Annotated in this window: 48 protein-coding genes, 2 tRNA genes and 1 pseudogene (2 of these 51 only partly in view); 22 read left to right on the plus strand and 29 right to left on the minus strand. The window is 71.3% G+C overall.

Annotation, left to right across the window (positions count from 1 at the left end):
* Both FB557_RS11565 and FB557_RS11570 read left to right on the plus strand, forming a co-directional pair.
* On the plus strand, positions 1–250 hold the 3' portion of the coding sequence (locus tag FB557_RS11565) for an ArsR/SmtB family transcription factor (RefSeq protein ID WP_144857786.1). Its footprint begins 83 nt before the window's first position; 250 of the gene's 333 nt are visible here — the last part of the coding sequence; its start codon lies beyond the left edge, outside the window; its stop codon occupies positions 248–250.
* On the plus strand, positions 247–726 hold the full coding sequence (locus FB557_RS11570; protein ID WP_144857787.1) for an SRPBCC domain-containing protein: 480 nt from the start codon (positions 247–249) through the stop codon (positions 724–726). Before FB557_RS11565 ends, FB557_RS11570 begins: the two co-directional genes overlap by 4 nt.
* Positions 727–775: 49 nt before the next feature.
* Here the strand turns inward: FB557_RS11570 and FB557_RS11575 are convergent, their stop codons facing one another.
* Genes FB557_RS11575 through ileS form a run of 3 tightly spaced genes read right to left on the minus strand, consistent with a single transcriptional unit; the run spans position 776 to position 6,083 of the window.
* Positions 776–2,062, minus strand: coding sequence for a hypothetical protein (locus FB557_RS11575; protein WP_144857788.1), 1,287 nt, complete (start codon positions 2,060–2,062; stop codon positions 776–778).
* Between the two features lie 17 nt (positions 2,063–2,079).
* Positions 2,080–2,727, minus strand: coding sequence for an ABC transporter ATP-binding protein (locus tag FB557_RS11580; RefSeq protein ID WP_246074749.1), 648 nt, complete (start codon positions 2,725–2,727; stop codon positions 2,080–2,082).
* Positions 2,728–2,732: 5 nt separating this feature from the next.
* A complete protein-coding gene (ileS, locus tag FB557_RS11585; RefSeq protein WP_144857789.1) occupies positions 2,733–6,083 on the minus strand; it encodes an isoleucine--tRNA ligase in 3,351 nt (1,116 codons plus the stop codon).
* A 438-nt stretch (positions 6,084–6,521) separates the two neighbouring features.
* On the opposite strand from ileS, the gene FB557_RS11590 reads away from it, so the two are divergent.
* Positions 6,522–7,022 (plus strand): hypothetical protein, encoded by a 501-nt coding sequence (locus FB557_RS11590; RefSeq protein WP_211356566.1) that lies wholly within the window; start codon positions 6,522–6,524, stop codon positions 7,020–7,022.
* Between the two features lie 63 nt (positions 7,023–7,085).
* Positions 7,086–7,622: an NUDIX hydrolase family protein gene (locus tag FB557_RS11595; protein WP_144857790.1), complete on the plus strand. Its 537-nt coding sequence runs from the start codon at positions 7,086–7,088 to the stop codon at positions 7,620–7,622.
* A 93-nt stretch (positions 7,623–7,715) separates the two neighbouring features.
* Here FB557_RS11595 and FB557_RS11600 read toward each other — a convergent pair whose 3' ends face one another.
* The gene (locus FB557_RS11600) at positions 7,716–8,483 is read right to left on the minus strand and encodes a lysophospholipid acyltransferase family protein (protein ID WP_211356567.1); all 768 of its coding nucleotides are present in this window, start codon (positions 8,481–8,483) and stop codon (positions 7,716–7,718) included.
* An 82-nt stretch (positions 8,484–8,565) separates the two neighbouring features.
* Between FB557_RS11600 and valS the strand changes: the two genes are divergently transcribed.
* Positions 8,566–11,211 (plus strand): valine--tRNA ligase, encoded by a 2,646-nt coding sequence (gene valS, locus FB557_RS11605; RefSeq protein WP_144857791.1) that lies wholly within the window; start codon positions 8,566–8,568, stop codon positions 11,209–11,211.
* A gap of 44 nt (positions 11,212–11,255) precedes the next feature.
* Positions 11,256–11,993 carry a CPBP family intramembrane glutamic endopeptidase gene (locus FB557_RS11610; RefSeq protein ID WP_144857792.1) on the plus strand — a complete coding sequence of 246 codons (738 nt, stop codon included), beginning with the start codon at positions 11,256–11,258 and terminating at the stop codon, positions 11,991–11,993.
* A 23-nt stretch (positions 11,994–12,016) separates the two neighbouring features.
* Here FB557_RS11610 and FB557_RS11615 read toward each other — a convergent pair whose 3' ends face one another.
* From FB557_RS11615 to FB557_RS11675, 14 genes are all read right to left on the minus strand, one after another.
* Positions 12,017–12,640, minus strand: coding sequence for a hypothetical protein (locus FB557_RS11615; protein ID WP_211356568.1), 624 nt, complete (start codon positions 12,638–12,640; stop codon positions 12,017–12,019).
* A gap of 106 nt (positions 12,641–12,746) precedes the next feature.
* Positions 12,747–14,036 carry an ATP-dependent Clp protease ATP-binding subunit ClpX gene (clpX, locus tag FB557_RS11620; protein ID WP_144857793.1) on the minus strand — a complete coding sequence of 430 codons (1,290 nt, stop codon included), beginning with the start codon at positions 14,034–14,036 and terminating at the stop codon, positions 12,747–12,749.
* Between the two features lie 272 nt (positions 14,037–14,308).
* On the minus strand, positions 14,309–14,980 hold the full coding sequence (locus tag FB557_RS11625) for an ATP-dependent Clp protease proteolytic subunit (protein WP_144857996.1): 672 nt from the start codon (positions 14,978–14,980) through the stop codon (positions 14,309–14,311).
* Positions 14,981–15,021: 41 nt separating this feature from the next.
* Positions 15,022–15,615 carry an ATP-dependent Clp protease proteolytic subunit gene (locus FB557_RS11630; protein WP_144857997.1) on the minus strand — a complete coding sequence of 198 codons (594 nt, stop codon included), beginning with the start codon at positions 15,613–15,615 and terminating at the stop codon, positions 15,022–15,024.
* A 173-nt stretch (positions 15,616–15,788) separates the two neighbouring features.
* Entirely contained in the window at positions 15,789–15,923 is a 135-nt protein-coding gene (locus FB557_RS14755) for a hypothetical protein (protein ID WP_281290067.1), read from the minus strand.
* 56 nt (positions 15,924–15,979) lie between these two features.
* The gene (gene treS / locus FB557_RS11635; protein WP_144857794.1) at positions 15,980–18,265 is read right to left on the minus strand and encodes a maltose alpha-D-glucosyltransferase; all 2,286 of its coding nucleotides are present in this window, start codon (positions 18,263–18,265) and stop codon (positions 15,980–15,982) included.
* Between the two features lie 25 nt (positions 18,266–18,290).
* Entirely contained in the window at positions 18,291–18,899 is a 609-nt protein-coding gene (locus FB557_RS11640; RefSeq protein ID WP_144857795.1) for a response regulator transcription factor, read from the minus strand.
* Positions 18,896–20,038, minus strand: a complete 1,143-nt coding sequence (locus tag FB557_RS11645) for a sensor histidine kinase (protein ID WP_144857796.1) — start codon at positions 20,036–20,038, stop codon at positions 18,896–18,898. The genes FB557_RS11640 and FB557_RS11645 overlap by 4 nt, the downstream gene beginning before the upstream one ends.
* Before the next feature lie 29 nt (positions 20,039–20,067).
* On the minus strand, positions 20,068–20,838 hold the full coding sequence (locus FB557_RS11650) for an ABC transporter permease (RefSeq protein ID WP_342778936.1): 771 nt from the start codon (positions 20,836–20,838) through the stop codon (positions 20,068–20,070).
* Entirely contained in the window at positions 20,835–21,785 is a 951-nt protein-coding gene (locus tag FB557_RS11655) for an ABC transporter ATP-binding protein (RefSeq protein WP_144857797.1), read from the minus strand. The genes FB557_RS11650 and FB557_RS11655 overlap by 4 nt, the downstream gene beginning before the upstream one ends.
* 219 nt (positions 21,786–22,004) lie before the next feature.
* Complete coding sequence (locus FB557_RS11660; RefSeq protein WP_144857798.1) at positions 22,005–22,691, minus strand: PaaI family thioesterase; 687 nt, start codon at positions 22,689–22,691, stop codon at positions 22,005–22,007.
* A complete protein-coding gene (locus FB557_RS11665; protein ID WP_144857799.1) occupies positions 22,688–23,920 on the minus strand; it encodes an MFS transporter in 1,233 nt (410 codons plus the stop codon). Before FB557_RS11665 ends, FB557_RS11660 begins: the two co-directional genes overlap by 4 nt.
* Positions 23,917–25,332 carry a trigger factor gene (gene tig, locus FB557_RS11670; protein WP_144857800.1) on the minus strand — a complete coding sequence of 472 codons (1,416 nt, stop codon included), beginning with the start codon at positions 25,330–25,332 and terminating at the stop codon, positions 23,917–23,919. Before tig ends, FB557_RS11665 begins: the two co-directional genes overlap by 4 nt.
* Positions 25,333–25,406: 74 nt before the next feature.
* Positions 25,407–25,477: transfer RNA gene (locus tag FB557_RS11675), tRNA-Gly, on the minus strand.
* A 131-nt stretch (positions 25,478–25,608) separates the two neighbouring features.
* On the opposite strand from FB557_RS11675, the gene FB557_RS11680 reads away from it, so the two are divergent.
* Positions 25,609–25,685, plus strand: a tRNA-Pro gene (locus FB557_RS11680).
* A gap of 1 nt (position 25,686) precedes the next feature.
* Here the strand turns inward: FB557_RS11680 and trmB are convergent.
* The 4 genes from trmB to FB557_RS11700 form a co-directional block, all read right to left on the minus strand.
* On the minus strand, positions 25,687–26,463 hold the full coding sequence (gene trmB / locus FB557_RS11685; RefSeq protein ID WP_144857801.1) for a tRNA (guanosine(46)-N7)-methyltransferase TrmB: 777 nt from the start codon (positions 26,461–26,463) through the stop codon (positions 25,687–25,689).
* Positions 26,464–26,547: 84 nt separating this feature from the next.
* The gene (locus FB557_RS11690) at positions 26,548–27,642 is read right to left on the minus strand and encodes a PP2C family protein-serine/threonine phosphatase (protein WP_144857802.1); all 1,095 of its coding nucleotides are present in this window, start codon (positions 27,640–27,642) and stop codon (positions 26,548–26,550) included.
* Between the two features lie 166 nt (positions 27,643–27,808).
* The gene (locus tag FB557_RS11695) at positions 27,809–28,276 is read right to left on the minus strand and encodes a ribose-5-phosphate isomerase (RefSeq protein WP_144857803.1); all 468 of its coding nucleotides are present in this window, start codon (positions 28,274–28,276) and stop codon (positions 27,809–27,811) included.
* Positions 28,277–28,310: 34 nt separating this feature from the next.
* Positions 28,311–28,928, minus strand: a complete 618-nt coding sequence (locus FB557_RS11700) for a DsbA family protein (protein ID WP_144857804.1) — start codon at positions 28,926–28,928, stop codon at positions 28,311–28,313.
* 50 nt (positions 28,929–28,978) lie between these two features.
* On the opposite strand from FB557_RS11700, the gene pepN reads away from it, so the two are divergent.
* The 5 genes from pepN to FB557_RS11725 all read left to right on the plus strand — a co-directional run bounded on the left by pepN (position 28,979) and on the right by FB557_RS11725 (position 35,571).
* The gene (gene pepN / locus FB557_RS11705) at positions 28,979–31,531 is read left to right on the plus strand and encodes an aminopeptidase N (protein ID WP_144857805.1); all 2,553 of its coding nucleotides are present in this window, start codon (positions 28,979–28,981) and stop codon (positions 31,529–31,531) included.
* Positions 31,532–31,534: 3 nt separating this feature from the next.
* Positions 31,535–32,446, plus strand: a complete 912-nt coding sequence (locus FB557_RS11710) for a mechanosensitive ion channel family protein (protein WP_246074751.1) — start codon at positions 31,535–31,537, stop codon at positions 32,444–32,446.
* A 126-nt stretch (positions 32,447–32,572) separates the two neighbouring features.
* A complete protein-coding gene (locus tag FB557_RS11715) occupies positions 32,573–32,977 on the plus strand; it encodes a globin (RefSeq protein WP_144857806.1) in 405 nt (134 codons plus the stop codon).
* An 81-nt stretch (positions 32,978–33,058) separates the two neighbouring features.
* Positions 33,059–34,756 carry a glycoside hydrolase family 13 protein gene (locus tag FB557_RS11720; protein WP_144857807.1) on the plus strand — a complete coding sequence of 566 codons (1,698 nt, stop codon included), beginning with the start codon at positions 33,059–33,061 and terminating at the stop codon, positions 34,754–34,756.
* Positions 34,756–35,571, plus strand: coding sequence for a glycerophosphodiester phosphodiesterase family protein (locus FB557_RS11725; RefSeq protein ID WP_144857808.1), 816 nt, complete (start codon positions 34,756–34,758; stop codon positions 35,569–35,571). The genes FB557_RS11720 and FB557_RS11725 overlap by 1 nt, the downstream gene beginning before the upstream one ends.
* On the opposite strand, the gene FB557_RS11730 is transcribed toward FB557_RS11725, so the two are convergent.
* The 3 genes from FB557_RS11730 to FB557_RS11740 form a co-directional block, all read right to left on the minus strand.
* Positions 35,572–36,363 carry an inositol monophosphatase family protein gene (locus tag FB557_RS11730; protein WP_246074783.1) on the minus strand — a complete coding sequence of 264 codons (792 nt, stop codon included), beginning with the start codon at positions 36,361–36,363 and terminating at the stop codon, positions 35,572–35,574.
* 98 nt (positions 36,364–36,461) lie between these two features.
* Positions 36,462–37,130 (minus strand): DUF8185 domain-containing protein, encoded by a 669-nt coding sequence (locus FB557_RS11735; RefSeq protein WP_144857809.1) that lies wholly within the window; start codon positions 37,128–37,130, stop codon positions 36,462–36,464.
* Positions 37,127–37,576: an acyl-CoA thioesterase gene (locus tag FB557_RS11740; RefSeq protein WP_144857810.1), complete on the minus strand. Its 450-nt coding sequence runs from the start codon at positions 37,574–37,576 to the stop codon at positions 37,127–37,129. Before FB557_RS11740 ends, FB557_RS11735 begins: the two co-directional genes overlap by 4 nt.
* Before the next feature lie 81 nt (positions 37,577–37,657).
* Between FB557_RS11740 and FB557_RS11745 the strand changes: the two genes are divergently transcribed.
* Positions 37,658–39,820: a RecQ family ATP-dependent DNA helicase gene (locus tag FB557_RS11745; RefSeq protein WP_144857811.1), complete on the plus strand. Its 2,163-nt coding sequence runs from the start codon at positions 37,658–37,660 to the stop codon at positions 39,818–39,820.
* Between the two features lie 117 nt (positions 39,821–39,937).
* Here FB557_RS11745 and yczE read toward each other — a convergent pair.
* Positions 39,938–40,591, minus strand: a pseudogene (yczE, locus tag FB557_RS14915) (membrane protein YczE); the annotation flags it as partial.
* Here yczE and FB557_RS11755 point away from each other — a divergent pair.
* Both FB557_RS11755 and FB557_RS11760 read left to right on the plus strand, forming a co-directional pair.
* The gene (locus FB557_RS11755; protein WP_144857812.1) at positions 40,590–41,543 is read left to right on the plus strand and encodes an acyl-CoA thioesterase; all 954 of its coding nucleotides are present in this window, start codon (positions 40,590–40,592) and stop codon (positions 41,541–41,543) included. The pseudogene yczE and the gene FB557_RS11755 overlap by 2 nt on opposite strands.
* Positions 41,540–42,256: a GNAT family N-acetyltransferase gene (locus tag FB557_RS11760; RefSeq protein WP_144857813.1), complete on the plus strand. Its 717-nt coding sequence runs from the start codon at positions 41,540–41,542 to the stop codon at positions 42,254–42,256. The genes FB557_RS11755 and FB557_RS11760 overlap by 4 nt, the downstream gene beginning before the upstream one ends.
* Here FB557_RS11760 and glgX read toward each other — a convergent pair.
* The 3 genes from glgX to FB557_RS11775 form a co-directional block, all read right to left on the minus strand.
* Positions 42,243–44,387, minus strand: coding sequence for a glycogen debranching protein GlgX (glgX, locus tag FB557_RS11765; RefSeq protein ID WP_211356569.1), 2,145 nt, complete (start codon positions 44,385–44,387; stop codon positions 42,243–42,245). The genes FB557_RS11760 and glgX overlap by 14 nt on opposite strands.
* Positions 44,388–44,637: 250 nt before the next feature.
* Positions 44,638–46,038, minus strand: a complete 1,401-nt coding sequence (locus FB557_RS11770) for an MFS transporter (protein ID WP_144857815.1) — start codon at positions 46,036–46,038, stop codon at positions 44,638–44,640.
* A gap of 36 nt (positions 46,039–46,074) precedes the next feature.
* Complete coding sequence (locus FB557_RS11775) at positions 46,075–47,415, minus strand: MFS transporter (protein WP_246074753.1); 1,341 nt, start codon at positions 47,413–47,415, stop codon at positions 46,075–46,077.
* Positions 47,416–47,634: 219 nt separating this feature from the next.
* On the opposite strand from FB557_RS11775, the gene FB557_RS11780 reads away from it, so the two are divergent.
* The 7 genes in view from FB557_RS11780 to FB557_RS11810 are tightly spaced (at most 52 nt apart) and all read left to right on the plus strand, a layout consistent with a single transcriptional unit that may run on beyond the window.
* Positions 47,635–48,384 carry a helix-turn-helix transcriptional regulator gene (locus FB557_RS11780; protein ID WP_246074755.1) on the plus strand — a complete coding sequence of 250 codons (750 nt, stop codon included), beginning with the start codon at positions 47,635–47,637 and terminating at the stop codon, positions 48,382–48,384.
* A complete protein-coding gene (locus tag FB557_RS11785; RefSeq protein ID WP_211356570.1) occupies positions 48,381–52,133 on the plus strand; it encodes a nitrate reductase subunit alpha in 3,753 nt (1,250 codons plus the stop codon). Before FB557_RS11780 ends, FB557_RS11785 begins: the two co-directional genes overlap by 4 nt.
* The gene (narH, locus tag FB557_RS11790) at positions 52,133–53,809 is read left to right on the plus strand and encodes a nitrate reductase subunit beta (protein ID WP_144857817.1); all 1,677 of its coding nucleotides are present in this window, start codon (positions 52,133–52,135) and stop codon (positions 53,807–53,809) included. The genes FB557_RS11785 and narH overlap by 1 nt, the downstream gene beginning before the upstream one ends.
* Positions 53,809–54,585 carry a nitrate reductase molybdenum cofactor assembly chaperone gene (gene narJ / locus FB557_RS11795; protein ID WP_144857818.1) on the plus strand — a complete coding sequence of 259 codons (777 nt, stop codon included), beginning with the start codon at positions 53,809–53,811 and terminating at the stop codon, positions 54,583–54,585. The genes narH and narJ overlap by 1 nt, the downstream gene beginning before the upstream one ends.
* A complete protein-coding gene (narI, locus tag FB557_RS11800) occupies positions 54,582–55,334 on the plus strand; it encodes a respiratory nitrate reductase subunit gamma (RefSeq protein ID WP_144857819.1) in 753 nt (250 codons plus the stop codon). The genes narJ and narI overlap by 4 nt, the downstream gene beginning before the upstream one ends.
* A gap of 52 nt (positions 55,335–55,386) precedes the next feature.
* Positions 55,387–56,526 (plus strand): ThiF family adenylyltransferase, encoded by a 1,140-nt coding sequence (locus FB557_RS11805; protein ID WP_144857820.1) that lies wholly within the window; start codon positions 55,387–55,389, stop codon positions 56,524–56,526.
* 10 nt (positions 56,527–56,536) lie between these two features.
* Positions 56,537–57,671, plus strand: the 5' portion of a protein-coding gene (locus FB557_RS11810; protein WP_144857821.1) for a molybdopterin molybdotransferase MoeA. The gene runs 101 nt beyond the window's last position; 1,135 of the gene's 1,236 nt are visible here — the first part of the coding sequence; the start codon lies at positions 56,537–56,539; its stop codon lies beyond the right edge, outside the window.

The following is a 57,671-nucleotide window of genomic DNA, read 5'->3' on the forward strand; positions in this document are numbered from 1 at the left end:
GCAGACCCAGTCCGAGCTCGAAGGGGTCGTCACCGCGCGGGTGGAGATGACGAGGTTCGGGGTGGCCAAGCACCTGCGGCTGCTCGAGGAAGCGGGCCTCGTCGTCATCCGCAAGGAGGGGCGGAGCAAGCACCACTTCCTCAACGCCGTCCCGATCAGGGCCATCCACGACCGCTGGATCGGCAAGTACACGGCAGCCCGCGCCGCGGCGCTGCTCGACCTCAAGCGAGCACTGGAGGAAGAACCATGAGCGACACCCAGATCCATCGCATCTTCATCGACGCCCCGCCGGAGAAGGTCTGGCAGGCGATCACCACCCCGGAGTTCAGCCGGCTCTACGGCTACTCCGGCGACGTCTCCTACGACCTCTCCCCCGGCGGCCGGTACGAGCACCGGGCCAGCGAGGAGATGAAGAGCCTGGGCATGCCCGACGTCGTCGTCACCGGCGAGGTCATCGAGGCCGACCCGCCCCGCCGCCTGGTCCAGACCTGGTCTCCGGTGTGGATCCAGGACGAGGAGCCCGGCACCGTGACCTGGGACATCGAACCCACCGCCGATGGCGCCACCCGCCTCACCCTCACCCACACCGGGCTCGGCGCGCAGACGGCCGCGCAGGTCGGCGGCAACCCGGACCCGACGGCCGAAGGGGGCGGCGGCTGGCCCTGGGTGCTCTCCGGGCTGAAGACCGTCCTGGAGACCGGCCGGGCGATGGAGCAGCCGGCCTGAGTACCGGCAGGCGAAGGGGGCGCCGGCCGGCGCCCCCTTCGCGTCGGCCTCAGGGTGCGGGTCCCAGAAGCGCGAGGATCGCAGCGCTCGCGCCGAGGAGCACGATGGCCGGGGTGAACCACCACAGGACCACGCGCGGGAGCATCTGCTGTGGCATGACCGTCACCAGCGCAGGTCCCTCCCGGGTCGCCGTCCAGACCAGCACGAGCAGCTGCACCGGGACGAGCAGCAGCGGGGCGGCGAAGGGGGCGAGCCCCGCGACGCCGCCCCCGGCGGCGACGTCACGCCCGGCGAGGACGAGCGCTAGGGCCGCGCTCACGGCTCCTCCGATCGTGGCCCCAGCAGCCGGCAGCAGGAGATGGGTGGCGCGCTGGCGCCCCTCGCTCCACCCCAGGACCGGGACGACCGGCGACACCTGCTGGCGCAGCCCGGCTCCCCAGAGGGTGACCGCCCGGTAGAGCACGAGCGAGGCGAGCACCGCCAGCGGCAGCGAACGGGTCAGGGTGTAGCCCAGCAGACCCGACCCGAGCAGCAGCACGGAGATGGTCTGGGCGAGGCCGGGGCCGCGGCGCACGGCCAGCAGGTCACGGCGCAGCATCACCGCCCGGCCCGGTCGCAGGCGTCCCCGGTGGCGTGCCGAGCGCCGCCCGAGCTCGCGCGCCAGCCCCTCCCGGTCGCCAGCAAGGACGGCCCCGGCGACCCGCTCGCCGCGCTCGTCCTGCCCCGTCAGGTCGCCGGCCGTCAGCGCTCGCAGCGCCCTGCTCGCACGAAGCGGGTGGCCCCCTCCCACGGCGGCCACCTGACCCGCGAGCCAGCAGCGAGCGGCGGCGGCACCGACGAGGATCGAGCCGGCGACGCCGAGCAGCATCCGGCGCCACCCGATGATCCCGGCTGACCACAGCGACAGGCCGACGAAGGTGAGCAGGACGGCGATCACCCCCGTCGCACCTGCCGCCGCCAGCAGCCACCACCGTCGCAGCGAGACCGCGGTGTCCGCCGGCCCGGCGACCACATGCCGGACCCAGACCGGGGGCGGCGCCACCGGCCCGCGGACCGCCCCGGCGCGGTAGGCGACGAGAGGCGAAGTGAGGACGAGAGCCAGCGCGAGGAGCAGCGCGACCGGGCTGATGAGGAGCTGGACCGTCGCGGAGTCGCCGAAGCGGGTGAAGATCATGTGGCCGTACGGCAGGAGGTAGACCGCGCTGAGCAGTGCGACGACATAGACGACATAGACGACCGAGCCGACGCTCGCTACGCGGACGCCTCGGCGCACCACCGCCAGCGACCGGCCGACCACCACCGTCGAGTCGACCGGGCCCTCCCGGCGCGCGTCCACCGGGCCCCGATGCGATGTCACTCCTGCGCCACCACCAGCTCGAGCTCGGCATCGCCGAGCGCCTCGGCGACCACGGGGTCGTGGGTCGCGACGAGCGCCGTCGCGCCGGCCTCGACCCGTCGCCGCAGCAGATCAGCGACGATCCCACGGCGCTCGCTGTCCAGGCGCTGCTCGGGCTCGTCGAGGACGAGCAGATCGCCGGGGCGGAAGAGCACGAGCGCGAGATCGGCGAGCTGGCGCTGTCCCGAGGAGAGCTCGCTGACGAAGCGGTCGGCGAGGGCCGCGATGGTCAGCGCGTGGAGCACCTCGTCGATGCGCTCCTCGACCGTTCCTGGGTCACCTCCCCACGATGCGTCGACGAGGAGCAGGTGCTCGTAGACCGTGAGGTCCCGGTAGACCGCGCTGGGCCCGAGCAGGCCGGCGAGCCGGGCCCGGAAGGACGGGTCGCGCGGGTCCACCCCTTCGCCGTCGACGAGCACCTGGCCGGCGCTGGCTTCCTGCACCCCTGCGACGACCCGCAGGAGGGTGGTCTTGCCGGAGCCGTTGTCGCCGCGTACCACAAGGCAGCTGCCCGGCTCGACCATCCCGTGGACCGGGCGCAGCAGCGTCACCGGGCCGTGGCTGACGGCGACACCGTCGAGCTCGACACGCGGCGGGCTGGGCACGACCGTCAGGCCACCCTGGTGACCAGGATGCGCACGTCCTCACCGTCGGCGAGCCGGGCCTCGCTCACCCCGTCGCCCAGCGCCAGGGCGTCGAGCTGCGGCGCGGACCCGAACTGGCTGGCCAGGGTTTCCTCGACGATGAGCGCCTGGTGAGCGACCGTGGCCTCCCACAGCCGCTGGCTGCCGGTGACGGTCAGGCTGATCCGGTCCGAGACCTCCAGCCCGGCGGCCTTGCGCGCGTCCTGGACGGCGCGGACCACGTCGCGGGCCAGCCCCTCGGCGGCCAGCTCGTCGGTGACCTCGGTGTCGAGCACGACGAAGCCGCCGCCGGGCAGCATCGCGGTCGCCCGCTGGGAGGAGGAGTCGTCACCGGCGACCGTCTCGAGGGTGTACTCCCCCTCGCGCAGCTCCAGCCCGCCGGCGGTGACGGTGCCGTCCTCGGCCACCGACCAGTCCCCGCTCTTGCTGCCCTTGATCGCGTGCTGGACCTCCTTGCCCAGCCGCGGCCCGGCAGCCCGCGCGTTGACCGTGAGCCGCTGCTCCACCCCGAACTCGTCGGCCCGCGGGTCGGAGAGGTCGAGCAGGGAGACCTGGCGCACGTTGACCTCCTCTGCGACGATCGTCGCGAAGGGGGCGAGCCGCGCCGCGTCCGCGGCGACCACCGTGAGGTCGCGCAGCGGCAGCCGGGTGCGCAGCTTGCCCGCCTTGCGCAGGGACGAAGCGGTCGAGCAGACCTGGCGCGCGGTGTCCATCGCGACGACGAGGTCGTGGTCGGCCGGCAGGTCCGCGGCGGCCGGCCAGTCGGCCAGGTGCACCGAGCGTCCACCGGTCAGGCCACGCCAGATCTCCTCGGTGGTCAGCGGCAGCAGCGGCGCCGCGACCCGGCCGAGCACCTCGAGCGTGGTGTAGAGGGTGTCGAAGGCCGCCTGCGCGTCGCTCGTGTCCTCACCGGTCGCCCAGAACCGCTCCCGCGAGCGCCGGATGTACCAGTTCGTCAGGACGTCGGTGAAGCCGCGCACGGCGTCGCACGACCCGGCGATGTCGTAGGCGTCCATGCGCGCCTCGACGTCCTCGACCAGCTCACGCAGCTTGGCCAGGAGGTAGCGGTCCAGCGGGTCGGGTGACCCGGTCGACCACCGCGCCTCGTATCCCCCTTCGCCCCTCGCGTTGGCGTAGAGGGTGAAGAAGTACCAGCTCGACCACAGCGGCAGCAGCACCTGGCGCACGCCCTCGCGGATGCCCTCCTCGGTGACGACGAGGTTGCCGCCGCGCAGGATCGGGCTGGACATGAGGAACCACCGCATCGCGTCCGCGCCGTCGCGGTCGAAGACCTCCCGCACGTCCGGGTAGTTCTGCAGGCTCTTGCTCATCTTCTGCCCGTCGTTGCCGAGCACGATGCCGTGGCTGATGCACGAGCTGAAGGCGGGCCGGTCGAAGAGCGCGGTCGCGAGGATGTGCAGGGTGTAGAACCACCCGCGGGTCTGTCCGATGTACTCGACGATGAAGTCGCCGGGGAAGTGGTGCTCGAACCAGTCGGCGTTCTCGAAGGGGTAGTGCACCTGGGCATAGCTCATCGACCCGGAGTCGAACCACACGTCGAGGACGTCCTCGACCCGGCGCATCGTCGAGCGCTCCCCCTCCGGCCGCGGGTCGTCCGGGTTGGGCCGGGTCAGCTCGTCGACGAAGGGGCGGTGCAGGTCGGGGGCGTCGGGGTTGGCCGGGTCGCGCGGCAGCCGCCCGAAGTCGGCTTCGATCTGTTCGAACGAGCCGTAGACGTCGATCCGCGGGTAGGCCGGGTCGTCGGACTTCCACACCGGCACCGGGGAGCCCCAGAAGCGGTTGCGGGTGATCGACCAGTCGCGCGCGTTCTCCAGCCACTTGCCGAACTGGCCGTGCTTGACGTGCTCGGGGACCCAGGTGATCTCCTCGTTCGTCGCGAGCATCCGCTCCTTGATCGCGGTGACCTCGACGAACCAGGACTCCACGCCCTTGTAGATCAGCGGCTGCCGGCAGCGCCAGCAGTGCGGGTAGGAGTGCTCGTAGGTCTCCCGGCGCAGCAGGATCGTGCCCTCGGTGACGCCCCCACCGGCCTGGCCGCGGGTGGCCGCCTTGAGCGCGTCGATGATCGGGCCGTTGGCGTCGAAGACGTGCAGGCCCTCGTAGTCGGTGACCGGGGCGGTGAAGGTGCCGTCCTTGGCGACCGGCATGACCGCGGCGATGCCCTCGCGGTCGGTGACCTCCTTGTCGACCTCACCGAAGGCGCCGGCGGTGTGCACCAGGCCGGAGCCGTCGGTGGTGGTCACCGCGTCGTCGGCGGCGACGACGCGGAAGGCGTTCTCGTGCCCGAGGTAGTAGGCGAAGGGAGGGGTGTAGGTGCGTCCCACGAGGTCGGCACCGGTGTAACGGCCGAGGACCTGCGGGTCCTCCCCCAGCTCGCGGGCGTAGGCGGCGAGCCGCGCCTGCGCGATGACGTAGCGGGCGCTGCCCCCTTCGGCCCCGTCCGTCTCGGTGCCGGGCACCGCCGCCTCGACGACGACGTAGTCGATGTCCGAGCCGACCATGACCGCGAGGTGGCTGGGCAGGGTCCACGGGGTCGTCGTCCACACGAGCAGGTGGGCGCCGTCGAGCACGGGGTCCTCACCGGTGGAGTCCATCCGCAGGCCGACGGTGACCGAGGGGTCCTGGCGCTGCTGGTAGACCTCGTCGTCCATCCGCAGCTCGTGGTTGGAGAGCGGGGTCTCGTCCTGCCAGCAGTACGGCAGCACCCGGAAGCCCTCGTAGATCAGCCCCTTGTCGTATAGGGACTTGAAGGCCCAGATCACCGACTCCATGAAGCCGGGGTTCATCGTGCGGTAGTCGTTCTCGAAGTCGACCCACCGCGCCTGCCGGGTGACGTACTCGCGCCACTCGCTGGTGTACTTCATCACCGACTCGCGGCAGGCGGCGTTGAAGGTCTCGATCCCGGTCTCGCGGATCTCGTCGGTGGTCTTCAGCCCCAGCTGACGCATCGCCTCCAGCTCGGCGGGCAGGCCATGAGTGTCCCAGCCGAAGCGGCGCTCGACCCGCTTGCCGCGCATCGTCTGGTAGCGCGGGACGACGTCCTTGACGTACCCGGTGAGCAGGTGGCCGTAGTGCGGCAGCCCGTTAGCGAAGGGGGGCCCGTCGTAGAAGACGAACTCGCCCTCTCCCTTCGCGCCTGGGTCGCGCTGCTCCACCGACGCCCGAAAGGTGTCGTCGGCCTCCCAGTAGTCCAGGATGCCGCGCTCGATCTCCGGGAACCGCGGGCTGGCGGGCACGCCGAGGGCGCTGCCGGCATGGTCCGGCGAAGGGGTGGAGCTGGCCTTGGGGTAGGTCATCGGGCTTCCTGTGGTGCGTCGGCGGTCTCTTCGTCCTGCGTCGAGGACGACGCGACCGGGCCTGCCCGGTACCGCCGCGGTACCACCTCGCTTGCCGCCGGCTACCCCCTTCGCGAAGGGGGACCCGCGACCGCTCCACATCGGCTGTGACGGGCCGGACCCGTCCGGTTCTACTGAGGGCACCCGCGGTCGGGTGCCCGGTTCTTCCGGAGGCTCGCCGCTGATGACGGCTCGAGCGCCTGTGTTGGGCAGTGTAGTCGCCCGCGGTGGTCAGGGAGTACGCTGACCACCGTCGCCCGCCAGGGCGGCACGTGCCCGTTCGGGGGAAGCCGGTGAGAGTCCGGCGCTGGTCCCGCAGCCGTGAGGTCTAGGCTTCGGCTTCGTCCTCGGGACGACGACCCTCTTCGCCTCGGCGCTGCTCACCGCGGGCGTCGGGCCGTGGCTGCCCTTCCAGATGCTCGGCGCAGCCTAGGTCGGCCTCGGGGCCGGGCTGTCCCGCCGGCGAAGGGGCGCGCCGAGCTCGCCCTGCTCGCGGGCTACGGCGCGGTCTCGGCGCTGCTCTACGGCGTGGCGTTGAACTTCTCCTTCTGGCCCCTCACGATCCAGGGTGAGAGCGCCCTGTCATTCGTCCCCGGCGCGCCCGTGGTCGAGAACCTGCAGCGCTTCTTCGTCTTCTCGGTCTCCACCTCCCTCGGCTGGGACCTCGGCCGGGCCCTGACCAACGTGGCCCTCATCCTGCTCACCGGCCGCGCGGTGCTCGGTGCCCTGCGGCGAGCGGCCCGCAAGGCCGCCTTCGACGCGCCCGTCCGCTTCGACTCCCCAACTGACTCACTCCCCTTCGCAGATCCCCGGGGAACCTCAGACGAACGGTCGCCGCTCCGTTTCTCTCCCTTCGCAGATCCCCGGGGAACCTCAGACGAACGGTCCCCCTTCCCTTGACAGAGTCGCCAGCGCACCGGCAGGGCGAAGGGGGTGAGCCCGCACTCTGGCAGGATCGGTTCCATGCCGACCGATGTGCAGCGCCAGGAGTCGTGGCTGAGCCAGCCCGAGCTTGAGGACGTCCGCGGGCGGGTCCCGATGCTCTACGTCGTAGCCGTCCCGGTGCGGGTCGACGGTCACGGCTCGATCGAGTCCGTCGGGTTGCTGCTGCGCGCCAGCGACACCGGGAGCATGGAGCGCGAGCTCGTCGGCGGTCGGGTGCTGTATCACGAGCGGATCCGCGACGCCCTCGTGCGCCATCTCGAGAAGGACCTCGGGTCGATGGCGCTGCCCGCGGTGCCACCGAGCCCGCAGCCCTTCACCGTCGCCGAGTTCTTCCCGACCCCCGGGGTGACGCCCTTCCACGACTCCCGCCAGCACGCCGTCGCTCTGGCCTACGTCGTGCCCGTGACCGGGGACTGCGGGCCCCAGCAGGACGCCCTCGACCTCGCCTGGCTCACCCCCGCCGAAGCCGCTGACCCGCAGCTGCAGGACGACATGTCCGGCGGGCACGGGGTGCTGCTGCGCCAGGCCCTGGCGCACCTCGGCCACGCTGTCTGAGGCTCTCCCAAAATGCTGCCAGCAGCATCTTGGTGCGTCAGCAGCAGCTCGAACTGCTGCTGACTCATCAAAGTGCTGCCAGCAGCATCTTGGTCAGCGGGTGAACTCGTCCCTCTTGCGGCGCATGTCGGAGAAGTCCTTCGCGTAGGCCTCCTCGTACGTCGGCGCGGCGCCGCCGAACCGGGCGGGGAGGAAGCGCCGGTCATCGCCCTCCAGCGGAGGGTAGGCGGCGATCGTCTCGTCGAGGAGACGCTTCATCACCGTGCGCAGCTCCTCGGTCTTGTCCGTGATGTCGTCATCGGGCCCGACATGGATCGGCTCACCGATCGTGACGTGGATCGGGATGCCAGAGCGGCCCAGGTTCTTCGGCGCGTCCTTGGTCCAGATCCGGTGCGCGCCCCAGACGATCGTCGGCAAGATCGGCACGCCCGCTTCCTGCGCCATCCGGGCCGCGCCCTTCTTCAGCTCCTTGATCTCGAAGCTGCGTGACATCGTCGCCTCGGGGTACACCCCGACGATCTCCCCGTCCCGCAGTGCCTGCACCGCGAGCCGATAGGACTCCGCACCCGCGTGCCGGTCGACGGGGATGTGCTTGCAGCCGCGCATGATCGGCCCGCTCTTGGAGTTCTCGAAGATCGACTTCTTCGCCATGAACCGCACGAACCTGTGCTGCTTGCGCGCCGCCACCCCCGCCATGAGGAAGTCGACGTAGGCGGTGTGGTTGACCGCCATCACCGCTCCCCCGGTCCGCGGCACGTTCCCGCGCCCGCGGAAGGTGAACTTGTACCCCAGCGCCAGGAAGGTCGGCCGGCCGATCGCGATGATCGTGCGGTAGGTCGGCTCCAGCGGGAATCGCGTCATAGCGCAAGCCTATGCCCGCAGGCAGGCCGACCCGACCCGGGCGATTCGGTACCCCACCGACCGTGATGGGAAGATCAGGCCCATGACTGAGCTCGACCCCACCCCTTCGCCGATCCCCGATCGTCCCAGCCTGGACGGCCTCGAGGAGAAGTGGGGCCAGGTATGGCGCGACCAGGGCACCTACGCCTACGAGCGCACCGGCGAGCGGGCCACCCGCAGCCGCGTCTTCTCGATCGACACCCCGCCACCGACGGCGTCGGGGTCGCTGCACATGGGCCACGTCTTCAGCTACACCCACACCGACTGCATGGCGCGCTACAAGCGGATGCAGGGCTTCAACGTCTTCTACCCGATCGGCTGGGACGACAACGGCCTGCCGACCGAGAAGCGGGTGCAGAACTACTACGGTGTCCGCGGCGACGCCCACCTGCCCTACGACGAGGGTTTCGAGCCTCCCTTCGCCGGCACCACCAAGAGCATCAAGGCCGCCGACCAGGTGCCGATCAGCCGGCGCAACTTCATCGAGCTGTGCGACGAGCTCACCGTGCGCGACGAGGAGGCCTTCGAGTCCCTCTTCCGCCGGCTCGGCTTCTCCCTGGACTGGGACATCAGCTACCGGACAATCGACGAGCACAGCCGGGCGACCGCGCAGCAGGCCTTCCTGCGCAACCTCGCCCGCGGCGAGGCGTACACGGCCGAGGCCCCGGGCCTGTGGGACGTGACCTTCCAGACCGCGGTGGCCCAGGCCGAGCTCGAGGCGCGGGACTACCCCGGCGCCTACCACCGGGTCGCCTTCCACCGCGTGGGCGAAGGGGGGAGCGCCGGCGAGCCGGTCTACATCGAGACCACCCGTCCCGAGCTGCTCCCGGCGTGCGTCGCGCTCATCGCCCACCCCGACGACGAGCGCTACCAGGACCTCTTCGGCAGCTCGGTCACCTCCCCGATCTTCGGGGTCGAGGTGCCGGTCGTCGCCCACCCCTCCGCGGAGATGGACAAGGGTGCGGGCATCGCGATGTGCTGCACCTTCGGCGACCTGACCGACGTCATCTGGTGGCGTGAGCTGCAGCTGCCCACCCGGTCCGTGGTCACCCGCGCGGGCCGGATCCAGGGCGACGTGCCGGAGTGGATCACGGGCGAAGGGGGGTCCGCGGTCTTCACCGAGATGGCCGGCAAGACCGTGCACTCCGCCCGCGAGGTCGTCGTCGAGGCGCTGCGCGCCTCCGGGGACCTCGACGGGGAGCCGGTCAAGACCCAGCGCAAGGCCAACTTCTACGAGCGCGGTGAGAAGCCGCTGGAGATCGTCACCTCGCGGCAGTGGTACATCCGCAACGGCGGGCGTGAGCGGGAGCTGAACGAGGCGCTGCAGGCCCGCGGCGACGAGATCGACTTCCACCCCGCGTTCATGCGCTCGCGCTACAAGAACTGGGTGGCCGGGCTGAACGGCGACTGGCTGATCAGCCGGCAGCGCTTCTTCGGTGTGCCGATCCCGGTCTGGTACCGGCTCGACGCCGACGGCCAGCCCGACTACGAGGACCCGATCGCGCCGGGTGAGGACGCTCTGCCGGTCGACCCTGAGTCGCAGGCGCCGGACGGTTTCGAGGAGTCCCAGCGCGGCCAGCCCGGCGGCTTCGTCGGTGACCCGGATGTCATGGACACCTGGGCGACGTCATCGCTGACCCCGCAGATCGCCGGCGACTGGCGCGGCAGTACCCCCGGCACCGAGGGCGACGGGCTGTTCGAGCAGGTCTTCCCTATGGACATGCGTCCGCAGGGGCACGACATCATCCGGACCTGGCTCTTCGCCACCGTCGTGCGCGCCCACTTCGAGCACGGGTGCACCCCGTGGACCAATGCGGCGATCTCCGGGTGGATCCTCGATCCGGACCGCAAGAAGATGAGCAAGTCCAAGGGCAACGTCGTCACCCCGGAGGACGTCGTCAAGGAGCACTCCGCCGACGCCGTGCGCTACTGGGCCGCGAGCAGCCGCCTGGGCACCGACGCCGCGTACGACACCGGCCAGATGAAGGTCGGACGCCGGCTGGCGATCAAGCTGCTCAACGCGAGCAAGTTCGCCCTCGGATTCGGTGAGCCCGACCTCGAGCCGCGTCAGGGGCTGGCCTCGGTCGTCACCGAGCCGCTCGACCGGGCGATGATCGCGGCGCTGCTCGAGGTCGTGCGCGACGCGACCTCGAGCTTCGAGAGCTGGGACTACACGCGCTCCCTGGACCTGACCGAGACCTTCTTCTGGACCTTCTGCGACGACTACATCGAGCTGGTCAAGGAGCGGGCGCACGCGGGTGACGCCTCGGCCCGGGCCGCCCTGCGGCTGGCCCTGTCGGTCATCCTGCGCCTCTTCGCGCCCTTCCTCCCCTACGCCACCGAAGAGGTTTGGTCCTGGTGGCAGGAGGGCTCGGTCCACCGCGCCACCTGGCCTACCGTGGAGGAGCTCGCCCTGCGGGAGACGGGTGAGGCGAAGGTCCTCGCCGCCGTCGGGGAGGCGCTCAGCCACGTGCGCAAGGCCAAGTCCGACGCGAAGGTGGGGATGCGCAGCGAGATCACCTCGGCCACCCTCGTCGCTCCCCCGGGGCCTGCCGACCATGTCCGCCAGGCCGAGGCGGACCTCCGCGCGGCCGGCCGGCTCACCGGCGCGCTGAACTACGTGGTCGGCGAGGAGGTCGAGCTGCGCGACGTCGAGCTCATCCCCTTCGTCAAGCCCCCCAAGGCCTGAGCGGCCCCAGGTAAGTTGGTGCTCGTAGACGAGAGGGGCGAGACGTGATCAACCCGGTAACCGAGCTGCGGGATTTCCTGCAGGCCTCGCTGCTCACACCGGTCGAGCGAGACCACTGGGAGTCCGACGCACGATTCCAGCGGCGCCGGGTCGTCGCCGTGGTCACCCTGGTCCTCGGTGCGGTGGTCCTCGCGACCGCGCTGCGCATCGAGCCCGGTGACCCGCGCTTCTACTGGGCGACGCTCGCGCTCGCGGGGATCTGGGCGATCGGCGCGCTCGGCTCCGGCAAGCTGTGGCTGGGCCGCGGGCACACCCGGACCGGAGAGCTGGCGCGGCCGATCGTGCAGTCGCTCTCCCTCGGCGTCCTGCTGCTCGCGCTCTTCCTCGCCGGCGCCTTCGTCGTCGCGGGGATCCCCTTCCTCGCCGAACCGGTGCAGAACCTCCTGGACCATGCCCGCGTCGGTTCCCTGCCGCTCGTCGCCGCGATCACCGCCGTCAACGGCATCGCCGAGGAGCTCTACTTCCGCGGGGCCCTGTACTCGGCGGTCGGGCAGAAGCACGCGGTGGCGATCACCACGGCGGTCTACACCGCCGTCACCGCCGCCGGCGGCATCGCCCTGCTCGTCCTCGCGGGCCTCGCTGTCGGCCTGATCACCGGGCTCCAGCGACGGGTCACCGGCGGGGTCCTCGGCCCGATCATCACCCACCTCACGTGGTCGCTCGGGATGCTCTTCCTCCTGCCGACCACCCTCGACCTGGCCTCGTCGGTCTGGGGCGGCTGACCCCTTCGCCGGTCCGGGCCTGCTCAGCGCCGCTGCAGCGGCTCGGCCACCGGATCGCGGGCCAGGCGGGGCAGCTGGATCCCTTCCAGCGGGCGCGACCGGGTGCGCACCCGGCGATGCCCGGTCGGCTGGATGACCAGCCAGGGCACGTCCCACCCGGAGAGCCCCATGAGCCCGGCGGCGAAGGGGGTGTCGTCGACCTCGTGCACCGTCCCGGTGCCCGGGTCGTAGACATCGAGTCGCGTGTCGCCGTCGCCGGGGAGGACGAGGGTGACGTGGCGGGGCAGGGTCGTGCTCCCGACGTAGAGCAGCGCCGGCTCCCCCTCGACGACACGGTCGACGAGGGTGGCATAGGCATGCACCCGGCCGGCCTGGTCGAGATGCCTGAGCATCGCGTACTCGTACTGGGTCCCGACCCAGGAGGCGCCGTTCTCCAGCTCGGCCTTGGCCCCCCACGGTGGGGTCCCGAGGCTGCGCGGCCAGGGCGGGCGCAGCGCGCCTGCGCGCAGCTGCAGCGAGTTCGTCCGTCGGTGCACCGTGCGCTCGTAGCTGGCGAAGCGTTCCGCCCGGGAGTCGCCCTCAGCCCCGGGGACCGGGTGGCCGGCGCCGGTCATGACCCACCGGGCGAAGGGGGCGTCGACGAGCATCCGGGCCACGGTGAGGCAGGCGGCGCCGCATGTGAGAGACGACTGCTGCCTGGGCGCCGGCCTGCCTGCGCTTAGCCGGAAGGGAGTGCTCACCAGGCCGACCGGGTCAGGCCGAGCGCTTGTGCTTCGTCTTGCGCTTGCCGCCCTCGTCACGCCGCACGATCGTCGGCAGGACGTTGTCCTTGACCGTCTCGGGGGTCACGACGACCTGCTTGACGTCGTCGTCGCTGGGGACGTCGAACATCACCGGGAGCAGCACCTCTTCCATGACCGCCCGCAGGCCGCGGGCGCCGGTGCCGCGGGCGAGCGCCTGCTCCGCGATCGCCGCGATGGCCTCGTCCTCGAACTCCAGCTCGACCCCGTCGAGCTGGAACATCTTCTGGTACTGCTTGACCAGCGCGTTGCGCGGCTCGGTGAGGATGTCGACGAGGGCCTCGCGGTCGAGCGGGGTGACTGTGGTGATGACCGGCAGACGACCGACGAACTCGGGGATGAGCCCGAACTTCATGAGGTCCTCGGGCTGGACGTCGACGATCGACTCGGCGAGATCGGTCGGGGTGTGCAGCTCGGAGCCGAAGCCGAGGCCCTTCTTGCCGCGGCGCCCCTCGATGATCTTCTCCAGCCCGGCGAAGGCCCCGCCGACGATGAAGAGCACGTTGGTCGTGTCGATCTGGATGAACTCCTGGTGGGGGTGCTTGCGGCCCCCCTGCGGCGGCACGGAGGCGCTGGTGCCTTCGAGGATCTTCAGCAGCGCCTGCTGTACCCCCTCGCCGGAGACGTCGCGGGTGATCGACGGGTTCTCCGCCTTGCGAGCCACCTTGTCGATCTCGTCGATGTAGATGATCCCCCGCTCGGCCTTCTTGACGTCGTAGTCGGCGGCCTGGATGAGCTTGAGCAGGATGTTCTCGACGTCCTCCCCGACGTACCCGGCCTCGGTGAGGGCGGTGGCGTCGGCGATGGCGAAGGGGACGTCGAGCATCCGTGCCAGGGTCTGGGCGAGATAGGTCTTGCCGCAGCCGGTCGGCCCGATGAGCAGGATGTTGGACTTGGCGAGGTCGACGTGGTCCTCGTCGCGCTTGCTCGTCGCCGGCGCGTTCTCCTGGGCCTGCACCCGCTTGTAGTGGTTGTAGACGGCGACCGCGAGGGAGCGCTTTGCCGCGTCCTGCCCGATGATGAACCGCTGGAGGAAGTCGTAGATCTCCCGGGGCTTGGGCAGCTCGTCGAAGCCGAGCGCGGTGCCCTCGGAGAGCTCCTCCTCGATGATCTCGTTGCACAGATCGATGCACTCGTCGCAGATGTAGACACCCGGACCAGCGATGAGCTTCTTGACCTGCTTCTGCGACTTCCCGCAGAAGGAGCACTTCAGCAGATCGCCGCTCTCTCCGACTCGTGCCACGCCTGTCCTCCCAGTGCTTGCCGTACCAGTGGGTCGATCTCCCCGCTGACGGAACCGACGCTACCCGTCAGCCTCCGCCTGCCCTCTCATTGGACACCCGGCGGAGGCGGCGCGTCGCGCCTGTCCGCTGACAGCGCAACGGCGGACGAAGGGCGGCGGCACCCGCCCTCGCCCCCCGGCCGGGCCCCTCGGGCGCGACGACACCCGGAAACGCCGCAGCACGCGCCTCATCACTGAGACGCGTGCTGCCTGACGGGGCGTTCGCCCGGAGGTCAGTCCTCCATCGAGGCCTTGCGGGGCACGAGCACGTCGTCGATAAGGCCGTACTCCTTGGCCTCGTCCGCGCTGAGGATCTTGTCGCGCTCGATGTCCTCGCGGACCTGCTCGGGGGTCTTGCCGGAGTGCCGCGCCCAGGTCTCCTCGAGCCAGGTGCGCATCCGCAGTACCTCGTTGGCCTGGATCTCGATGTCGCTGGCCTGGCCGTACTCGCCACCGGCGAGGGCCGGCTGGTGGATGAGGATCCGGCTGTTCGGCAGCGCGAAGCGCTTGCCCGGCGTGCCGGCGGCCAGCAGCACCGCGGCGGCCGAGGCGGCCTGCCCGATGACGAAGGTCTGGATGTCGGGCTTGATGTACTGCATCGTGTCGTAGATCGCGGTCATCGCCGTGAACGAGCCACCGGGACTGTTGATGTACATGAGGATGTCGCGCTCGGGCTCCATCGACTCCAGCACGAGCAGCTGGGCGATGATGTCGTCGGCGCTGGCGTCGTCGACCTGCACCCCGAGGAAGATGATCCGGTCCTCGAAGAGCTTGGTGTACGGGTCCATCCGCTTCATGCCGTACGAGGTGCGCTCCTCGAAGTTCGGCAGGATGTACCGGCTGGACGGCGCGAGCTGCTGGGGCGCCTGGCCGCCCGGCCTGGTGCCGTACGCGTCGGCGTGCATGCGGGGGGTGGTGTTGATGTACATGAAGTCCTTGTCCTCGCTCAGTCGTCCGACTCGTCCGACACCGGGTTCTCGCTCGCCGGGCCCGCCTGGCTGGAGCTGACGAACACGTGGTCGACGAACCCGTACTCGCGGGCCTCCTCCGCGGAGAACCACCGGTCGCGGTCGGAGTCCTTCTGGATCTGCTCGATGCTCTGACCGGTGTGCTCGGCGATGAGCTCGGCCATCTGGGTCTTGACGAAGAGCATCTGCTCGGCCTGGATCTTGATGTCCGAGGCGGTGCCGCCGATGCCGCCGGACGGCTGGTGCATCATCACCCGGGCGTGGGGCGTCGCGTAGCGCTTGCCCGGGGTGCCCGCGGAGAGCAGGAACTGCCCCATCGACGCGGCCAGGCCCATCGCGACCGTGCACACGTCGTTGGGGATCCACTTCATCGTGTCGAAGATCGCCATGCCGGCCGAGATCGAGCCGCCGGGGCTGTTGATGTAGAGCCAGATGTCCTTGTCGGGGTCCTCGGCCGCCAGGAGCAGCATCTGCGCGGCGATCGCGTTGGCGTTGTCGTCGCGCACGTCGGAGCCGAGGAAGACGATGCGCTCCTTGAGGAGCCGCTGGTAGATGTGGTCGTCCAGGCCCATGCCCGACTGCGGGCCGGCTGCGACGATCTCGCGGGGGTTGCTCACGCTCGCTCACTCTCGTGGTCGTGATCAGGTCTTTGCAGGTGTTGCTCTCGACCCTAACGCCGGGTGCGCCGCGACTAGTCCCGCCCCCGTGATCTGTTCGCCCTGGGCGCAATACGCGCCGCGCCCCCTCACCGCACGAGGAGGTTGAGTACCACGGTCAGCACGACCGAGAGGACGATGGAGATGAGGATCATCGCCAGGCAGCCGGGTGCTCCGCCGAGGGGCCTGATCTGCACGCGGCGACGCTGCGGGTCGTGAGTCATGACCGGAGACTAGGTGCCAGGCCCCCGTCCCCGGCCGCAGACGAAGGGGTGAGATCTCACCCCTTCGGCCGGGTCACGAGCAGTGCCAGCCCCGCGTGCGCCTCGAGCTCGACGTGGAACCCGTGCAGCTGGTCGACCTCGCCGAACCTCGACCCGTCGCCCATGTCCATCAGCCGGGACCCGGGCGGGAGGTGCTCGCTGATCACCGTGCCCGAGATCGGCTCGGCGGCGAAGTTGAGCACGGTCACCTGCATCTGCCCCTCGATCTCCTCGTAGTCCTGGACCATGACGAGCATCGCGGGGTGGCTGACGTCGGGGATGTCGACCTGGGTGGTCGTGGCGATCTGGAAGTAGCCGCGCAGGTGCAGCAGCTGGCGCAGCCGGTGGGCGAAGGAGCGCTCGTCGGCGAGCTGGTCGGGCAGCGAGCCGTAGAGCGAGCGCGCCCGGGGCATCCCCGATCCGGACTCAGCGGCTTCCTCGGCGACTCCCATGAGGTCGTAGGCGCCGCGATGCACCCAGCGCGTGTCTCCCCCTTCGAGCAGCGGCGCGACCTTCGGATGGTCCGCGGCCAACGGCAGCGCGCCCACCAGGTCCCACCCGGAGAGCGCGAAGACGCCAGGCTGCAGCGCGTTGTACTGCGCGAGCAGCAGGTGCGCCTGGCGGATCCGCTCCACGTCGTCCTCGCCGATCGAGTCCAGCTCGGTGATGCCGAGCGAGGCGGCGACGATCGAGGCGGTGGTGCTCGCGATCCCGTTAGTCGTGAAGACGTGGTTGTACGGCGCGGCGTCGCCGGTGAGCCGGTCGGTGAGCTCGCCACGGATCGTCTCGGCCAACCGCTCGCCGGCGACCTGCTCGCCACGGAAGGTGAACTCCTCATCGCGGTGGTCGCTGGCGAAGTGGACCAGCTCGTAGGTCATCTCGTCGTGGTTCTGCAAGGCATGCACGAGCGAGCGCGCGGCGACGCCGCGCTCCATCGCCTCGCGCATCGTCAGCCGGAGGAACTCGGTGTCTCCGGTCGCGAGCGCATGGTGGTAGGCGGGCCGGTTGACGAAGTCGTAGGACAGGTCCGCCCCGGCCTCGGAGGTCGCGGCGATGTCGTCGATCGAGAGGTTGAGCTCCTGGAAGGTGAAGCCGCCGATCTTGCGCACCATCGAGCCGATGAGGTGGTTCGCCGCCTCGGAGAGGGGGTGCCCCTCGGACCAGGCGGGCGAGTCCTCGCCGGCCTTCTCGACCCCGAGGAATCCGTTGGCGTCGAGCCGCAGCCCGCCGGAGCCGAGGTCGCCGAGGCTGTGCAGGGCGTCGCCGATGACCATCCGCATCCCGGCGAAGGTGGGGTCGAGCCAGTTGATCGAGGGCTGCCCCTCCTTGAAGTAGTGCAGGTAGACCCAGCGGCGGGTCACCCCGTCCGGTCCGGTGACCGGTGGGGTCACCGACCAGTTGGTGTCCTTGACGCCGGGGACGTGGAAGATCACCCGTTGCAGCCGTCCGACGATGTAGCCGGCCTCGGAGAGCGCGGCCTCGGCCCCCTCGTCGAGGTTGACGGAGTCGCGGCCCTCGGGCACGTCCGGCAGCAGGTGCCAGTCCTGCTGCGGGACGTGGACCATGTGGTAGATCCCGGGGTAGTCACCCACCCCCATCTCGGCGAGCCGGAAGTCGGCGCCCTTGCCGGTGTGCCCCGGGACGATGTCGTCGATGACCGTGCCCTCGTGCTCGCCCGCGACGTGGCACAGCTCGCGGAACTCCTCCTCGGTGCCGAAGGCTCCGTCGATGTGGGTCGAGATCCGGTCGAAGTGCCCGTCGATGCTCGGGGTGGGGTGCCACCCGGAGATCCCGCCGGCCTGCTTGACCGGGCCGGTGTGCACGGCGTGGATGCCGATCTCGGCGAAGGTTCGCCACAGGTCGCGGTCACCGATCGAGGCGAGGAAGGACCGGCCCGGCGCGGTGATCATCGAGATGGGGTAGGCGGTGTACCAGACCGACGCGGTGCGCACAGCCAGTCGCGGGTCGGGGGTGGCGTAAGGGTTCTGCCACATCGCGCCGACGGCGGAGAACTGGCGGGCGATCTTGGTCGCGTCGGCGAGCATCGACTGCCCCTGGAGCCACTCGACGTAGACCGGGTTGTCCCCGAGCGGTTCGCCGGAGCGCAGCTCGGCCCAGGACGGCGCGCCCTGGGGGCGCAACCGCCCGCGCGGGCGCAGCGCTCTCGGCCGGGCCGGGAAGAGCACCTCGGCGAAGTTGTGCTCGGGCGACTCGGTCTCGAGCAGCTCGGCCTCGGTCGCGGCCTCGAGCAGCTCCTCGTCGGGCGTGCTCTGGTCATGGGTCCGATCAGCTTCCTGGCTCACCCGCACCAGCCTACGGGCGAAGGGGTCAGAGCCAGCCGTTGTCGTGGGCGAGCCGGGCCGCCTCGACCCGGTTGGTCGTCCCCGTCTTGCCGATCGCCGAGGAGAGGTGGTTTCGCACGGTGCCTGCCGAGAGGTGCACCCTTGCGGCGATGGTGGCGACCGGCGCGCCGGAGAGCGCCTCGGCGAGGACCTCACGCTCCCGGTCGGTCAGCGGGCTGGCGCCGTCGAGGAGCGACTCGGTCGCCAGCGTCGGGTCGACCACGCGCAGCCCGGCGTGCACCCGCCGCACCGCCTCGGCCAGCTCCCCGGCAGGGGTGTCCTTGACGACGAAGCCGCTGGCCCCGGCCTCGAGGGCGCGGCGGAGGTACCCGGCACGACCGAAGGTCGTGACGACGAGCGAACGGCAGGTGGGAGCCTGCTCGCGCAGGAGCGCGGCGGTATCGATGCCGCTCATGCCCGGCATCTCGATGTCGAGCAGGGCGACGTCCACCCCCTTCGCCCGCACCTGCTCGAGCACCTCGTCGCCACGGCCGACCTCGGCGACCACCTCGATGTCGTGCTCCAGGGAGAGCAGCGCGGCCAGCGCCCCGCGCACCAGTGCCTGGTCGTCGGCGAGCAGGACCTGGATGCTCATAGCTGCACCACGACCCGGGTGCCGGGCTCGGCCGGCTCGATGCGCACCGAGCCACCGATCGGCTCCACCCGCTCACGCAGGCCGCGGATCCCGTTGCCCTCCCGTGCCCCTCGGACACCCCGGCCGTCGTCGGTCACGACGAGCCGGTCCTCCCCCAGGGTGATCTCGCAATGTCGCGCGCCGCTGTGCCGCACGACGTTGGTCACCCCTTCGCGCAAGGCCCAGGCCACCGTGATCCGGTGGCGCGGGTCGACGTCCTCGAGCGCACCGATCACCTCGACGGTTGTGCCCGCCCCGGCCAGCGCCTGCCGCGCTGCGGTCAGCTCGTCGGCGAGGCGGGCAACGCGCAGCCCGGAGACCGTTGCCCGGATCTCGGCAAGGGCCTGGCGGGAGATGTCGCGGACCTGGGCCATCTCGTGCTTCGCCCGCTCGGGGTCGGTGTCGACGAGCCGCTCGGCCAGCTCGGACTTGACCGTCACCACCGTCAGGGAGTGGCCGAGCACGTCGTGGACGTCGCGGGCGACCCGCTCGCGCTCCTCGGCGATGCCGAGCTGGCGGCGGCTCTCGCGCTGGCGGGAGGCCGCGCCGTCGATGGTCGCGAGGAGGACGAGGGTGAGAGTGACCATCGGGTAGATGAGGAAGAAGAACCACAGCGGCTCGGCCCCGTCGACGAGGAGCACGCACCCCAGGAGCAGGAGCAGGGCCGCGCCGAGCACGGCGAGGGACTGGCGCGCCGGCATGGTGATGGCGGCGATGGACAGGATGAAGGGGATGAGCCCGAGGGCTCCGACCCCGATGATGGGTACCGTCGCAAGCGCGATCAGGCCGAGCGCCAGCACGTACCACCGGGTGTCCCGCATCAGAGCGTGCTCGGGTCGGTCGTCGACCCAGAGGCCGTGGAGGTAGACGACGGCGAAGAGCGCGAGGATGGCCAGGCCGAGGCCGCGGCGGGTCCAGTCGTCGGTCACGGTGAGCACCGAGCTGATCGGGAAGACCATGAAGACCAACCAGATCGCGCCCATGAGCCAGCCGAACCGCGCCCAGGCATCCTGCCCGCCAGCGCCGTGCCCGTCCGCAGCGCGAGCGTCCGAGCGGCGGAAAGCGCTCGGCGCTCGCTCGGTGCGGGGCTCGGGGGCCATACCGGTCACGGTAGCCCGGTCCGACCGACTCACTGGCGCCCGCGGCCGCGCCGCACGAGCAGCACGGCGAGGAGAGCGAAGACCGCCGCCCAGACGCCGAGGTTGGTGACCGAGATCCACAGCGGTTCCAGCTGTGGCGCCGAGCCGTCCTGGGTGAGCACGTAGCCCTCGGTGAGGGGGCGACGGGCCAGGCTGACGTAGCCGTAGAGCGGGGTGAAGCGGGCGATGTCGAGCATCGTGCCGGACAGCGGGACGAAGACGTTGCCGAGGAAGGCGAAGACGACGAGCATCCCCGACGCCGCCCCGACAGCGCTCTCGCTGCGGAAGGCCAGCCCGATGGCCAGGCCGAAGAGCGCGAAGACCACGGCTCCGGCGAGCACGACGATGGCGGAGAGCAGCCACGCCGTCGTCGTCCCCGAGGCGCCGGTGAGCACCCCGATGGCGTAGATCAGCGCGATCGGGATGGCGGCGATGAGCAGGGCGACGGTGGCCTTGCTCGCGACGAAGGTCGCGTCCCGCATCGGGGTCAGCCCCAGCTGCCGGCCCCAGCCCTGCATCTTCTCGACCGCGGCGAGACCACCGACGGCGGTCGTGGCGGTCACCGCTCCATAGGCGGCCATGGAGATCATGATCCACATCGCGACGTTGCCGTTGCCGGCTGCCGCGTCTTTGTAGTCCTGGGTGGCGCCGAAGATGACGTAGAAGAAGGCGGGCAGCACTGCGGTGAAGAACAGCCCGACCGGGTCGCGGACCACACGGGTCAGCTCGGTGCGGGTGAAGGTGGGGCTGATCAGGGTCATCGCGGGTCTCCCTGCGCGCTCTTGGTGGTCGATTGGTCCCGCGGGCTGGTCAGGGCGATGAAGGCCTCGTCGAGGGACCCGGTCGTGATCTCGAGGTCGTGCCCGCCGAGGTCGAGCAGGATCGACCTCGCGAGGGCGTCGGAGTCCGCGGCGAGCACCGTGACCCGCCTCCCCTGCCGCGCCACGGAGTGCACGCCGGGCAGGCTGCGCAGCTCCTCGTCGTGGGCCGGGTCGACGTCCGCCGCGACGACCCGGCCGGTGGCTCGGGCCCGGATCGCCTCGGTGGTGTCGTCGGCGACGACGCTGCCCTCGCTCAGGAGGACGATCCGCTCGGCGAAGGTGTTGGCCTCCTCGAGGTAGTGGGTGGCGAAGACGACGGTGCGCCCCTGGGCGGCCTCGGCGTGCATCGTGGCCCAGAAGTCCCGGCGGGCGGCGACGTCCATGCCGGCCGTCGGCTCGTCGAGCACGAGCAGGTCGGGGTCGGGCAGCAGGGCGAGCGCGAAGCGCAGCCGCTGCTGCTCCCCGCCGGAGCACTTGCTCACCTTCCGCCGCGCGAGCGAGCTGATGCCGGCCCGCTCCATGACCTCCGCGACCGGCTGCGAAGTCTCGAAGGTGGAGGCGATGACGCGCACGGTCTCCTCGACGGTGAGGTCGCGCAGCAGCCCTCCGGTCTGGAGCACGGCGGAGATACGTCCGGCGTCGACCGCCCGCCGCGGAGCCAGGCCGAAGACCTCGATCTCGCCGGAGCTGGGCTCGGTCAGCCCGAGCACCATGTCCAGGGTCGTCGTCTTGCCGGCGCCGTTGGGCCCGAGCACCGCGACGACCTCCCCTTCGCCGATCTCCAGGTCGACGTCTCTGACCGCGTGGACCCGGTCTCGCCCGCGGGCGAAGCTCTTGCTCACTCCTCGCAGCCGCAGCGCGGGCGCGGGATCTGCTCCTCTGGTCATGACTTCAGCCTGGCCGGGCGGAGCGGGTGAGGCACTCCCCCTTCGTCACGACCTCCCCATGACACCTGTCACCCCCTCCCCCTTCGCCCGCCTCCCCAGCCCCAGCCAGGATCCGAATTTCCCTAGGTTCCTGTCAGCCGCCCGGGAAATTTCCTGGGCGGCTGACAGGAACCTAGGGAAATTCGGATCTGAGGGGCGAAGGGGGCGGGCGAAGGGGGGTCAGCCGGCCGGTGGGGCGAACTCGCCGGCGTCACCGGTCGGGGTGCCCAGGTGCTCCCGAGCCACCCGGGGGACGACGAAGAGACCGGTAGCACTCACCGTCACCTCGCCCTCAGCGTCGGTCAGCTCTCCCTCGAGGCGCAGCTTCCACCCGTCGCGCTCGACCAGCCAGGCCGTGGCGCTCAGCTCGCCCAGCGGGGTCGGTCGCCGGTAGCGCAGGTCGAGGGTCGCGGTCATCGCCGGCAGGCCGATGCTCGAAGGGATGACCCCGAGGACCTGGTCGAGGACGGCCGCGGCGATGCCGCCGTGCAGGCAGCCCGGCGGACCCTCGTAGGCCGCGCCGACGGTGAAGCGGGTGGCTGCCCGCTCCCCGTCCCAGTCGATGCGCAGCGGCGGGGCGAAGGGGTTGAGCGCCCCGACCATCGGGTTGCCGTGGACCCGCATCCGGCCGTCGCTGCTCGGCTCGAGGCCGCGCGGTCCGTCGGCCGCGTCGGCGAGGAGGGACTCGGTGACCTCTCGGACGGCGGGGATCGCCGCGTGCAGCTGGGCCGGGTCGAGCCGGGTGCGCACGGTGGCGTCGAGCAGCTCGCGCACGGCGTCGGCGAGAGCGGCGCCGGCCTGCTCCTGCTCGCGCAGCGCGTCGGGGTCGGTCACCGGAACCAGGGCGTCGAAGCCACCTGCCGTCATCTGCCGCTGCTCTCCTTCGGGGTCGGGTCCAGGGCCGTGCGCCGACCCACGCTCTCATCCTCCTCGGCGACCGAGCCGAGCGTGAGCAGGGCCAGTGTGATGAGCACCGCAACGAGGAGCAGGGCCCGCAGCACACCGACGTGATCGCCGAGGAAGCCCAGCGCCGGCGGTCCGGCGATGAAGGCGCCGTAGCCGATCGTCGCGACCACCGACATCCGTGCGGTGGCCCGGGCCGGGTCGTCGGCCGCCGCGCTCATCCCGACCGGGAAGCCCAGACTCACCCCGAAGCCCCACAGCAGGGTGCCCAGGTAGGCGGGCAGCGGTGGGGCGAGCACGACGAGCAGCGAGCCGACGGCGGCGACGAGCAGCATCGGAGCGAGCACCCGCACCCGGCCGTACCGGTCGAGCAGCCGGGTGCCGAGCACCCGGCCCAGCGTCATCGCCGAGAGGAAGCAGGCGAAGGCGACCACCCCGGCCCACGCCGGCACCCCGTGACCCTCGACGAAGGCCACCGCGATCCAGTCGTTGGCGGTCCCCTCGGTGAAGGCCGCGACGAGGACGAAGACGCCGACGAGCACCGTGCGGCGCTCGGTCCAGGCCGAGCGGGCCGGTCCCTCGCCGGCGCCCACGGCCGAGCGCGGGTCCGAGACGAAGGCGCGCACCGCGGCGAGGACGACCCCGACGGCGAAGGTGGCGACGAGGCTGAGGTGCAGCAGCACCGGGACGTCGAGCGCGACCAAGGCGGCCCCGAGGAGCGCCGCGAGCACGGTGCCCGCGGAGAAGGAGGCGTGGTAGAGCGGCATCACCGACCTGCCGAGGGCGCGCTCGACGGTCGCCGCCTGCAGGTTCATCGCGACGTCCCACAGCGAGACCCCCGCGCTCGTCGCGAGCAGCGCGGCCGAGACGACGGCCCGGGAGCCGACGACCTCGGTCCCCAGCCCGATGCCGGTGATCCCGATCCCGCCGAGGACCGTGCCGATGAGCACGGCGCCGGTGGTCCCGACCCGGTCGGCTACCCGTCCGGCGAGCGGGAGGGCGAGCAGCGCCCCGACGCTCCCGGCGAGCAGCGTCACGCCGAGCTCGCCGGGGGTGAGGTCCAGCACCGCCTTGATGTCTGGCAGCCGCGAGGCCCAGGTCGCGAAGGTGATGCCGGCGAGCGCGAAGACGACGAGGACGGCCCGATGGGCCGTCCTCGTCGTGCTCAGCCGGGTGGGGACCGGCTCGTTCACTCCTGGGTCGACTCCTGCTCGCCCTCCCGGGCGCCGGTCGACTCACCCTCGGCGGTGTCCCCGCCCTCGGTGGTGGTCTCGGACTCGGTCTCGTCGGTGGGCTCCTCCGCGGGGGCGGGCTCGCCCCCTTCGTCCTCGCCGTCCTCGGTCGGGACGAGGTCGTCGAGGTCGATCTCGGTGCCCTCGGTGTCGGTGACCTTGGCCTTGTCGAGCACGGCGGCCAGCGCCTTGCGGCGGCCGACCTCACCGACCATGGCCTGGATCTGGCCCTGCTGGTCGACGAGCTGGGCGAACTGGTTGGGGTCCATGCCGTACTGCTGGGCCTGCATCATGAGGTACTCGACGAGCTCGTTCTGCCCGACCTCGATCTCCTCGGTCTCGGCGAGCTTGTCGAGGAGGAACTGCGCCTTGAGCGCGCTGCGGGTCGACTCCTCGACCTCGGCGCGGTGCTCGTCGTCCTCGAGCCGGTCCTCCTGCTCGAGGTGGCGGTCGACCTCGGCGGTGACGATGCTCTCCGGCAGGTCGATCTCGGTCTGCTCGAGCAGCTGCTCGAGGACCTTGTCGCGGGCCTGGATGCCCTGCTCGAACTTCTTCGCCTGCTCGGCCTGGGCGGTGACGTCGGCGCGCAGCTCCTCGGCGGTGTCGAACTCGCTCGCCAGCTGGGCGAACTCGTCGTCGACCTCGGGCAGCTCGCGCACCTTGACCGACTGGACGGTGACGGTGCAGTCGGCGTGCGAGCCGGCCTGGTCGCCGCCGGCGAGCGGGGCGGTGAAGTCAGCCGACTCCCCCGCGCTCAGGCCGACGAGCGCCTCGTCCATGCCCTCGAGCATGGTGCCGGAGCCCACCTCGTAGGAGATGCCCTCGACGGCGTCGACCTCGTCGCCGCCGATCTCGGCACGCAGGTCGATCGAGACGAAGTCACCGTCCTGGACCGCGCGGTCGACCCCGGTGAGGGTGCCGAAGCGCTCGCGCAGCTCGGTCATGCGCTGCTCGACGTCCTCGTCGGTGACGGTGAGCGGGTCGACGGTCACTGCCATGCCGTCGTAGTCGGGCAGGTCGAACTCGGGGCGCACGTCGACCTCGACGGTGAAGGCGAAGGTGTCCTCACCCTCGAGCGGCAGCGTGGTGATCTCGACCTCGGGCTGGCCGAGGGGGCGCAGGTCGTTCTCCTCGATGGCCTGGCCGTAGAACTCCGGCAGCGCCTCGTTGACCGCCTCCTGCATGACCGAGGCCTTGCCGACGCGCTGCTCGATGATCCGGTTCGGGACCTTGCCCGCTCGGAATCCGGGCACCTGGATCTGGCTGCCGATCTGCTTCAGGGCCGCGTCCACGTGGGGCTGCAGCTCCTCGTTCGGGACCTCGACGGTCACTTTGACCCGGGTCGGGTTGAGCTTCTCGACGGCACTCTTCACTGGGGGCACTCCACAATCTCGGGTTCGCGGGCGGATGTCAGTAACCGGAGACGGCTCGCTGGCCGTCCTGCCGGAGCGGGCGACGGGAATCGAACCCGCGTAGCCAGTTTGGAAGACTGGGGCTCTACCATTGAGCTACGCCCGCACACCTCCGTGAGCACGCCAGCGCGAAGGGAGCGGGCGTCACCGTGTCCGGAGGAGCACCGGCTAGCCTATGCGGGTTCCGGTGGCGAGTCGAAATCGGCTCGGGCGTGCCCGCGCCGGCCGGGACGAGCACGGGGTATGGCGCAGCTTGGTAGCGCGTCCGCTTTGGGAGCGGAAGGCCGCCGGTTCGAATCCGGCTACCCCGACCAGTCAGCGATCGCTGGTGTCGCGGGCGACGATCCTCAGCTCGTGGATCGCCCGGCCGGCACGGGTGCCCTTGTCCTCGAAGCCGTCGGTCGGCCGCCAGGCCGGCCGGTCCCCTTCGCTCACCTCGAAGCCGCCGTGCTCGGCGAGCTGCTCGCGCACGTGCTCGGCGTACTGCGCGTGGTCGGTCGCGACGAGCAGCGCACCGCCCGGTCGCAGCCGCGAGGCGATGAGGTCAAGGGTGTGCTGCTGGATCAGGCGCCGCTTGGCGTGGCGGGCCTTGGGCCAGGGGTCGGGGAAGAAGAGGTGCACCGCCTCGAGCGACCCCGCCTGAATGCTGGTCTGGAGCAGCTCGAGCGCGTCGCCGCGGTGCACGCGCAGGTTGGCGAGGCCCTCCTCGTGGGCCGCGGCGAGCATCCGGGCGATCCCCGGGACGTGCACCTCGACGGCGAGCAGATCGTGCTCGGGATGGCTGGCGGCGTAGGCGCGCGCCGCTCCGCCGTGGCCCGAGCCGATCTCGAGGACGAAGGGGGCAACCCGCCCGAAGATCTCGGCCCGCCGGGCCTGGTCGAGCAGCTCGGACCCGACCCCGTAGCGCGGCATGAGCCGGGCCATCCGCTCGTCGGTCAGCGGCGAGCTGCGCCAGCGAGGGGTGAAGGTGCGCACGCCGGACCGGTGCCGACCGTCCTCGGTCCGCGGCCGGTCCGTGGCGGGACGGCGAAGGGGGTCGCTGCTCGCCTGGTCATGGGGCTGGTCTGGGACGTGGTCGTCGACGGGGCTCATCGCGGCCCGAGCCTAGAGGGTCGGGTCTCTCTGGTCGGTCCCGGTCGATCCCGAGCAGTCGCGGTCAGTCCCGGTCGGCTCGGGTCAGTCGCGTCGGATGAGGATCGCGCCGCGGTCGTCGCCGTCGCCGGCGCGCCCCTGCTTGACCAGCTGGGTGGTCAGTCCGCGCAGTCCGTGCTCCATCGACTCCTCGGCGCGGCTGAGCATCCAGTCGATCCCGTCGGCGACGTCGGCGGTCGGCGACTCGACGACCCCGTCGGTGTAGACGAGCAGGGCGTCGCCGCGACGCAGCACCCCTTCGATCCGCGGGTAGGCCGGGTCGGGCAGCAGACCGAGCGCGGGCCCGAGCGCCGCGGTGACGGTGACCCACCGCCCGGCCTGGGCGTCGAACCGGACGGCCGGCGGGTGACCGGCGTGCCCGAGGCTGAACCGGCCGGAGGCGAGGTCGACGTCGAGGTGCACGGCGGTCGCGAAGCCGTCCTCCCACCCGGCGCGGCCGAGGTAGGCGTTGGCGGCGGCGAGCACGCGACCCGGGTCGGTCTGACCGACGAGCCCGCTCAGCGCGCCGGACAGCGCGAGCGAGCGGGTCGCGACCTTCTGCCCCTGGCCCGCGACGTCGACGAGGACGATCTCGAGGCGGCTGTCGTCGTCCTGGAGCACCGCCACATCGAAGTCGCCGGAAAACGGCTCGCCGTAGGCGCTGGCGAAGGCGCGCTCGGCGTACCAGCCCTCGGGCAGCGGCGGGATCGCCCCGGTGTCGAAGAGCCGGTCGCGCAGCTCGACGAGCATCTGGTCGCCCACGAAGGCCCCGACCCCGTGCCGGGCCCGGGAGGCGCCCGCGAGGAGGACGACGCCCATCGTTACCGCGACGGCGATCGGGCCGACGACGTAGGGCTGGGCCGGGCCGAGGACGACGGTGCCGATCATGAGCACGGTGATCGCCGCGCACAGCTGCAGCAGGGCCCGGAAGGGCAGCACGAAGCCGGCGACGAGCAGGGCCGGGATGAAGTACGCGGTGGGGACCGCGATCGGGTAGAGCGGGTGGAGCACGACGAAGGCGGCGCAGTAGAGCCCGAGGATGCTCAGGTGGACCCCGGTCGAGACGCTCGACACCGCCCGCAGCACGGAGTCGAGCACGACCGGGGCAAGGGGTCGCCCCGGGTGGGACGTGACCGCCATGGTGGGGCTCCGCTCTGCTGAGACGCCGCGTCCGGACGACGCGTGCTCGCGACTTTACGCGCTCAAAGGGCCAGGTCAGAGGATCTTTACCAAATGCTGACCAACGCGACTCCCGGCCGCCCGCGACGAAGGGGTATAAGTCCCCTTCGCCGGCTCGCGATCCCGCTCACGGCAGCGCGGGGAGCTCCCCCGAGGTCTCGAACCGGGTGATCATGTCGATCCTCCGCTGGTGGCGGGCCTCGCCGCTGAAGTCGGTCGCGAGGAACGTGCGCACCATGTCCTTGGCCTCCTCGAGCGACTGCATGCGGCCCCCGAGCGAGATGATCTGAGCGTCGTTGTGCTCCCGGGCCAGCTCGGCGAGCTCGACGGTGTAGCAGAGCGCGGCGCGGATGCCCTCGACCTTGTTGGCAGCCATCTGCTCGCCGTTGCCCGAGCCCCCGAGGACGATTCCCCGGCTGCCGGGGTCCGCCGCGACGGCCTGCGCCGCCCGCAGCACGTGGACGGGGTAGTCGTCGAGCGGGTCGTACGCGGTGGGGCCGTGGTCGGTCACCTCGTGGCCCTCCTGCTCGAGGAAGGTCAGCAGCTCCTGGTGCAGCTCGAAGGCGGCGTGGTCGCCGCCGATGTGGACGCGCATCGTGCTCCTGTTCGTGCGGTGCGAAGGGGGTGTGTCAGGCGCGGAAGATCGGGTCGCGGTCGCGGCTGCGCTTGAGCTCGAAGAATCCGTCGGTGCCGGCGACGAGGACGCACCCGTCCCAGAGCCGGCCCGCGGCCTCGCCCTGCGGCGCGGGGCTGACCACCGGGCCGAAGAAGGTGGTGCCCCCGATGGTGATGGTCGGGGTGCCGACGTCGTCGCCGACGAGCTCGACGACGCCCTGCTGCTTGGCCCGCAGGACGGCGTCCCAGGACGCGTCGTCGGCACCGTCGAGGACGCTCTCGGGCAGCCCCGCCTGCGCGACCGCCTCGGAGACCACGGCCTCGAGGTCGGTGCGCCCCTCGTGGTGGATGCGCTCGCCCAGCGCGTCGTAGAGGGGCTTGGCGATCTCGTCGCCGTGCTCGGCGATCGCCTTGGCCACGACCCGAGACATGGGGTGAATCTTGTCCTGGAAGGCGCGGTACCCCTCGTCGAGGTCCTTGTCCTCGTTGAGCGCCCACAGGCTCATCTGGCGCCACCGGACGCGCACGTCGCGGACCTGCTCGACCTCCATCATCCAGCGGGAGGCCATCCAGGCCCAGGGGCAGGCCGGGTCGAAGTAGAAGTCCACGTCCGCGATGTCTGGGGTGCTCATGGCGGCATCCTCGCAGACCGTGCTCGGCGCGGTCTGCCAGCATGACCCCCATGCCTGGAACCAACCTCACCCGCGACGAAGCCGCCATCCGGTCCGACCTGATCGAGGTCGACTCCTACAAGGTCGCCCTCGACCTCACGACCTCTGAGAAGGTCTTCGCGACCCAGAGCACGGTCCGCTTCAGCTGCCGCCGGCCGGGTGAGGGCACCTTCATCGACTTCATCGGCGAGTCCGTCGAGTCGGTCGAGCTCAACGGCGAGGCGCTGGACCCGGCGCAGGTGTATGCCGACTCCCGGATCACCCTGCCCGGGCTCGCGGCCGAGAACGTGCTCACCGTCCGGGCCACGGGGACCTACATGCACACCGGGGAGGGGCTGCACCGCTTCGTCGACCCCGCCGACGACGAGGTCTACCTGTACACCCAGTTCGAGGTCCCGGACAGCCGCCGGATGTACCCGGTCTTCGAGCAGCCCGACCTCAAGGCCACCTTCGCCTTCACCGTCACCGCGCCGGCCCACTGGCAGGTGATCTCCAACTCCCCCACCCCTGATCCGCAGCCAGCGGGAGAGGGCGTCGCGACCTGGGCCTTCGCCCCGACCGAGCGGATGAGCAGCTACATCACGGCGCTGGTCGCCGGCCCGTACGACGTCGTCCGCGACTCGGTGACCACCCGCGCGGGCGAGGTGCCGCTCGGCATCTTCTGCCGCCGCTCGCTGCGCGAGCACCTCGACGCCGAGAACCTGCTGTCCCTGACCAAGGCCGGCTTCGCCTACTTCGAGTCCGAGTTCGACCAGCCCTACCCCTTCGGCAAGTACGACCAGATCTTCGCGCCGGAGTACAACATGGGGGCGATGGAGAACGCCGGGTGCGTCACCTTCCACGAGATGTACGTCTTCCGCTCCAAGGTGCCCGACAGCCTCGTGGAGCGTCGCGCGCTGACCCTGCTGCACGAGCTGGCGCACATGTGGTTCGGCAACCTCGTGACGATGAAGTGGTGGAACGACCTCTGGCTCAACGAGTCCTTCGCCGAGTGGGCCAGCACCACCTGCCAGTCCGAGGCCACCGACTGGGAGGGTGCCTGGACGACCTTCTCGACCCACGAGAAGTCCTGGGCCTACCGCCAGGACCAGCTGAGCACCACCCACCCGATCGTCGCCCCGATCCGCGACCTGCACGACGTCGAGGTCAACTTCGACGGCATCACCTACGCCAAGGGCGCCTCGGTGCTCAAGCAGCTCGTCGCCTACGTCGGGCGCGAGGCCTTCCGCGACGGGCTGCGGGCCTACTTCGCCAAGCACGCCTGGGGCAACACCGCCCTGGCCGACCTGCTCACCGAGCTCGAGACCACCTCCGGGCGCGACCTGCGCACCTGGAGCCAGCAGTGGCTCGAGACGGCCGGGGTCAACACCTTGCGGCCGGTGATCGAGACCGACGACGAAGGGGTGATGACGGCCGTGCGGGTCGAGCAGACCGCTCCGGAGGACCTGCCGACCCTGCGGCCGCACCGGCTGGCCGTCGGCTGCTACTCGCTGGAGGACGGGGTGCTCCGCCGGACCCACCGGGTCGAGCTGGACGTCGAGGGCGAGAGCACCGAGGTCGCCGAGCTGGCCGGTACGCCGCGGCCGGACCTGCTGCTCGTCAACGACGACGACCTCGCCTACGCCAAGATCCGGCTCGACGAGCGCTCGCTCGCGACGGTGCGGGACAACCCGACCGCCTTCGAGGACTCGCTGCCGCAGTCGCTCTGCCTCGCGAGCGCCTGGGACATGACCCGTGACGCCGAGCTGGCCGCCCGGGACTACCTCCCGATCGCTCTCGCCGCGCTGGAGGGGCAGGAGGACTCGACCCTGCTCAAGACGCTGCTGCTGCAGCTGCGGACCGCGGTCCAGACCTACGCCGCTCCGGCGGCCCGCGACGAGCTGCGCAGCACGGTCCGCGACCGGCTGGTCGCGCTGGCTCGCTCAGCGGCGCCGGGCAGCGACGCCCAGCTGCAGCTCGTGTCCGCCGTCGCCGAGATCACCGCCCCCGGCGACGACACCAGCTGGCTGGCCGGGCTGCTCGACGGCGACGAGGTGCGGGGCGGTCTCGCGGTCGACACCGACATGCGCTGGACGCTGCTCACCGCGCTCGTGGCGGCCGGGGACCGGACCGGCGCCCACGTCGACGACGAGGCCGCACGTGACCGCACCGCCGCCGGTCGGGAGCGGGCCGCCCGCGCCCGCGCGGCCGCCCCGACGGCCGAGGCCAAGGAGGCCGCCTGGCGCGCCGGCGTCGAGGACGCGAGCACCTCGAACTCGGTCATCGACGCCCACGCCCTCGGCTTCGGCCGGGCCAGCGACGAAAGCCTGCTCACCCCCTTCGTCCAGCGCTACCACGAGGCGCTCGTCGGCGTCTGGCGCGACCGGACGCACGCCGTCGCCGAGAGCATCGCGACGCTCTTCTACCCGATGGCCCTCGCCGGCCCGGAGCTGCTGGCGGCGACGCAGGCCTGGTTGGACGAGAACCCGGACGCTCCGGCAGGGTTGCGCCGCACCGTCGCGGAGAACCGTGACTCCGTCGCTCGGGCGGTGCGCGCCCAGGACCGAGACGCCCAGGAGGACTAACCGGTGGTGACGCCGACCCCCTTCGCCCTCGACCTCTCCTTCGCCTCGTTGTCGGTGACCACCGAGCAGGCGTGGGAGTGGTTCGCCGGGGTGCCCGCGCAGATCCTCATCACGCTGGTGGCGGCATTCGTCGCGCGCCTCGTGCTGCACCGCGCGATCCGCTCCTTCGTCGACTCCACCATCGCCCGGTCCGAGCAGGGCAAGCCGGCCCGCAAGGACAAGGGAGGCGCCGACCAGGAGCGGCACAAGCAGCGGGCGCTGACCATCGCCTCGTTGCTGCGCTCGATCGTCACCGTCGTCGTCGCCCTGCTCGCGCTGCTGACGGTCATGTCGCTCATCGGCATCCCGCTCGGGCCGCTGCTGGCCTCGGCCGGGGTGGGCGGCGTGGCGCTCGGCTTCGGCGCCCAGTCGCTGGTCAAGGACTTCCTCTCTGGCGTCTTCATGATCCTCGAGGACCAGTACGGCGTCGGTGACATCGTCGACACCGGCGAGGCCGTCGGCACCGTTGAGGAGGTCAGCCTGCGGGTCACCCGGCTGCGCGACATCGAGGGCGTGGTCTGGTACGTACGCAACGGCGAGATCGTCCGGGTGGCCAACAAGAGCCAGGGGTGGACCACCGCGATGGCCGACATCCCCTTCTCCTACCGCGAGGACGTCGACCGGGTCGGCCGGATCATCCGTGAGGCGATCGCCGGGATGGAGGATGATCCCGACTGGTCCAGCGCCCTGCTCGATCCGCCGCAGCTGCTCGGCGTGGAGTCGATCACCGGCGGCACGGTGACGATGCGCCTGCTGGCCCGGTGCGCCCCGAACGAGCACTGGGGCGTCCAGCGCGAGCTGCGCCGCCGGGTCAAGGAGGCCTTCGACGACGAAGGGGTGGCCGGCCCGCCCTTCCCCCCGCTCCCCCCGGCCTGACCCCACGAAACTGCTGCATGCAGCACTTCCTTGTCGGTGCAGCACCTGCATGTGCTGCACCGACGACGAAGTGCTGCAGGGTCGGGGTCCCGATGACCCGGGCCACCGTCCTGAGAGACTGGGTGCATGTTCCACCAGCCCGGCGAGACCTTCTACGAGCAGGTCGGCGGCCACGACACCTTCGTCGCGCTCGTCTCGGCCTTCTACGACGGGGTCAAGGCCGACCCAGAGCTGCGGGCGCTCTACCCCGAGGAGGACCTCGCCCCTGCCGAGCGCCGCTTGCGGATGTTCCTCGAGCAGTACTTCGGGGGGCCGAGCAGCTACAACGACGAGCGCGGTCACCCCCGACTGCGGATGCGCCACGCCCCCTTCGCCGTCACCCTCGACATGCGCGACCGCTGGCTGCGGCACATGTACGCCGCGATGGACACCCTCGACCTGCCCGAGGCGCACGCCGAGGCGATGCGCGACTACTTCTTCCGGGCCGCGCACATGCTCGTCAACACCGACGACCCCGGGTCTCGGTCCTAGCCCTGGACCGTCGGACCCAGCTCTCCAGAGCCCGCGCCGATCGTTGGCATGAGTGGGCCGGTCGCTGAGAGGATCGGGCGCATGCCCGATGAGCTGAGCACGACTCCCCTGCACCCCGGATCGCCGCCGAACGCCCCCTGGTGGCGTGATGCCGTGATCTACCAGGTCTATCCCCGCAGCTGGGCCGACGGCGACGGCGACGGCATCGGCGACCTCGCGGGGATCGCCGACCGCCTGCCGCACCTGCGCCACCTGGGGGTCGACGCCGTGTGGTTCTCGCCCTTCTACGTCTCCCCGCAGCACGACGCCGGCTACGACGTCGCCGACTACCGCGACATCGACCCCCTCTTCGGCTCCCTCGCCGACGTCGACGCGATGCTCGCCGAGGCGCACGACCTGGGGCTGAAAGTGATCGTCGACCTCGTGCCCAACCACACCTCCTCCGAGCACGAGTGGTTCCAGGCGGCGCTGGCCGCCGGGCCGGACTCGCCCGAGCGCGACCGGTACATGTTCCGCGACGGCGCCGGCGACGGCTCGCGGCCCCCGAACGACTGGAAGTCGGTCTTCGGCGGCCAGGCGTGGACCCGGGTCACCGAGGCCGACGGGCAGCCCGGCCAGTGGTACCTGCACCTCTTCGACGTCACCCAGCCCGACCTGAACTGGCAGAACGAGGAGGTCCGCGAGGAGTTCCGCTCGATCCTGCGCTTCTGGCTCGACCGCGGCGTCGCCGGCTTCCGGGTCGACGTCGCCCACGGCCTGGTCAAGGCCGAGGGACTGCCGCCCTACTCCCGCCGCGACCACATGCTCGAGCAGCGCACCGCGAACAGCCCGTACTGGGACCAGGAGGGGGTCCACGAGATCTACCGCGCCTGGCGAGCGGTGCTCGAGGAGTTCACCGACCCCGAGCGGATCATGTGCGCCGAGGCGTGGGTGCGTCCGGTGGAGCGGCTGGCCCGCTACGTGCGCCCGGACGAGTTCCACCAGGCGTTCAACTTCGAGTACCTCGACACCCCGTGGATCGCCGGCGAGCAGCGAGCGGTCATCGCCGAGTCCCTTCGGGTCAACGACGAGGTCGGCGCGCCGGCCACCTGGGTGCTGAGCAACCACGACGTCGTCCGGCACGCCAGCCGGTTCGGCCTGCCCCAGGACGAGCCCCGCCCCAACGGGATCAGTGCGCAGGACCGTCAGCCCGACGTCGCGCTGGGGCTGCGACGGGCGCGCGCGGCGACCGCGCTGATGCTCGCTCTCCCGGGGGGCGCCTACGTCTACCAGGGCGAGGAGCTCGGCCTGCCGGAGCACACGACGATGCCGCACGAGCACCGGCAGGACCCCACCTACGTGCGTACCGAGGGTGAGGAGGTGGGCCGGGACGGCTGCCGGGTCCCGATGCCCTGGGCGAAGGGGGAACCCTCCTTCGGCTTCGGACCGAGCCAGAGCACGTGGTTGCCTCAGCCCGAGGTCTACGGCGACCTGGCGGTCGACCAGCAGGTCGGGGTCGAGGGGTCGACCCTCGAGCTGTACCGGACGTTGCTGCGCCTTCGTCGCGAGCGCGGCCTGGGGCGTGGCTCGCTCGCAGAGGTCGACGGCTTCGCCGACGACGTCCTTGCGTACGTGGCGGGAGGTACTGACGCCCCGACGCTGGTCCTGGCGAACCTCGGGGGTGAGCCGGTCACGATCCCGGACGGCGCGGAGGTGCTCGTGGCCTCCGGAGAGCTCGCCGGCCGGGCCGTGCCGACCGACGTGGCGGTCTGGGCCACCCTGCCCACCCGGACGACCTGATGCTGGCCGTACGGCCGCCGAGACCGGCTGCCGCCTACCCCTACTTCGACGCGCCGACGCCGCTCGCCCTGGCCCACCGGGGCGGTGCGGAGTACGCGCCGAACGTCGGGCGGGAGAACACCGTCGCGGCCTTCGCCGAGGCGGTCGCGATGGGCTACCGCTACCTCGAGACCGACGTGCACGCCACGGCCGACGGTCGGCTCGTCGCCTTCCACGACGACGTGCTCGACCGGGTCACCGACGCAGTCGGGGCGCTGGCCGGTCTCCCCTGGGCTGAGGTCGAGCGCGCCAGGACCGACGCCGGCGACGCGGTGCCGCTCATGGACGAGCTCTTCGAGACCTTCCCCGACGCCCGGTTCAACATCGACATCAAGGCGCCGCGAGCGGTGCAGCCCCTCGTCGAGGCGGTCCGGCGCCACGGCGCCCTGCACCGGGTGTGCGTCGGCTCCTTCTCCGACCAGCGGCTGCGGGCCGCGCGGCGCCTCCTCGGCCCGGACCTCGCGACCTCCGCCGGCCCAGCGGGTGTCGCCGGGATGCGTCTGCTGCCCCGGCTGCTCAGCCGCCTGATCAGCTCACCGGCGCAGGCCCTGCAGATCCCGGTCACCCACCCGGTCGCCGGACGCGAGGTCACCCTGGTCCTGCCGAAGGTCCTCGCGGCTGCTCACTCCACCGGCAAGCAGGTGCACGTGTGGACGATCGACGACGCCGAGGAGATGCACCGACTGCTCGACCTCGGGGTCGACGGCATCGTCACCGACCGGATCGACACCCTGCGTGATGTCCTTGCCGAGCGAGGCACCCCGCTCCCGGGCTAGCTACCCTCCCGCGCCCGTGAGGGCCTGCACGGCCGACTCGACGGCGCTCGGCCGGCCCGCGACGCTCCACGTCGTGCCGCGCACGTCGACCTGCACCGTCTGCCCGCCGGCCGCCTGGACCAGCGCGGCACCAGGCAGCCAGTCCCACTCCGGGACGAGCGCCTGCGCCCAGACACCGATGCGTCCGGCCGCGACCGCGGCGAGGTCGCACGACCCGGAGCCGAGCATGCGTACCGTCGCGGCGCCGAAGCACAGTGCCCGCCACGGCTCGACGAGGTCCGGCCGCGTCAGCCGGGTGGGGTGGAGGTAGGTGGCCAGGCACACCTGGTCCAGCGGCAGGTCGTCGAGCGGGCGAAGGGGGGACCCGCCCAGCGTGGTCGGCAGGCCTCGTCCGCCGAGCCAGGCCTCCCCGGTGACCGGTTGGTGGACCGCCCCGAGCACCACCCCTTCGTCGTCGCGCAGCGCGAGCGCGCTGCACCAGTACGCCATGCCCGACAGGAAGTTGTAGGTGCCGTCGACCGGGTCGATCACCCAGGTCCGCCCCGAGGCGGACGGCGCCTCGGCACCCTCCTCGCCGACGATCCCGTCCTCGGGACGGACCTGGCGCAGCGCGGTGGTGACGAGCTCCTCGGCCGCGTGGTCGGCCGCGGTGACGACGTCGGAGATCGAGGTCTTGTGCCCAACCTGCCCAGCGGTCAGCCCCTCGGCGCGCATCTGCGCGGCCAGCTGCCCGGCTCGAGCCGTCAGCTCCGCGGCGAGCGCCGCGTCGTCGAGGTCGGCGAGGCCATCCAGCGGCTCGTGGGGGTCGGCACCAGCGGTGGTGAGGGTCTCGGCGTGAGCGTGCGGCGCGTCCACACCGGCCAGCGTACGGCGCCTCGCTCCGCCTCGGCTCACCTGGCGAGGACGAACCCGGTGCGGCTGGACAGCCGGGTCCACGGCCCCTGGCGGTGGACCGCCACCTGCCCGCCCGGGGATGGGGGCACAAAACCGAGCACCGCCATCCCGAACGCCGCTCCGGCGGGGATGGTGAGCGGCTCTGCGCCGGCGGCTGATCCCCCTTCGACCGCTCGTCCCCAGACCCGGGCTCGCAGGTCGGCGACGGCCGCCGACCCGGCCCCCTCGGGGGTGCCGGTCGCGACCTCGGCCACGCCCGTGGAGGCGACCTCGGACAACGCCGACCCGGCCACGGTCCCGAGCTCACGCCACCCGCCCAACGGCGGGCTGATCGCTGCCCACGCCGCCTCGACGGTGCTCGGCGGTACCGGCAGCTCGGTGATCGCGCCGTGGGCGAAGCGGTCGGTGAGCCCGGCGAGCGGGACCACAGTGTCCAGCGCCTCGTCGCCGCACGCCAGGGCGACGGTGCGCAGCCCGAGCACGAGACCCGAGCGCATCAGCCCGACCCCTGGCAGGACGCACACCCAGGCCGCGAGCACCCCGCCCTCGCCGCGGGGCACCACCTGGAGGCGGATCGCCCCGTCCGGGTCGTGCCGCTTGGCCCGCGCGACGAAGGTGCGCAGGTCGGCGGCCGACTCCTCGTCGAGCAGGTGCAGCGTGCTCATCGGCGCCGACGCAGCGCGACCGGCTCGGCGAGGCGCGAGCGCAGCACCTCACGCTCGCTGTCGCGCAGCCGCCGGGGCCGCTCCCCGGCGAAGTCGTAGGCCGACATCGTCGTCTCGGCCCGCATGTAGACGGCATCCCCCATCTCCGCCGGGTCGCGCAGCTCGTACCCGACGTCGAAGCTCGCACCCCCCAGCCGCGAGACCCACATGTCGATCTGCACCGGCGCGCGGCGGTAGACCAGGGGCCGCAGGTACTCGACCTCGGTGCGGGCGACGATCACCCCGCCCTCTAGCAGGGACTCCGAGCCGTGCGGTCCGAACCAGTCCTCGAAGCCGGCGATCCGGGCGTCCTCGAGGAGGCGCAGGTACTGCACGTTGTTGACGTGGCCGTAGGCGTCCATGTCGCTCCAGCGCAGCGGGATCAGGGCCGAGGTCCGCTCAGTCATGGCACCAATCCTCGCAGGCGGCAGCGCGAAGGGAGCATCGGCCGCCCTGGGTTGTCGGCGGGCTCACCTACGGTGGTCGACATGTCGCAGCTCGATGCCCCCGAAGCCACCGTCGCTGGTCCAGGCGAGGTCGACCCGTCTCTGGCTGCGCAGGCGCGCGAGGCGTTGCGCCGGTTGGTCGGGCGGGAGGACGTCGACTTCCGCGACGGGCAGCTCGAGGCGGTCGCCGCGTTGGTGCAGCACCGGCGCCGAGCCCTGGTCGTCCAGCGCACCGGCTGGGGCAAGTCGGCGGTCTACTTCGTCGCGGCCTCCCTCATGCGGGCGAAGGGGGCCGGCCCGGCCCTCATCGTCTCCCCGCTCATCGCCCTGATGCGTGACCAGGTCGCCGCGGCCGAGCGCGCAGGGGTGCGCGCGGTCTCGATGAGCTCGGCCAACGCGCAGGAGTGGGACGAGATCCGCGCGCGGCTGGCCCAGGACGAGATCGACGTGCTGCTCGTCAGCCCGGAGCGGCTGAACAACCCCCGCTTCCGTGAGGAGCAGCTGCCCGACCTGATCCGCCGCTGCGGGCTCGTCGTCATCGACGAGGCGCACTGCATCTCCGACTGGGGGCACGACTTCCGGCCCGACTACCGGCGCATCGCCGACCTGCTCGAGCAGCTCCCCGAGCAGACTCCCGTGCTCGCGACCACCGCGACGGCCAACGCACGGGTGGTCGACGACGTCGCCGAGCAGCTGCGCGCCGGCGGGCAGGAGGTGCTCACCGTCCGCGGCCCGCTCGCTCGGCGTTCGCTGCGGCTCGGGGTGCTGCCGGTCGCCGGCCCCGATGCGCACCTCGCGTGGCTGACCACCCACCTGGCGGAGCTACCCGGCAGCGGCATCGTCTACACCCTCACCGTCTCGGCGGCCGAGGACGTCGCGCGGGCGCTCGCCGACGCCGGTCACGCGGTGCGCCCCTACACCGGCCGCACCGACGCCGAGGAGCGCGCCGACCTCGAGGAGGCGCTGCGGCGCGACGAGGTCAAGGCGCTCGTGGCGACCAGCGCCCTGGGCATGGGATTCGACAAGCCCGACCTCGGCTTCGTCGTGCATCTCGGCGCACCGTCCTCGCCGGTGGCGTACTACCAGCAGGTGGGCCGCGCCGGCCGGGCCACCGAGCGAGCCGACGTCGTCCTCCTGCCGGGGCATGACGACCCGGCGATCTGGGCTTACTTCGCCTCGGCGTCGATGCCTCGCGAGGACCAGGCGCAGACCGTGCTGCGCACCCTCGCCGAGGCGAGCAGGCCGCTCTCGACCGCGGCCCTGGAGACCGCCGTCGACGTGCGCCGGACCAGGCTGGAGCTGCTGCTCAAGGTGCTCGACGTCGACGGTGCCGTGCAGCGGGTCCCCGGCGGGTGGACCACCACCGGACGGCCCTGGACCTACGACGCGCCGCGCTACGAGCGGGTCGACCAGGCGCGCCGACATGAGCAGGACCTCATGCGGCGCTACCTCGCCCTCGGGGAGGACGGGACCTGCCGGATGGCCTTCCTCCAGGAGTGCCTGGACGACCCCGACCCGCAACCCTGCGGCCGGTGCGACGTCTGCGACCCGGGCTGGGTCCCGGAGGCGGTCGACGACGCGGCGGTGTCCGCGGCCGGCCAGGCGCTGCACCGACCCGGCGTCCCGATCGAGCCTCGGGTCAGCTGGCCCACCGGCATGCCCCGGCTGGGTGTGGAAGTGAAGGGACGGATTCCCGCCGAGGGGCAGGTCGCCGAGGGTCGGGCTCTCGCCCGCACGACCGACCTCGGGTGGGGTCCTCGGGTCCGCGACGTCGTCTCGGGCGAGGACGGCGAGATCCCCGAGGCGATGAGCCGTGCGCTCATCGAGGTTCTGGCGGCCTGGCCCTGGGAGCAGCGGCCGGTGGGCGTCGTCGCGATGCCGTCCCGACATCACCCCAGCCTCGTCGCGTCGACCGCGTCGCACATCGCCTCCGCCGGGCGACTGCCCCTGCTCGGCAGCCTCGACCTCGTCGACGGCGGCCCGGTGGGCGAGCCCGGGGGCAACTCCGCCTTCCGCCTCGCGGGGGTGTGGGACCGGTTCAGCGTCGGGAACGAGCTTGGGTCAGCGCTGGCCGCAGCAAGCGGGCCGGTCCTCCTCGTCGACGACGTCGTCCACTCGCGCTGGACCCTCACCGTGGCCGGGCGCCTCCTGCGACGGGCCGGGGCCGACGCCGTCCTCCCCCTCGCCCTCGGACTCGAGGGCTGACCCCCTTCGTTGCGCGCGCAGCTGCTCGGCCCGCTCGCTGATGTCGACGGTCACCAGGGGCAGGAAGAACTGGATCGTCGGCCCGATGAGGAGGGCATAGAGGACGGTCCCCAGGCCCACGACTCCGCCGAGGAGCCAGCCGGCGGCGAGCACCGTCAGCTCCAGGCTCGTGCGCACCAGCCGGATGCTCAGGCCGGTGCGCTGCGCGAGACCGGTCATCAGGCCGTCCCTCGGCCCAGGACCGAGCTGGCTGCCGATGTAGATCGCCCCCGCCGCGCCGTTGACGACGATCCCTCCGAGGAGCAGCACCCACCGCCAGAGCAGGGACTCCGGGGCGGTGAGCAGCGCCAGGGTGGCATCGGTGGCCAACCCGATGACGACCGTGTTCGCCACCGTGCCGACCCCAGGCCACTGCCGCAGCGGCACCCAGAAGGCGAGCACCGCGACGCCGGTGAGGATGACCACCGTGCCGAAGGAGAGCCCGGTCAGCTTCTGCACCCCGTCGTGGAAGACGTCCCACGGGTCGAGCCCGAGCGTGCTGCGCACGAGCATGCCCATCGCGACGCCGTAGAGGACCAGGCCGACCATCAGCTGGCTGAGGCGAAGGGGGAGCCGGCCGGCCCTGAGCTGCTCCCGCGGGGTCAGCGGGACCAAGGGGACGTTGCGTCGCATGGGCCCATGGTGGACCAGTGCCGGCGCCGGAGGTGATGGCTGCTCATCGGCGGGCGACCCCGCCCCGGTCGCGCCCCATCGCCTAGGGTCCTCTGTCATGGACGACGGCACGCAGCAGGTCCGGTCGGAAGCGATGGCCGACCTTCTCGACACCTTGGACCTGACATCGGAGGGCAGCGCCCGGATCACGGTGGAGAGCAGCACCGACGAGCCGGTGGAGGTCGGGACCTCCTCGGCCGACGTCTTCGTCGGCCGATCCCAGCCGATGCCGTACGGGCGCGCCTTCGGCGGCCAGGTGCTCGCCCAGGCGCTGATCGCCGGCTCGCTCACCCTGCGGGAGGAGCATCCCGAGCGGCACCCGCACTCGCTGCACGCCTACTTCATGCGCCCCGGCGATGCGAGCCAGCCGATCCGCTTCGCCGTCGAGCGGATGCGTGACGGGCGGTCCTTCTCCACCCGGCGGGTGCACGCCATCCAGCGTGGGGCCCCGATCCTGTCGATGACCGCCTCCTTCCAGGACGACGCCGGCGGCATCGATCACCAGGACGAGGCGCCGGAGGTTCCCGGGCCCGACGAGCTCCCCAGCCTCGCCGACCAGTTCTCCGGCATCGACGACCCCAAGGCGCGGCACATAGTCAGTCGGCCCATCGAGCACCGGCACGTCCAGGGGAGCGTCAGTCTGCACCCCGCCGCCGACGCCTCCCCCGACCAAGACGTCTGGTTCCGCGCCGTCGGTCCGGTGGCCGACGACCCGTTCCTCCGCGCGGCCGTGCTCGCCTACGCCTCGGACTACACGGTGCTCGAGCCCGCGCTGCGCCGCCACGGGCTGTCCTGGGCGGACCACCGCCTGCGACCAGCGAGCCTCGACCACGCCATGTGGTTCCACCGCCCTGTCGACCCCGCGCAGTGGCTGCTCTACAGCCAGCACTCGCCCTCCGCCCAGGGTGGGCGTGGCCTGAGCTTCGGCCGGATCTTCGACCACGACGGCCGGCTCGTCGCGAGCGTCGCCCAGGAGGGCATGCTCCGGGTCAAGGACGAGACGAAGGGGTGACCCCGCACCTCGACGCGGCCGGCCTGCCCGTCGGTCGACCCGTCCCCGACTGGCAGCCCCCGCCTGCGCTGGAGGCGGTCGAGCTCACCGGGCGGCACGTCTCCCTTCGCCCGCTCCGTCCCGGCGACGACGCCCCGGGGCTGTACGACGCGCTCGGGGGCACCGAGATCCCGGCCGCGCTCTTCACCTACCTCGGCGTCGATCCTCCCGGGTCGCTCACCGAGACGGTCGGCGTCCTCGACGCCGCACTCTCGATGCCCGACTCCGCCGCGTTCGCGCTCGTCGTCGCCGGCCAGGTCGTGGGCATGGCCAGCTACCTGCGGATCACCCCGGCGCACGGGTGCGTCGAGATCGGCAACATCCTCTACTCCCCGGTGCTGCAGCGCACCACCGCCGCGACCGAGGCGATGCACCTGCTCGCCGAGCACGCATTCGCCAGCGGCTACCGCCGCTACGAGTGGAAGTGCGACGCCCTCAACGCGCCCTCGCGGGCCGCGGCGCTGCGTCTCGGTTTCGCCTTCGAAGGCGTCTTCCGCGACGCGATGGTCTACAAGGGACGCAACCGGGACACCGCGTGGTACTCGATCACCGCGCCCGAGTGGCCCGCGATACGCGACGCCCAGCGCCGCTGGCTCGACACGGCCCAGGACGGGTCGCCGACCACGTCGCTGAGCGCGCTCACCGCCGACCTTCGGGACGCTACAGCTGGCTGACCGTCCCGGGCGTGGCGTGCGGCTCCTCACGCAGGTGGGTCAGCACCGCCATGCTGCGCGGCCCCAGCTCCATCTGCGAGCCCGCCGCGTGCGTCTCGCTGGTGAGCAGGTCGGCGCAGGTGTCGATGATCGGGCGCCAGGTCTGGCCGTACTCACTCCCCGGCAGGGTGACCGTCACCGGCTCGTGCCCGGCGTTGAAGAGCAGGAGGAAGTCGTCGTCGACCACCGGTCGACCGCGCTCGTCCGGCTCCGGGATCGCCTGACCGTTGAGGAAGACGAGCATCGCGCTCGCCGACCCGTCGCTCCACTCGTGCTCGGCCATGTGGGCGCCGTCGGGCCGGAACCACTCGATGTCACCGATCGAGGACTCGCCGCCGTGGTCCGCCCGACCGGCGAAGAAGCGCCGACGCCGGAAGACCGGGTGCTCCCGGCGCAGGGTCACCACCCGGCGGGTGAACTCCAGCAGGTGCTGCTGCCAGTCCTGAAGCTCCCAGTCCATCCAGGCGATCTCGTTGTCCTGGCAGTAGACGTTGTTGTTGCCGTGCTGGGTGCGACCGAGCTCGTCACCGTGGGCGAGCATCGGTACCCCCTGGCTGAGCAGCAGGGTGGCGAGGAAATTGCGCTGCTGGCGATGACGCAGGGCGTTGATCTCCGGGTCGTCGGTCTCCCCCTCCGCCCCGTGGTTCCACGACCGGTTGTGGCTCTCGCCGTCGGCTCCTCCTTCGCCGTTGGCCTCGTTGTGCTTGCTGTCGTAGGAGACGAGGTCGGCCAGGGTGAAGCCGTCGTGCGCGACGACGAAGTTGATCGAGGCGTACGGTCGGCGCCCGGAGTTCTCGTACAGGTCCGAGGAGCCGGTCAGCCGCGAGGCGAACTCGCCCAGGGTCGCCCCCTGCCCACGCCAGTAGTCGCGGACGGTGTCGCGGTACTTGCCGTTCCACTCCGTCCACAGCGGGGGGAAGTTGCCGACCTGGTAGCCGCCGTCGCCGATGTCCCAGGGCTCGGCGATGAGCTTGACCTGGCTGATCACCGGGTCCTGCTGGATGAGGTCGAAGAAGGCCGAGAGCTTGTCGACCTCGTGGAACTGCCGGGCCAGCGTCGCCGCGAGGTCGAAGCGGAAGCCGTCGACATGCATCTCGGTCACCCAGTAGCGCAGGCTGTCCATGATCAGCTGCAGCACGTGCGGGTTGCGCATGAGCAGGCTGTTGCCGGTGCCGGTGGTGTCGTAGTAGTGGTCCGGGGCGTCGTCGACGAGCCGGTAGTACGAGGCGTTGTCCAGCCCGCGGAAGGCCAGGGTCGGGCCGAGGTGGTTGCCCTCGGCGGTGTGGTTGTAGACGACGTCGAGGATGACCTCGATGTCGGCCTCGTGCAACGCCTTGACCATGGCCTTGAACTCGGTCACCTGCTGGCCACCGCCGCCGGAGGCGTAGCCGTTGTGCGGGGCGAGGAAGCCGATGGTGTTGTAGCCCCAGTAGTTGCTCAGCCCCTTCTCCTGCAGGCTGGTGTCCTGGACGAACTGGTGCACCGGGAGCAGCTCGATCGCGGTGACCCCGAGGTCGGTGAGGTGCTCGATGATCGCCGGGTGGGCGATGGCGGCGTACGTGCCGCGGATCTCCTCGGGCACGTCCGGGTGGGTCATCGTCAGGCCCTTGACGTGAGCCTCGTAGATGACCGACTCGTGGTACTCGTGCCGCGGCGGGCGGTCGTGCCCCCAGTCGAAGAAGGGGTTGATGACGACCGAGAGCATCGTCTTGCCGAGGCTGTCCTCCTCGTTGCGCAGCGTCGGGTCGTCGAAGTCGTAGGAGAAGATCGCCGGGTCGTTCTCGATCTGCCCGTCGATCGCCTTCGCGTAGGGGTCGAGCAGCAGCTTCGAGGGGTCGCAGCGGTGCCCCTCGGCCGGCTCGTAGAGCCCGTGCACCCGGTAGCCGTAGCGCTGCCCGGGCTGGATGCCGGGGATGTAGCAGTGCCAGACGAAGCCATCGACCTCGGTCATCTCGACCCGGGTCTCCTCACCGTCCCTGCTCACCAGGCACAGCTCGACCCGCTCGGCGATCTCCGAGAAGACGGCGAAGTTGACGCCCGATCCGTCGTAGGTCGCCCCGAGGGGGTAGGCGTCGCCGGGCCAGATCTCCAAGGTGTCTCCTGGGCAGGGGTCGGTCGGCGGTCGCCCGCCGGGGGTCGTGCAGGGTCGTCCGAGCCTACCGAGGGTCTCGTCGCGGGACGGCATCCCGTGCCCTGAGGTCAGGAATGGCGGGCGTGTCGTTCGACACGCCCGCCATTCCTGCCGCGAGGGCACGCCCGGCGAGCAGTGCCGGCACCTGCCTTGGCAGGTGCGAGGCCGGTGGGCACCTGCCTTGGCAGGTGCGAAGGGGGGCGAAGGGGGGTCAGCCCGGCTTCGGTGCCCCCGGGCGCGCGTAGCGCCACCAGGTGATCGCCACGCACATGACCGCCCAGGCGACGCCGATGCCGTAGAAGGCGACCGGGCCGAAGAGGGTCACCCCGACGCCGAAGAAGAACGGGCCGAAGGCGGCGATCGCGGCGGTCCAGCCGATCACGCCGCCGGCCTGACGCCGCTCGAAGATCATCGGCATCTGCTTGAACGTCGAGGCGTTGCCGATACCGCTGAAGAGGAAGATCGCGAGCATGCCCCAGAAGAAGCGGTCGAAGCCGCCCTGGAGCGCCTCGGCCGATGAGGTGTCCGGGGTGAGCGCGGTCATGGTGAAGGAGATCGAGGCGATGAGCCCGATGCCCGAGATCAGCGTCCAGATCGCGCCGCCCATCTTGTCGGTCAGCGGGGAGAAGACGACGCGGGCAGCGGCACCGACGAGGGCGCCGAGGAAGACGTAGCTCACCGGGTCCGGCACGGAGTATCCCTGGATCAGCACCTCCGCGGTGGCGCCGCTGCCCCGGACGATCTCCTCGTTGCCGGCGCCGTAGAGGTTGAGCATGAGCAGCCCGAACTGCGCGGCCAGACCCGAGAAGGTCCCGAAGGTCATGATGTAGAGGAGCGTCATCCACCAGGTGTCCTGGTTGCCGAAGATGTCGAACTGCTGCTTGATGTTGGCCTTGATCGGCACCGACTTGAGCATCGTCCAGGCCATCGCGGCGCCGATGATCATCAGCGGCACCCAGACGAAGGCGGCGTTCTGGAACCACACCTCCTTGTTGGCCTTGCCGGCCACCTCGAGCTCCTGGCTGCCGCCGAAGACCGCGAGCGCGCCGAGGCCGATGAGGATCGGGGTGAGCAGCTGGACCAGGGAGACACCGAAGTTGCCCAGGCCGGCCTGGAGGCCCAGGGCCGTGCCCTGCATCCGCCGCGGGAAGAAGTAGCTGGTGCTCGGCATGAAGCCGGAGAAGGCGCCGCCGCCGATACCGGCGAGGAAGGCGAGGACCATCAGCTCCCAGTACGGAGCGGTCGGCGACTGCACCCGCACGCCCCAGCCGACGGTGGAGAAGACGAGCAGCAGGGTGGTCAGCGCGACCATCTTGCGGGTCCCGAGGATCGGCGGCAGGGTCATCCAGACGATCCGCAGCAGGCCGGCCGAGAGACCGGGCATCGCGGCCATCCAGTACAGCTGGCTCTTGCTGAAGTCGTACCCGAGGGCGTTCAGCTTCGGGATGATCGCGCTGGGGAGGAACCAGGCGACGAAGGCCAGGGTCAGGCAGAAGGTGGTGACCCACAGGGTCTTCCACGCCAGGCCCTTGTCCCAGGTGGCCTCGTCCTCGGGGTCCCAGGACTCGAGCCACTCACCGCCGGTGCGTGAGGTGTCGGTCGTGCTGCTCATCGGGTTGTCTCGCTCTCGTGACGAAGGGGGGTGAGGTCAGGTCGTCGGGACGGCAGCGGTCCGGACATCGGTGGCGTGGGGGGCCTCGACGTGGCCGGCCAGCTCGGGGGTGCTGCGGTGCATCATCCGCACGACGGTCCAGTGCATCCAGACCGCGCAGATCACGGTGAGGAGGAAGAGGACGAAGAAGGTGCTCGAGGGGAACCCGCTCCAGGCCTTGGTGTAGGCGAAGAGCGGCGGGAGGAAGAAGCCCCCCAGGCCTCCGAGCATCCCGACCAGCCCGCCGACCGAGCCGACGTTGTCCGGGAAGTACTCGGGGATGTGCTTGTAGACGGCAGCCTTGCCGACCCCCATCGCGCAGCCGAGGAGGAAGACGAGGATGGTGAAGGGGACGAGGCCGATCGCGTAGCCGAGGTGCTCGGTCGTCCGTCCGTCGGCGTGGTCGATGACGAGGTGGCCGTTGGGCATCATGAGGATGCCGGTGGTCAGGAGCATCACCGCGAAGGTGCCGTACATGACCTTCCGCGCGCCGAAGCGGTCCGAGAGCCCGCCTCCGACGGGCCGCAGCAGCGAGGCCGGGAAGATGTAGAGGGCGGTGAGCAGGGCCGCGCTCTGCAGCGAGATGTCGAAGTTGTCCATGTAGTACGTGGGTAGCCACGCGGCCAGGGCCACGTACGCGCCGAAGAAGGCGACGTAGTAGAGGCTGAAGCGCCACACCCGGACCTGCTTCAGCGGCACAAGCTGCTCGGCGAGGGGCCGACCCTGACCGGCCATCCGGTCCTGGCTCGGCGTGCCGAACCACAGCACGGCGGCCATGATCACGAGCAGGACGGCGTAGACGACGGGGATGAGGCGCCACCCACCCTCGACGATGCCGAGGTAGGTCGCCCCGGCGGTGCCCGCGATGATCGGCGGGCCGATGAACTTCGTGACCGACGCACCGACGTTGCCGGCCCCGAAGAGGCCGAGGGCGAAGCCCTGGCGCTCACGCGGGGTCCACGTCGAGTTCCACGCGATGCCGGAGGTGAAGGAGTTGCCGGCGAAGCCGACGAAGAAGGCGAGGACCAGCAGCATCGCGTAGCTGTTCGCGAAGGAGACGAGGAAGGCCGGGACGGCGGTGCCGAGCAGGAGGAAGGTCATCACCTTCCGCCCCCCGACCCGGTCGGTCATGATCCCGACCGGCAGTCGCCACATCGACCCGTTGAGCACGGCGAGCGCGATGATCCAGCTGAGCTGGACCTCGCTCAGACCGAACTCCTTGCTGATCGGCTTGCCGAGGATGCCGAACATCAGCCAGACGGCGAACATCAAGGTGAAGGCGATGGTGGAGAGCCACAGGACCCGCTGCGCGCCGCTCCCCTCGTCACGCCCGGCCACTGCGAAACTCTCCTTTTTATTCATCACAATTCGGGAGAGTACACAGTCACGACCCCCTCCACAAAGTCGGCATGCCCCTGCGGGACGCGTGGGTGAACACCAGACCAATCCGCTGCAAAATCGGCGGATTACGCAACGGATCCGTTGCCGAAATCGCCGACCGGCACGCCGCGTCGCTCCCTTCGCGCTATTCCTTTTTATCTGGCACACTCGTTCCCTGTGAGCGATTCGGAGGACGTCGGCCTGCTGCGCTCCGCCGTGCGCCGGGACCTCCTGGACACCCTGGCCAACCTGCCCGCCGACCGGCGCGACCGGGGGCTCTCGGCCACCGAGCTCGGCGAAGCCGTCGGCCTGCACGCCTCGACCGTCCGGTTCCACCTCGACCAGCTCGTCGCGGCCGGCCTGGCCACATCCCACTTCGAGCGCTCCGCGGGCGTGGGCCGGCCGAGCAAGCACTACGTCGCGACGAGCGGCAGCCTCGACGCCTCGCAGCAGGCCGAGTCCTTCGGGGTGCTCGCCTCGCTCCTGGCCGAGATGTTCGCCTGCACCCACGACGACGGCTCGCCGCTGACCCCCGAGGAGGCCGGCTTCGCCTGGGCGCAGCGCCACGCCACAGAGTGGGGTGGCGACCTCGTCGACGCCGGGACCGCCCGGAGCGCCGGCGCCTGGTTGAGCAAGGTCGGCGTCATGGTCGACCTCCTCCGCGACTGGGGCTACACCCCCAACCTGCGCACCGAGGACTCCGGGCGCACCGTCGAGGTCGACCTCGTCGACTGCCCCTTCCTAGCCCTGGCCAAGGACAACCCGCAGGTCGTCTGCGGGGTGCACCGCGGGCTGATCCGCGGCGCCCTCTCCACCCTCGGCGAGGGCGAGACCGAGACCTCGCTGACCCCCTTCGTCGAACCCAACCGCTGCCTGGCGCACATCACCACGAGGGCGGACTTCGCCCCCCGAGGAGGAACCCGATGACCGCGACGTCCGACCAGACCTCGCCGCTGCCCGAGTCCGCCGGGATGGACTCCCCCCTGTCGGCGGCCCTGGTGGGTACCCGCCGCTTCTTCACCAAGGCCGGGATCTCCCCCGACCAGCGCTCGATGTACCTCGAGGGCGGCCGCAGCGGCGACTCCTTCTACCGGGACCGCTGGAGCCACGACAAGGTGGTGCGCTCCACCCACGGGGTGAACTGCACCGGCTCGTGCTCGTGGAAGGTCTACGTCAAGGACGGGATCATCACCTGGGAGGCCCAGCAGACCGACTACCCGAGCACCGGCGCCGACCGGCCGGAGTACGAGCCGCGCGGCTGCCCCCGCGGCGCCGCCTTCTCCTGGTACACCTACTCCCCCACCCGGGTGCGCTACCCGTACGTGCGTGGCGTGCTGCTCGAGATGTTCCGCCGGGCCAAGGAGACGCACGGCGACCCGGTCGTCGCCTGGGGCTCGATCGTCCAGGACGAGGAGCAGGTCCGCACCTACAAGAGCGCCCGCGGCAAGGGCGGCCTCGTCCGCTCGACGTGGGAGGAGGTGACCGAGATGGTCGCCGCCGCCTACGTGTACACGGTCAAGCGCTGGGGGCCGGACCGGATCGCCGGCTTCTCCCCGATCCCCGCGATGTCGCCGGTCAGCTATGCCTCCGGTGCCCGCTTCCACGAGCTCATCGGCGCCCCGATGCTCTCCTTCTACGACTGGTACGCCGACCTGCCGCCGGCCAGCCCGCAGATGTTCGGCGACCAGACCGACGTCCCCGAGTCCGGCGACTGGTGGGACGCCGCCTACCTCATCATGTGGGGCAGCAACGTCCCGCTGACCCGCACCCCCGACGCGCACTGGATGACCGAGGCGCGTTACCGCGGGCAGAAGGTCATCGCCGTCGCCCCCGACTACGCCGAGAACGTCAAGTTCGCCGACGAGTGGGTGGCCTCGGCGCCCGGCACCGACGGCGCCCTGGCGATGGGGATGGGCCACGTCATCCTGCGCGAGTTCTTCGCCGATGCCCAGCACGACTTCTTCACCCGGTACAACCAGCGCTACACCGACCTGCCCTACCTCGTCACCCTCGACGAGGTCGACGGCGAAGGGGGCGACGCCCCGGCCTACCGTCCCGGCAAGTTCCTCGTCGCGGGCGACATCGACGGCCACCCCGAGGCGACGAGCGAGAACGCCATGTGGAAGACGGCCGTCCTGGACAGCGTCACCGGCGAGGTGGTCATCCCGAACGGCTCCATCGGGCACCGCTTCGGCGAGGAGGGCGCGGGCCGGTGGAACCTCGACCTCGGCGAGATCGAGCCGGCGCTCACCCTGTACGGCGCGCACGAGGAGTCGGTCGAGGTCGAGCTGGCCCGCTTCGACACCCCCGGCGGGGCGATGAGCACCGAGCGGCGCGGGGTGCCCGTGCGCCGGGTCGGCGGCCGGCTCGTCACCACCGTGCTCGACCTCATGCTGGCGCACTACGGCGTCGGCCGGGACGGGCTGCCCGGCCGGTGGCCGCAGGGCTACGAGGACCCCTCGGTCCCGGCGACCCCTGCATGGGCCGCCGAGATCAGCGGGGTCCCGGTCGAGCAGATCACCCGCCTGGCCCGGGAGTGGGCGCGCAACGCGCTCGACACCGGCGGCCGCGGGATGATCCTCATGGGCGCCGGGACCAACCACTGGTACCACTCCGACCAGCTGTACCGGGCGATGCTCGTCCTCACGACGATCTGCGGCACCCAGGGCCGTAACGGCGGCGGCTGGGCCCACTACGTCGGGCAGGAGAAGATCCGCCCGATCATGGGCTTCCAGCACCTCGCCTTCGCCCTGGACTGGGTCCGCCCGCCGCGGCACATGAACCAGACCGCGTACTGGTACGTCAACACCAGCCAGTACCGCTACGACACCTTCACCGCCGACGAGGCGAACGGCTCCCCCGGTGCCTTCGGGCAGCGCACGACGATGGACCTGCTCGCCCAGTCCGTCCGCCTGGGGTGGACCCCCTCCTACCCGCAGTTCGACCGCAGCTCCCTGGCCGTGGCCGACGAGGCGGTGCAGGCTGGGATGCCGGCCGGCGAGTACGTCGCCCGGTCCCTGAAGGAAGGCAGCCTCCACTTCGCCGTCGAGGACCCCGAGGCCCCCGACAACCACCCGCGCGTGCTCGCCCTGTGGCGCTCTAACCTCTTCGGCTCCTCCGCCAAGGGCAACGAGTACTTCCTCAAGCACCTCCTCGGCACGGACAACGCGGTCAAGGGCACCCAGGCCCCGCCGGAGCTGCGGCCGCAGAGCGTCGCCTGGCCGGAGGAGGCACCCGAGGGCAAGCTCGACCTGCTGGTCACCCTCGACTTCCGGATGACCAGCTCGACGCTGCTCTCCGACGTCGTCCTGCCGGCGGCCACCTGGTACGAGAAGCACGACCTGAGCACGACCGACATGCACCCCTTCGTGCACTCCTTCAACCCCGCCATCGCCCCGCCGTGGCAGTCCAAGAGCGACTGGGAGACCTGGAAGGTCATCGCCAAGCGCTTCTCCGAGCTCGCCGCCGACCACCTCGGTACCCGCACCGACGTCGTCGCCAAGCCGCTGTGGCACGACACCCCCGAGGCGATGGCCACGGTGCACGGCCGGGTCCTGGACTGGGCGGAGGGGGAGGTCGAGCCGGTTCCCGGCAAGACCCTCCCGGTGCTCGCAGCGGTCGAGCGGGACTACCCGGCGGTGTATCAGAAGATGACCGCGATCGGCCCGCTCATGGCCAAGGCCGGGATGCTCACCAAGGGCGTGAAGTACGAGGTCGGCCGCGAGGTCGAGATCCTCGGCCGGCGCAACGGCATCGTCCGCGGCGGGGTCGCCGACGGCCAGCCCAAGCTCGAGACCGACATCCAGGTCGCCGACGCGATGCTGCACTTCTCCGGGGTGAGCAACGGGCACCTGGCCACCCAGGGCTTCCGCTTCCTCGAGCAGCGCACCGGCACCGAGCTGCACGACCTCTCGGCCGAGCACGAGGGCAAGCAGATCACCTTCGCCGACACCCAGGCCGCGCCGGTGCCCGTCATCACCTCCCCCGAGTGGTCCGGCAGCGAGTCCGGGGGGCGGCGCTACTCCCCCTTCACGATCAACATCGAGCGGCTCAAGCCCTTCCACACCCTCACCGGGCGCCAGCAGTTCTACCTCGACCACGACTGGATGACCGACATGGGCGAGGGGCTGCCGACCTACCGACCACCGCTGGACATGAGCCGGCTCTCCGGGGAGACCCCCCTCGGTGAGCAGACCGAGAGCGAAGGGAGGTCCGTCGCCCTCTCGGTGCGGTACCTCACCCCGCACAACAAGTGGTCGATCCACAGCGAGTACCAGGACAACCTCTTCATGCTCAGCCTGAGCCGGGGCGGGCAGACGATCTGGATGTCCGACGTCGACGCCGAGAAGATCGGGGTGAAGGACAACGACTGGGTCGAGGCGGTCAACCGCAACGGCGTCGTCGCCTGCCGCGCCGTGGTGAGCCACCGGATGCCCGAGGGCACGGTCTACATGCACCACGCGCAGGACCGGCTCATCGACACCCCGCTCACCGAGACCGACAAGCTGCGCGGCGGGATCCACAACAGTCTCACCCGGATCATGCTCAAGCCAAGCCACATCATCGGCGGCTATGCCCAGCTGTCCTACTTCTTCAACTACATCGGCCCGACGGGCAACAACCGGGACGAAGTGACGATGATCCGCCGCCGCACCAACCAGGAGGTCACGTACTGATGCGCGTCATGGCTCAGATGGCGATGGTGATGAACCTCGACAAGTGCATCGGGTGCCACACCTGCTCGGTCACCTGCAAGCAGGCCTGGACCAACCGGGCCGGCACGGAGTACGTCTGGTTCAACAACGTCGAGACCCGCCCTGGCCTGGGGTACCCGAGGCGCTACGAGGACCAGGAGGAGTGGAAGGGCGGCTGGGTCCGCGGCAAGGACGGGCGGCTGAAGCTGCGCGCCGGCGGGCGGCTGAACAAGCTGCTCAACATCTTCTCCAACCCGAAGATGCCGAGCATCCAGGACTACTACGAGCCGTGGACCTACGACTACGAGACCCTGCTGAACGCCCCGGCGCAGAAGACCTTCCCGGTCGCCAAGCCCTACTCGCTCATCTCGGGCAAGCAGATGAACGTCTCCTGGTCGGCCAACTGGGACGACGACCTCGGCGGGTCGATGGAGCACGCCATCAAGGACCCGATGCTCAAGGGCATCGAGGACAAGGTGAAGTTCGAGTTCGACCAGACCTTCATGTTCTACCTGCCGCGGATCTGCGAGCACTGCCTCAACCCCAGCTGCGCGGCGTCCTGCCCCTCCGGCGCGATCTACAAGCGCACCGAGGACGGCATCGTCCTGGTCGACCAGGACCGCTGCCGGGGCTGGCGCATGTGCATCACCGGCTGCCCGTACAAGAAGGTCTACTTCAACCACAAGACCGGCAAGGCCGAGAAGTGCACCTTCTGCTACCCGAGGGTCGAGGTCGGCATCCCCACCGTGTGCGCCGAGACCTGCGTAGGGCGGCTGCGCTACATCGGGATCATGCTCTACGACGCCGACCGGGTCCTCGACGCGGCGTCGGTCGAGGACGACCACGACCTGTACCAGGCTCAGCGCTCGGTCTTCCTCGACCCCTTCGACCCCGAGGTCCAGCGTGAGGCCGAGCGGGCCGGCATCCCCGGTGACTGGATCGAGGCGGCGAAGGCTTCGCCGGTGCGCCGGCTGATCATGGACTACCAGGTGGCGCTGCCGCTGCACCCGGAGTACCGCACGATGCCGATGGTCTGGTACATCCCGCCGCTCTCCCCGGTCGTCGACGTCATCTCCGGCACCGGCTACGACGGCGAGGACGCCGACAACCTCTTCGCGGCGATCGACACCCTGCGCATCCCCGTGGAGTACCTCGCCAACCTCTTCACCGCCGGTGACGTCCGGCCCGTCGACGAGGTGCTCAAGAAGCTCGCCGCGATGCGCTCTTACATGCGCGACATCAACCTCGGGCGCGACCCGCGCGGTGAGATCCCGGCAGCGGTCGGCATGGAGGAGGAGGAGATGTACGAGATGTTCCGCCTCCTCGCCCTGGCGAAGTACGACGAGCGTTACGTCATCCCCACCGCCCACGGCGAGCAGGCGCACGCCCTGGAGGAGATCGCCACCGACTGCGCGGTGTCCGGCTACGAGGACCTCGAGTCGGGGCCGTTCGGTGAGGGCTCTGGTCGCGCGGCGATGACGCCGGTGGCTGCGGAGAACTTCCAGATGCTCCAGGAGCGGCAGACCTCCGACCAGCTCGTCGGCGGGGGCGGCAAGTCCGGCCGGGTCAACCTGCTCAACTGGGACGGCAAGGGCACCCCCGACGGCCTCTTCCCGGCCGGCTCGGGCGGGGAGTCTCGCGGCGGTGAGCGCTCGTGATGCCGTGGCGCCGGCACCGGCGCACCGCACCGGGGCTGGACCCGGCGGCCCAGGCCGACGCGTGGCAGATGATCTCCCTCCTCCTGGACTACCCGGACGAGCGGCTCGTCGCGCTGGCGCCCGTGCTCCGGGAGAGCGCGAAGGGGGTGCCCTCACCGGTCGGTGAGCCGCTCACCACCTTCGTCGACCACCTCGAGCGCACCCCGCTGGCGCAGCTGCAGAGCGAGTACGTCGACACCTTCGACGTGACCCGCCGCTGCGCGCTGCACCTCACGTACTTCCTGCACGGCGACACCCGCAAGCGGGGCGCCGCGCTCGTGCAGCTCAAGCAGGCCTACCGCCGCGCCGGGGTCGAGCTCGCCGACGAGGGAGCCGAGCTGCCCGACCACCTGTGCGTGCTCCTGGAGTTCGGCGCGAGCGCCGACCCGCAGGCGGCGTGGAAGCTGCTCAACGACCACCGGGTCGGCATCGAGCTGCTGCACACCGCGCTCAAGGGGCGAGGAGAGCACGGCTCGCCGTGGCTGCCGGTGGTGCAGGCGCTACGAGCCACCCTGCCCGCCCTCCAGGGCGACGACGAGGAGGCCCTGGCCCGGCTCGTCGCCGAGGGGCCGCCGCAGGAGGAGGTCGGCATCGACACCTCTCCCTACGCCCTCGACCCCGCCTTCGACGAGCAGCTGGCCGCGCCGATGGCCGGCGCGTCCTGCGACAGCTCGGGGGCACCCCTTCGCCGTACCGCTGATCTCGGCACCACCATCACCGTAGGAGCCCCGCGTTGAGCACCTTCCTCTGGGTCATCGTCCCGTACCTCACCCTGGCGATCTTCGTCGTCGGCCACTTCTGGCGGTACCAGTACGACAAGTTCGGGTGGACCACCCGCTCCTCCCAGCTGTACGAGGACAAGCTGCTGCGCATCGGCAGCCCGCTCTTCCACTTCGGCATGCTCGGCGTCGTCATGGGGCACGTCATCGGCCTGGTCATCCCCAAGGTCGCGACCGACGCCCTGGGGATCAGCGCCGAGACCTACCACTTCATCGCCCTTGCCGGCGGCATCCCGGCCGGCCTGGCGACCCTGGCCGGGCTGGCGATCCTCGTCTACAGGCGCCGCACGACCGGGCCGGTCTTCAGCGCGACGACCGCGAACGACAAGGTGATGTACCTCCTCCTCGCCGTCGTCATCATCCTCGGGGTGTGGAACACCATCGCCGGGTCGCTGCTCAACCTCGGCGGCCACTACGACTACCGCGAGGGCGTCTCGCCGTGGTGGCGCGGCATCTTCACCTTCCGCCCGGACGCCGACCTCATGGCGGATGCCCCGATCGGCTTCAAGCTGCACGCGCTCGTCGCCATGGCCCTCTTCGCGATGTGGCCCTTCACCCGGCTGGTGCATGTCTTCAGCGCTCCCCTGGGCTACCTCACCCGTCCGTACCTCGTGTACCGCTCGCGCGACGCCCGCAGCGGGCAGGGCACGGGAACCCGTGCGCCGCAGCGGGGCTGGGACAAGCCAGAGCTCACCCGCAAGCGCTGAGGTGCCCCTACCCGATCGACCGGTCGCCGCGCCACGGCGTACCGTCGGTGCCATGTCGCTGCCCGCCCTCGTCGAGCCCGGACCCGAGCTCACGCCCGAGCAGGTCACCCGCTACGCCCGGCACCTCCTCCTGCCCACCGTCGGCCGCGAGGGCCAGCGCCGCCTCCTCGGCGCGCGGGTCGCCGTCGTCGGCGCCGGCGGGCTGGGGTCGCCCGCGCTGATGTACCTCGCCGCCGCCGGCGTGGGGCGGCTGACGATCATCGACGACGACGCCGTCGACGCGACCAACCTGCAGCGCCAGGTGATCCACGACGCGATGTCGGTCGGCCTGTCCAAGGTCGAGAGCGCCGTCGACCGGGTCGGCGGGCTCAACGCCGACTGCGACGTGCGCGGGCGCGAGGTCCACCTCGACCCCGACAACGCCGTCGACGTGCTGCGCGACCACGACATCGTGCTCGACGGCAGCGACAACTTCGAGACCCGCTACGCCGTCGACGCGGCGTGCCACGAGCTCGGGGTGCCGCTGGTCTGGGCGGCGGTCTATCGCACCGCGGCCCACCTCACGACCTTCTGGACCGCCGCCCCCGGCGGGCAGGGGGTCGGGCTGCGCGACCTCTTCCCCCGGCCGCCGGCACCCGGGAGCGTCCCGGCCTGCGGCGACTCCGGGGTGATGGGCGCGCTCGTCGGCCAGGTCGGGTCGATGATGGCCGGAGAGGCGATCAAGCTCATCACCGGAGCCGGCTGCCCCCTCCTCGGCCGGGTGCTCTACATCGACTCACTCACCACCACCCAGCGCGAGATCCCGCTCGCGGCCTCCGACCGCTACCTCGGCGCGCAGCCGCCGGCGAGCGCCGACCTCCCCACGTGCGCCACCGTGAGCGCCGACCAGCTCGCCGCCGACCTGCAAGGGGGCTCTCCCCCCTTCGTCCTCGACGTGCGCGAGGCGGCCGAGCGTGACTTCGGGGTGATCCCCGGCTCGGTGCACCTGCCGCTGGCGGTGCTCACCGACGGCGATCCCGACGAGCTGCGCATCCCCCGCGACCGGCCCACGGTGCTCGTGTGCAAGACCGGGCCGCGCGCCTACCTCGCCGCCGGGGCGCTGCAGGCGCAGGGTTATCAGCGGCTGAGCGTCCTCGACGGCGGGATGACTGCGTGGGCCGAGCAGATCGACCCCTCGCTGCCCCGGTACTGACGAGCCCGCCATGCCCGATCCCCGTGAGCTTCTGACCCTCGAGCAGTACCGCGACGAGGTGCGCTCGCTGCTCCCCGGACCGACCGCGGGCGAGACGGTCCCGCTCGAGCCGGACCTGCCCGCCCTGCTCGGGCGGGTCCTCGCCGAGGACGTCCGCGCCCGAGGACCGGTCCCCGCCTTCGCCAACTCGGCGATGGACGGCTACGCGGTGCGCTGGGCCGATCTCGCCGGTCTGCCGGCGCGGCTGCGGGTGGTCGGTGAGGTCCCGGCCGGGTCGCCGGCCGACCCGGCGATCGGGCCGGGCGAGTGCGTGCGGATCATGACCGGCGCGCCGGTGCCGACGGCGGCCGACACGGTCGTCCCCGTCGAGCTGACCGACGAAGGGGTGGACGTCGTGACGATCGGATCGGCGCCCGATCGCGGAACCGGCGCGCACGTCCGCGCGGCGGGCGAGGACGTGGCGGCCGGTGACGTCGTCGCGCCGGCCGGGACGACGCTCACCGCGGCGGTGCTGGGCGCGGTCGCCGCCGCCGGGCACGCCGAGGTCGTCGTGCGGGCCCGCCCCGTGGTCGCGATTGCCTCGACCGGCGACGAGCTCGTCGCCCCTGGTGGCGACCTCGGTCGGGGCCAGATCTTCGAGTCCAACGGCACTCAGCTCGCGGCGCGGGCGATGCAGCTCGGGTGCGTGGCGCGGCGGGGTCCGGTCGTGCGCGACGACGGCGAAGCCTTCGTCACCGCGCTCGACGCGCTCGCCGACGGCAGCGATCTCGTCGTCCTCACCGGCGGGGTCTCCGTCGGGGCCTACGACATCGCGCGGGAGGTGCTCTCCGAGCGAGCCGGTGGGACCTTCCGGCACGTTCGGATGCAGCCGGGCAAGCCGCAGGGCTGGGCCCGTTGGCGAGGCACACCGGTGCTCGCGCTGCCGGGCAACCCGGTGAGCGCGGCGATCTCCTTCGAGGTCTTCGGCCGAGCCATGATCGACGCGCTGCTAGCCCGTTCTCCCGAGAGGCCCTGGCGCGCGGTGGCCGGCACGTCGTGGCGCTCCCCCGGCGGTCGGCGCCAGCTCGTGCCCGTCGCGCTCGACACCGACGACCAGGGACGGCTCGTCGCCACCCCGACCCACCGACGCGGCTCGGCGTCGCACA

It is taken from the genome of Marihabitans asiaticum, assembly GCF_007828725.1.
In the GTDB taxonomy this organism is placed as follows: Bacteria; Actinomycetota; Actinomycetes; order Actinomycetales; family Dermatophilaceae; genus Marihabitans; species Marihabitans asiaticum.

Excerpts from the sequence above, each read along its gene's own strand:
- FB557_RS11570 (WP_144857787.1), top strand. The coding sequence starts at position 247 with ATGAGCGACACCCAGATCCATCGCATCTTCATCGACGCCCCGCCGGAG.
- ileS (WP_144857789.1), bottom strand. The coding sequence starts at position 6,083 with ATGACCTACCCCAAGGCCAGCTCCACCCCTTCGCCGGACCATGCCGGC.
- FB557_RS11595 (WP_144857790.1), top strand. The coding sequence starts at position 7,086 with ATGCCGACCGATGTGCAGCGCCAGGAGTCGTGGCTGAGCCAGCCCGAG.
- FB557_RS11600 (WP_211356567.1), bottom strand. The coding sequence starts at position 8,483 with ATGACGCGATTCCCGCTGGAGCCGACCTACCGCACGATCATCGCGATC.
- valS (WP_144857791.1), top strand. The coding sequence starts at position 8,566 with ATGACTGAGCTCGACCCCACCCCTTCGCCGATCCCCGATCGTCCCAGC.
- FB557_RS11615 (WP_211356568.1), bottom strand. The coding sequence starts at position 12,640 with ATGCTCGTCGACGCCCCCTTCGCCCGGTGGGTCATGACCGGCGCCGGC.
- FB557_RS11625 (WP_144857996.1), bottom strand. The coding sequence starts at position 14,980 with ATGCACGCCGACGCGTACGGCACCAGGCCGGGCGGCCAGGCGCCCCAG.
- FB557_RS11630 (WP_144857997.1), bottom strand. The coding sequence starts at position 15,615 with ATGGGCCTGGACGACCACATCTACCAGCGGCTCCTCAAGGAGCGCATC.
- FB557_RS14755 (WP_281290067.1), bottom strand. The coding sequence starts at position 15,923 with ATGACTCACGACCCGCAGCGTCGCCGCGTGCAGATCAGGCCCCTCGGC.
- FB557_RS11640 (WP_144857795.1), bottom strand. The coding sequence starts at position 18,899 with ATGAGCATCCAGGTCCTGCTCGCCGACGACCAGGCACTGGTGCGCGGG.
- FB557_RS11645 (WP_144857796.1), bottom strand. The coding sequence starts at position 20,038 with ATGGCCCCCGAGCCCCGCACCGAGCGAGCGCCGAGCGCTTTCCGCCGC.
- FB557_RS11650 (WP_342778936.1), bottom strand. The coding sequence starts at position 20,838 with ATGACCCTGATCAGCCCCACCTTCACCCGCACCGAGCTGACCCGTGTG.
- FB557_RS11655 (WP_144857797.1), bottom strand. The coding sequence starts at position 21,785 with ATGACCAGAGGAGCAGATCCCGCGCCCGCGCTGCGGCTGCGAGGAGTG.
- FB557_RS11660 (WP_144857798.1), bottom strand. The coding sequence starts at position 22,691 with ATGACGGCAGGTGGCTTCGACGCCCTGGTTCCGGTGACCGACCCCGAC.
- trmB (WP_144857801.1), bottom strand. The coding sequence starts at position 26,463 with ATGAGCCCCGTCGACGACCACGTCCCAGACCAGCCCCATGACCAGGCG.
- FB557_RS11690 (WP_144857802.1), bottom strand. The coding sequence starts at position 27,642 with ATGGCGGTCACGTCCCACCCGGGGCGACCCCTTGCCCCGGTCGTGCTC.
- FB557_RS11695 (WP_144857803.1), bottom strand. The coding sequence starts at position 28,276 with ATGCGCGTCCACATCGGCGGCGACCACGCCGCCTTCGAGCTGCACCAG.
- FB557_RS11700 (WP_144857804.1), bottom strand. The coding sequence starts at position 28,928 with ATGAGCACCCCAGACATCGCGGACGTGGACTTCTACTTCGACCCGGCC.
- pepN (WP_144857805.1), top strand. The coding sequence starts at position 28,979 with ATGCCTGGAACCAACCTCACCCGCGACGAAGCCGCCATCCGGTCCGAC.
- FB557_RS11715 (WP_144857806.1), top strand. The coding sequence starts at position 32,573 with ATGTTCCACCAGCCCGGCGAGACCTTCTACGAGCAGGTCGGCGGCCAC.
- FB557_RS11720 (WP_144857807.1), top strand. The coding sequence starts at position 33,059 with ATGCCCGATGAGCTGAGCACGACTCCCCTGCACCCCGGATCGCCGCCG.
- FB557_RS11725 (WP_144857808.1), top strand. The coding sequence starts at position 34,756 with ATGCTGGCCGTACGGCCGCCGAGACCGGCTGCCGCCTACCCCTACTTC.
- FB557_RS11735 (WP_144857809.1), bottom strand. The coding sequence starts at position 37,130 with ATGAGCACGCTGCACCTGCTCGACGAGGAGTCGGCCGCCGACCTGCGC.
- FB557_RS11740 (WP_144857810.1), bottom strand. The coding sequence starts at position 37,576 with ATGACTGAGCGGACCTCGGCCCTGATCCCGCTGCGCTGGAGCGACATG.
- FB557_RS11745 (WP_144857811.1), top strand. The coding sequence starts at position 37,658 with ATGTCGCAGCTCGATGCCCCCGAAGCCACCGTCGCTGGTCCAGGCGAG.
- FB557_RS11755 (WP_144857812.1), top strand. The coding sequence starts at position 40,590 with ATGGACGACGGCACGCAGCAGGTCCGGTCGGAAGCGATGGCCGACCTT.
- FB557_RS11770 (WP_144857815.1), bottom strand. The coding sequence starts at position 46,038 with ATGAGCAGCACGACCGACACCTCACGCACCGGCGGTGAGTGGCTCGAG.
- FB557_RS11785 (WP_211356570.1), top strand. The coding sequence starts at position 48,381 with ATGACCGCGACGTCCGACCAGACCTCGCCGCTGCCCGAGTCCGCCGGG.
- narH (WP_144857817.1), top strand. The coding sequence starts at position 52,133 with ATGCGCGTCATGGCTCAGATGGCGATGGTGATGAACCTCGACAAGTGC.
- narJ (WP_144857818.1), top strand. The coding sequence starts at position 53,809 with ATGCCGTGGCGCCGGCACCGGCGCACCGCACCGGGGCTGGACCCGGCG.
- FB557_RS11805 (WP_144857820.1), top strand. The coding sequence starts at position 55,387 with ATGTCGCTGCCCGCCCTCGTCGAGCCCGGACCCGAGCTCACGCCCGAG.